At 43.0% G+C, this 57,671-nt stretch carries 45 protein-coding genes, 2 pseudogenes and 2 riboswitches (1 of these 49 running past the window's edge); of the genes and pseudogenes, 29 read left to right on the top strand and 18 right to left on the bottom strand.

What is annotated here, in order from left to right; translation table 11 throughout:
- Positions 1-351 precede the first annotated feature (351 nt).
- Complete coding sequence (locus tag JMW90_RS09630; RefSeq protein ID WP_201563614.1) at positions 352-1,179, top strand: IclR family transcriptional regulator; 828 nt, start codon at positions 352-354, stop codon at positions 1,177-1,179.
- A gap of 403 nt (positions 1,180-1,582) precedes the next feature.
- Here the strand turns inward: JMW90_RS09630 and JMW90_RS09635 are convergent, their stop codons facing one another.
- On the bottom strand, positions 1,583-2,848 hold the full coding sequence (locus tag JMW90_RS09635) for an MFS transporter (RefSeq protein ID WP_201563616.1): 1,266 nt from the start codon (positions 2,846-2,848) through the stop codon (positions 1,583-1,585).
- Between the two features lie 133 nt (positions 2,849-2,981).
- On the opposite strand from JMW90_RS09635, the gene JMW90_RS09640 reads away from it, so the two are divergent.
- The 5 genes and pseudogenes from JMW90_RS09640 to JMW90_RS14090 form a co-directional block, all read left to right on the top strand.
- Positions 2,982-3,608: a TetR/AcrR family transcriptional regulator gene (locus JMW90_RS09640; protein WP_201563618.1), complete on the top strand. Its 627-nt coding sequence runs from the start codon at positions 2,982-2,984 to the stop codon at positions 3,606-3,608.
- 126 nt (positions 3,609-3,734) lie between these two features.
- Positions 3,735-5,537 (top strand): FMN-binding glutamate synthase family protein, encoded by a 1,803-nt coding sequence (locus JMW90_RS09645; protein ID WP_201563620.1) that lies wholly within the window; start codon positions 3,735-3,737, stop codon positions 5,535-5,537.
- Positions 5,538-5,652: 115 nt separating this feature from the next.
- Positions 5,653-6,432 (top strand): phosphodiester glycosidase family protein, encoded by a 780-nt coding sequence (locus tag JMW90_RS09650; RefSeq protein WP_227691930.1) that lies wholly within the window; start codon positions 5,653-5,655, stop codon positions 6,430-6,432.
- A 750-nt stretch (positions 6,433-7,182) separates the two neighbouring features.
- Positions 7,183-7,662, top strand: a pseudogene (locus tag JMW90_RS14085) (glycine zipper domain-containing protein); the annotation flags it as partial.
- A gap of 96 nt (positions 7,663-7,758) precedes the next feature.
- Positions 7,759-7,923: pseudogene (locus JMW90_RS14090) on the top strand (glycine zipper domain-containing protein); the annotation flags it as partial.
- 791 nt (positions 7,924-8,714) lie between these two features.
- On the opposite strand, the gene JMW90_RS09660 reads toward JMW90_RS14090, so the two are convergent.
- From JMW90_RS09660 to JMW90_RS09675, 4 genes are all read right to left on the bottom strand, one after another.
- On the bottom strand, positions 8,715-9,938 hold the full coding sequence (locus tag JMW90_RS09660) for a vWA domain-containing protein (protein WP_201563626.1): 1,224 nt from the start codon (positions 9,936-9,938) through the stop codon (positions 8,715-8,717).
- A gap of 77 nt (positions 9,939-10,015) precedes the next feature.
- Positions 10,016-10,870 carry an AAA family ATPase gene (locus JMW90_RS09665; RefSeq protein ID WP_201563628.1) on the bottom strand — a complete coding sequence of 285 codons (855 nt, stop codon included), beginning with the start codon at positions 10,868-10,870 and terminating at the stop codon, positions 10,016-10,018.
- 240 nt (positions 10,871-11,110) lie between these two features.
- Complete coding sequence (locus tag JMW90_RS09670) at positions 11,111-11,698, bottom strand: hypothetical protein (RefSeq protein ID WP_201563630.1); 588 nt, start codon at positions 11,696-11,698, stop codon at positions 11,111-11,113.
- A 228-nt stretch (positions 11,699-11,926) separates the two neighbouring features.
- A complete protein-coding gene (locus tag JMW90_RS09675) occupies positions 11,927-12,250 on the bottom strand; it encodes a YcgL domain-containing protein (RefSeq protein ID WP_011513153.1) in 324 nt (107 codons plus the stop codon).
- Positions 12,251-12,633: 383 nt separating this feature from the next.
- Positions 12,634-12,771, top strand: a riboswitch (glycine riboswitch).
- A gap of 56 nt (positions 12,772-12,827) precedes the next feature.
- A riboswitch (glycine riboswitch) is annotated at positions 12,828-12,963 on the top strand.
- A 168-nt stretch (positions 12,964-13,131) separates the two neighbouring features.
- Here JMW90_RS09675 and gcvT point away from each other — a divergent pair.
- The 5 genes from gcvT to JMW90_RS09700 all read left to right on the top strand — a co-directional run bounded on the left by gcvT (position 13,132) and on the right by JMW90_RS09700 (position 20,077).
- Positions 13,132-14,319 carry a glycine cleavage system aminomethyltransferase GcvT gene (gene gcvT, locus JMW90_RS09680; protein ID WP_201563632.1) on the top strand — a complete coding sequence of 396 codons (1,188 nt, stop codon included), beginning with the start codon at positions 13,132-13,134 and terminating at the stop codon, positions 14,317-14,319.
- Positions 14,320-14,388: 69 nt separating this feature from the next.
- The gene (gene gcvH / locus JMW90_RS09685; RefSeq protein ID WP_201563634.1) at positions 14,389-14,769 is read left to right on the top strand and encodes a glycine cleavage system protein GcvH; all 381 of its coding nucleotides are present in this window, start codon (positions 14,389-14,391) and stop codon (positions 14,767-14,769) included.
- Positions 14,770-15,258: 489 nt separating this feature from the next.
- Complete coding sequence (locus JMW90_RS09690; RefSeq protein WP_201563636.1) at positions 15,259-16,017, top strand: nitroreductase family protein; 759 nt, start codon at positions 15,259-15,261, stop codon at positions 16,015-16,017.
- Between the two features lie 322 nt (positions 16,018-16,339).
- Positions 16,340-19,237 carry an aminomethyl-transferring glycine dehydrogenase gene (gcvP, locus tag JMW90_RS09695; RefSeq protein ID WP_201563638.1) on the top strand — a complete coding sequence of 966 codons (2,898 nt, stop codon included), beginning with the start codon at positions 16,340-16,342 and terminating at the stop codon, positions 19,235-19,237.
- Between the two features lie 162 nt (positions 19,238-19,399).
- On the top strand, positions 19,400-20,077 hold the full coding sequence (locus JMW90_RS09700) for an esterase/lipase family protein (protein ID WP_201563640.1): 678 nt from the start codon (positions 19,400-19,402) through the stop codon (positions 20,075-20,077).
- 10 nt (positions 20,078-20,087) lie between these two features.
- On the opposite strand, the gene JMW90_RS09705 is transcribed toward JMW90_RS09700, so the two are convergent.
- From JMW90_RS09705 to JMW90_RS09720, 4 genes are all read right to left on the bottom strand, one after another.
- A complete protein-coding gene (locus tag JMW90_RS09705) occupies positions 20,088-21,386 on the bottom strand; it encodes a ribonuclease D (protein WP_201563642.1) in 1,299 nt (432 codons plus the stop codon).
- Between the two features lie 140 nt (positions 21,387-21,526).
- Positions 21,527-22,120, bottom strand: a complete 594-nt coding sequence (gene recR, locus JMW90_RS09710; RefSeq protein ID WP_201563644.1) for a recombination mediator RecR — start codon at positions 22,118-22,120, stop codon at positions 21,527-21,529.
- A gap of 108 nt (positions 22,121-22,228) precedes the next feature.
- Complete coding sequence (locus JMW90_RS09715; protein WP_201563646.1) at positions 22,229-22,558, bottom strand: YbaB/EbfC family nucleoid-associated protein; 330 nt, start codon at positions 22,556-22,558, stop codon at positions 22,229-22,231.
- Between the two features lie 87 nt (positions 22,559-22,645).
- Positions 22,646-23,887: an O-succinylhomoserine sulfhydrylase gene (locus tag JMW90_RS09720; protein WP_201563726.1), complete on the bottom strand. Its 1,242-nt coding sequence runs from the start codon at positions 23,885-23,887 to the stop codon at positions 22,646-22,648.
- A 416-nt stretch (positions 23,888-24,303) separates the two neighbouring features.
- Between JMW90_RS09720 and JMW90_RS09725 the strand changes: the two genes are divergently transcribed.
- From JMW90_RS09725 to dusA, 3 genes are all read left to right on the top strand, one after another.
- Positions 24,304-25,986 (top strand): phospholipase D family protein, encoded by a 1,683-nt coding sequence (locus JMW90_RS09725; protein WP_201563648.1) that lies wholly within the window; start codon positions 24,304-24,306, stop codon positions 25,984-25,986.
- A 211-nt stretch (positions 25,987-26,197) separates the two neighbouring features.
- Positions 26,198-27,499: an MFS transporter gene (locus JMW90_RS09730; protein WP_201563650.1), complete on the top strand. Its 1,302-nt coding sequence runs from the start codon at positions 26,198-26,200 to the stop codon at positions 27,497-27,499.
- A gap of 354 nt (positions 27,500-27,853) precedes the next feature.
- Positions 27,854-28,825, top strand: coding sequence for a tRNA dihydrouridine(20/20a) synthase DusA (gene dusA, locus JMW90_RS09735; RefSeq protein ID WP_201563652.1), 972 nt, complete (start codon positions 27,854-27,856; stop codon positions 28,823-28,825).
- An 87-nt stretch (positions 28,826-28,912) separates the two neighbouring features.
- Here dusA and JMW90_RS09740 read toward each other — a convergent pair whose 3' ends face one another.
- The 4 genes from JMW90_RS09740 to JMW90_RS09755 all read right to left on the bottom strand — a co-directional run bounded on the left by JMW90_RS09740 (position 28,913) and on the right by JMW90_RS09755 (position 35,453).
- On the bottom strand, positions 28,913-29,710 hold the full coding sequence (locus JMW90_RS09740) for a CPBP family intramembrane glutamic endopeptidase (RefSeq protein WP_265089236.1): 798 nt from the start codon (positions 29,708-29,710) through the stop codon (positions 28,913-28,915).
- 108 nt (positions 29,711-29,818) lie between these two features.
- Positions 29,819-30,709: an alpha/beta fold hydrolase gene (locus tag JMW90_RS09745; RefSeq protein WP_201563656.1), complete on the bottom strand. Its 891-nt coding sequence runs from the start codon at positions 30,707-30,709 to the stop codon at positions 29,819-29,821.
- Between the two features lie 309 nt (positions 30,710-31,018).
- Positions 31,019-32,074, bottom strand: coding sequence for a signal peptide peptidase SppA (sppA, locus tag JMW90_RS09750; protein ID WP_201563658.1), 1,056 nt, complete (start codon positions 32,072-32,074; stop codon positions 31,019-31,021).
- A gap of 394 nt (positions 32,075-32,468) precedes the next feature.
- Positions 32,469-35,453: a ComEC/Rec2 family competence protein gene (locus JMW90_RS09755; RefSeq protein ID WP_201563660.1), complete on the bottom strand. Its 2,985-nt coding sequence runs from the start codon at positions 35,451-35,453 to the stop codon at positions 32,469-32,471.
- Between the two features lie 428 nt (positions 35,454-35,881).
- Between JMW90_RS09755 and JMW90_RS09760 the strand changes: the two genes are divergently transcribed.
- Positions 35,882-36,475: a DUF2062 domain-containing protein gene (locus JMW90_RS09760; RefSeq protein WP_201563662.1), complete on the top strand. Its 594-nt coding sequence runs from the start codon at positions 35,882-35,884 to the stop codon at positions 36,473-36,475.
- A gap of 9 nt (positions 36,476-36,484) precedes the next feature.
- Here JMW90_RS09760 and JMW90_RS09765 read toward each other — a convergent pair whose 3' ends face one another.
- From JMW90_RS09765 to JMW90_RS09775, 3 genes are read right to left on the bottom strand one after another with little or no spacing between them, the layout of a single operon-like run.
- The gene (locus tag JMW90_RS09765; protein ID WP_201563664.1) at positions 36,485-36,793 is read right to left on the bottom strand and encodes a hypothetical protein; all 309 of its coding nucleotides are present in this window, start codon (positions 36,791-36,793) and stop codon (positions 36,485-36,487) included.
- 58 nt (positions 36,794-36,851) lie between these two features.
- Positions 36,852-37,532, bottom strand: coding sequence for a lipoprotein-releasing ABC transporter ATP-binding protein LolD (gene lolD, locus JMW90_RS09770; RefSeq protein ID WP_201563666.1), 681 nt, complete (start codon positions 37,530-37,532; stop codon positions 36,852-36,854).
- 44 nt (positions 37,533-37,576) lie between these two features.
- Positions 37,577-38,812 carry a lipoprotein-releasing ABC transporter permease subunit gene (locus JMW90_RS09775; protein WP_201563668.1) on the bottom strand — a complete coding sequence of 412 codons (1,236 nt, stop codon included), beginning with the start codon at positions 38,810-38,812 and terminating at the stop codon, positions 37,577-37,579.
- 449 nt (positions 38,813-39,261) lie between these two features.
- Between JMW90_RS09775 and JMW90_RS09780 the strand changes: the two genes are divergently transcribed.
- Positions 39,262-40,230, top strand: a complete 969-nt coding sequence (locus tag JMW90_RS09780) for a hypothetical protein (protein WP_201563670.1) — start codon at positions 39,262-39,264, stop codon at positions 40,228-40,230.
- Between the two features lie 91 nt (positions 40,231-40,321).
- Here the strand turns inward: JMW90_RS09780 and JMW90_RS09785 are convergent, their stop codons facing one another.
- The gene (locus tag JMW90_RS09785; protein WP_201563672.1) at positions 40,322-40,711 is read right to left on the bottom strand and encodes an SCP-2 sterol transfer family protein; all 390 of its coding nucleotides are present in this window, start codon (positions 40,709-40,711) and stop codon (positions 40,322-40,324) included.
- 909 nt (positions 40,712-41,620) lie between these two features.
- Here JMW90_RS09785 and ccoN point away from each other — a divergent pair.
- The 6 genes from ccoN to JMW90_RS09815 all read left to right on the top strand — a co-directional run bounded on the left by ccoN (position 41,621) and on the right by JMW90_RS09815 (position 47,749).
- On the top strand, positions 41,621-43,102 hold the full coding sequence (gene ccoN, locus JMW90_RS09790; RefSeq protein ID WP_201563674.1) for a cytochrome-c oxidase, cbb3-type subunit I: 1,482 nt from the start codon (positions 41,621-41,623) through the stop codon (positions 43,100-43,102).
- A gap of 9 nt (positions 43,103-43,111) precedes the next feature.
- A complete protein-coding gene (gene ccoO, locus JMW90_RS09795; protein ID WP_201563676.1) occupies positions 43,112-43,750 on the top strand; it encodes a cytochrome-c oxidase, cbb3-type subunit II in 639 nt (212 codons plus the stop codon).
- Positions 43,750-43,932 carry a cbb3-type cytochrome oxidase subunit 3 gene (locus JMW90_RS09800; protein ID WP_201563678.1) on the top strand — a complete coding sequence of 61 codons (183 nt, stop codon included), beginning with the start codon at positions 43,750-43,752 and terminating at the stop codon, positions 43,930-43,932. Before ccoO ends, JMW90_RS09800 begins: the two co-directional genes overlap by 1 nt.
- The gene (gene ccoP / locus JMW90_RS09805; protein WP_201563680.1) at positions 43,929-45,077 is read left to right on the top strand and encodes a cytochrome-c oxidase, cbb3-type subunit III; all 1,149 of its coding nucleotides are present in this window, start codon (positions 43,929-43,931) and stop codon (positions 45,075-45,077) included. Before JMW90_RS09800 ends, ccoP begins: the two co-directional genes overlap by 4 nt.
- Before the next feature lie 520 nt (positions 45,078-45,597).
- A complete protein-coding gene (gene ccoG, locus JMW90_RS09810; RefSeq protein WP_201563682.1) occupies positions 45,598-47,007 on the top strand; it encodes a cytochrome c oxidase accessory protein CcoG in 1,410 nt (469 codons plus the stop codon).
- Between the two features lie 160 nt (positions 47,008-47,167).
- Positions 47,168-47,749: a FixH family protein gene (locus JMW90_RS09815; RefSeq protein WP_201563684.1), complete on the top strand. Its 582-nt coding sequence runs from the start codon at positions 47,168-47,170 to the stop codon at positions 47,747-47,749.
- Positions 47,750-47,850: 101 nt separating this feature from the next.
- Here the strand turns inward: JMW90_RS09815 and ttcA are convergent, their stop codons facing one another.
- Positions 47,851-48,996, bottom strand: a complete 1,146-nt coding sequence (gene ttcA / locus JMW90_RS09820; protein ID WP_201563686.1) for a tRNA 2-thiocytidine(32) synthetase TtcA — start codon at positions 48,994-48,996, stop codon at positions 47,851-47,853.
- Positions 48,997-49,375: 379 nt separating this feature from the next.
- Between ttcA and queC the strand changes: the two genes are divergently transcribed.
- The 7 genes from queC to rlmKL all read left to right on the top strand — a co-directional run.
- Positions 49,376-50,155, top strand: coding sequence for a 7-cyano-7-deazaguanine synthase QueC (gene queC / locus JMW90_RS09825; protein ID WP_227691931.1), 780 nt, complete (start codon positions 49,376-49,378; stop codon positions 50,153-50,155).
- Positions 50,156-50,405: 250 nt separating this feature from the next.
- Positions 50,406-50,735 carry a hypothetical protein gene (locus tag JMW90_RS09830; RefSeq protein WP_201563688.1) on the top strand — a complete coding sequence of 110 codons (330 nt, stop codon included), beginning with the start codon at positions 50,406-50,408 and terminating at the stop codon, positions 50,733-50,735.
- Between the two features lie 161 nt (positions 50,736-50,896).
- The gene (locus tag JMW90_RS09835; protein ID WP_201563690.1) at positions 50,897-51,394 is read left to right on the top strand and encodes a peroxiredoxin; all 498 of its coding nucleotides are present in this window, start codon (positions 50,897-50,899) and stop codon (positions 51,392-51,394) included.
- A gap of 53 nt (positions 51,395-51,447) precedes the next feature.
- Positions 51,448-52,947 carry a dihydrolipoyl dehydrogenase gene (locus tag JMW90_RS09840; protein ID WP_201563692.1) on the top strand — a complete coding sequence of 500 codons (1,500 nt, stop codon included), beginning with the start codon at positions 51,448-51,450 and terminating at the stop codon, positions 52,945-52,947.
- Positions 52,948-53,153: 206 nt separating this feature from the next.
- Complete coding sequence (locus tag JMW90_RS09845; RefSeq protein ID WP_227691932.1) at positions 53,154-54,341, top strand: mechanosensitive ion channel family protein; 1,188 nt, start codon at positions 53,154-53,156, stop codon at positions 54,339-54,341.
- Positions 54,342-54,836: 495 nt separating this feature from the next.
- Positions 54,837-55,364 carry a peroxiredoxin gene (locus tag JMW90_RS09850; protein WP_201563696.1) on the top strand — a complete coding sequence of 176 codons (528 nt, stop codon included), beginning with the start codon at positions 54,837-54,839 and terminating at the stop codon, positions 55,362-55,364.
- A gap of 592 nt (positions 55,365-55,956) precedes the next feature.
- Positions 55,957-57,671 carry the 5' portion of a bifunctional 23S rRNA (guanine(2069)-N(7))-methyltransferase RlmK/23S rRNA (guanine(2445)-N(2))-methyltransferase RlmL gene (gene rlmKL, locus JMW90_RS09855; RefSeq protein WP_201563698.1) on the top strand. Its footprint extends 616 nt past the window's final position, so the window shows 1,715 of its 2,331 coding nt (coding positions 1-1,715); the start codon lies at positions 55,957-55,959; the stop codon falls past the right edge of the window.

The following is a 57,671-nucleotide window of genomic DNA, read 5'->3' on the forward strand; positions in this document are numbered from 1 at the left end:
CGCATGATATTACGGTCAAAATTCTCGTTGCGATTTGCTTCAACGATGCCCGGCATCAGCTCTTTTTGAAAAAACTGACGGGCACTGTCCGTTACCATACGCTCTTCATCGGTAAGCTGGTCACGTAATAAAAATGGATCTTCCCAATCAAAACGGGGGCTGCTAGAAGTTGCCATGTGGTGCTCCTTGTTGCCAGTCATCCTGACCGACAATTAATGGTTAATATGACGCTTTGGCGAAATTTACTATTGACTTCGGTATTCCGCTATGCGAAACTTAGTTTCATAATATAATTCATTTAAGCAGAATTTTAGCGTCCTGTAAACCCTTATTCATTCAGATGGTCATAAAATGAGAAAAAACTTGTCGGCAGCCGCGCCATTATTGGATCGATTACATAGCGCCCTTACCCAAGGCAAAGAAGACAACGATAGGCAATTTGTCACTGCACTTGGGCGTGGCTTAATGATATTGACAGCCTTTGAGCATGAAAAAACGCTCAGCCATCAGCAATTATGCCAGATGACAAAATTGCCAAAAGCGACCATTACTCGCCTGATTTATACCTTAATGACGCTTGGATTTTTGCGTACCACTGAACATGGACAGTATCAATTGGGCAGTAGTGCCGTGCGATTAAGTGCTACTGCATGGAGTCGTCATGATATGGTCGCAGCAGCTGAGCCATTGTTACGACAGTTTGCCAGTAGCAATGAAGTATCAGTGAATTTGGCCACTGAGGTCGAAGGAGAAATGCGCTATCACGCCTGCTGCCGCAGCCCTGCTCGCCTATCGGTCAACTTGCAAGTAGGCTCAGCAGTGCCCGTCGCCCGTACAGCCATTGGGCGCGCTTTTTATGCAGCCAGCTCACCAGCGAGACAGGCGGTGATTCGTAGTAATTTACAAGAGCAGTTATCTACAGAGGATTATAACCATGCGCAGTCTGCTCTTTGTGACGCAACAGAGCATTATAGAGCGCATGGTTATACGGTATCGGATGGGGAGTTTTCTACGGATATATTGGCAGTAGCGGTTGGTGTTTTTGATGTCGCGACTGGGCAATATGCCTATTCGCTCAATGCCAGCGTGCCAAGTGCCAACTGGGAAGCGGATGACTATGCAGCGATGATTGTGCCGAAACTGCAAGTGTTGGCTAAAAGGATTGGCAGTGGAAATTAAAAGGGCTTGTATTCAGCGTCTCTAGCATTGTAAATCACCACCAAACCGTCTGCACTAACCTTTCTAGCGTTGAGAAAACGATGAGAATACGACTAAAAATGGGAATATATTTGTTAATGATTATTCCAGTTGCATTACTATCTGGGTTTTATGGCGCTATCGTCTATCCACTATAAAAGAAATACAGTATTGCTGGGATGAATTTTGCGAAGCCTCTGTCTGACGCAGCGCACAGCAAGCGAGGAAAATTTATACCAGCGATACCTTTTAGTGACTGTCCCTATTTTACTTTGAACTGACTATATACATAACCAAATCAGCTATTCGTTTTCTAACAGGTAATGACGCACAAGCCAATCGGTGAGCAGCTCTTAACGTCATTGATACTCTGTCCAAATACACGCTAAGCACTCGGCTCAGCCATCACCAAATGAGCACTGTGTTTTTTGAATACCAACAGTAGGACAACCGACAGCAGTGGTAATAAAGCAGCGCCATACATGAGCGAGTGAATACCCACATGATCCACAGCGATCCCACCGAAGAATGAACCCACTGCAATCATAGATTGAAAAATAAACACAATCATAGCAGAGCCTGTACCATCTTCCATCAAGTGTGGCACCGTCATAAACATCCATACATTTGCACAAACCGGAATCGCGGCAAAGATTAGTCCCCAAAATAGCATCAACACCACAGAGCCAGTTGCATTCGTCGTCATTAGTGTCGCTAGCAGTAACATCGCAAATAGGCTGATCATAACCACCAAAAACGTGGTGTGAACTTGTTTGGATGCGCCATAACCGGCCAGCCAATTACCCACAAGACCACCTACCCCGTACATCAGCAATAGACTACTAAAAAAAGCTGATGAATAATTACCCCCTTGCTCGAACAGTACTCGCACATAAGTAAAGGTGCCAAAGTGCGCGATTACCGCCAGAATCAATACTATAATGCCCAAGCGCGCATTACTGAATCGAAAAATCTCCAGCAAATCCTTGAAGCCGACTTTTTCTTGCGCCGCGGGCAGCGTTGGCAATGCCCACGCCTGCCAAATCAGCGCAACAACGCCCAAACCCATCATCGAGGCAAACGCGGTACGCCAGCCCAATGCCTCACCCAACCACGTTCCTATCGGCACACCAAGCGTAGTCGCAAGCGTGATACCAGTGACGATAATTGAGGTCGATAGACCAATTGACACACCTTTTGGTGCTAGACGCGCGCTCAAAGAAATGGCAATCGCCCAAAACGCAGTGATTGCTATCCCCAAAAATACCCGTGACAAGAGTATCAACCAAAACTGCGGTGCTACATACATCACTCCATGACAGACAATCATGAGCGTCATGGCAGTCCATAAAATTCGCTGGCGCTGTATATGGCTAAACCACACCGCCACTAACGGCGCTGCCACTGCACCGGAGATGGCTGGCACGGTAATCATTAGCCCTGCAGAACCCTCACTGATATTAAGGTCTTGTGCAATCAGAGTCAGAATACCTACCGGTAAAAATTCAGAAGTGACTAGGGCGAAGGCGCCGAAGCTCACGGATAAAATCGCCATCCATTGCCGTACCAGTGACATGGACGGCTCAGGCGGCCGTTTCGGTTGGTGCTCAAAGTTTGGCTCAGTAGCATCGGCAGAATCATTTACAGTCATAACAGCTCTCAATATAGTGGTGCTTAACACGGATAATTATATTCTGTAGCCATCACTACAAAATAATAGTATGCTACTCTTAAACCTAATGTCAACTTATATTTTGACAAACACTCATGGATGATAAACACTCATGGATAACGATACTTGCTCTACCGCTACCAATAAAAGAGGCCGCCCGCTTGCATTTGATCGGGATACCGCCTTAGCACAAGCCAAGCACCTATTTTGGGAGCTAGGCTATGAAGCCACGTCAATCAATGATTTGACTCAAGCCATGGGAATTTCACCATCGAGCTTATATGGCGCTTTTGGCAATAAAGCAAATCTGTTTCAAGAAGTGCTACAGAATTATAAAGATTCAAACCCTTACTCAATTTCTGATTTTTTTGAGAGCCATAGTGACTATCGCAGCGCGATGGCAGCCTATCTCCAGCATATTGCCATGCAGTTGACGCAGCCTGATCACCCACTCGGCTGTATGGTCACTAGCGCCACGATAAATTGTAAGCCTGCCTCAAATGAGATTGCTGAGCAATTAATGCAGCAGCGCACCCAACAGCGCACTATTCTGCAACATAAAATCGAACAAGCCATTGCAGCGCAGCAGCTGCCTGCCAAGACCGATGCAGGACAATTGGCCAATACTTATTCAGCACTTATTCATGGCATGACCATCTTGGCACGTGATGGCGTCACCCAAGATGAGCTGTTGCAAATCAGTGCCACTGCGATGCAACTGTGGCCTCAAACTGGTTAGCATTTGGATGAGATGGCATAATATCAGCAGATTTTTCCAGCACTTTGAATCATGGATAGCGGCAAAGTTACCAAATAACTGACTGCCGCATTTTTTAATTCCTATTTTTTATAGTTGAGCTTTGCTATGCCAGATTCCAGAACTAATTTGAACCCTGAGCCTGAACACAATTCTCCTTACCTAACTGGTGTTTTGCTACGCTATAGCACCTTTGGCGCCGCGATTTTGCTATTTTTAGCAGGATTACTGCTCATCAACTGGGCGCTAATCCTCATCGGTAGTCTCGCCATCGGGCTAGGTATTTATGACTTATTACAGTCTAAACACTCTATCTTGAGCAATTACCCTATCGCCGGTCATATCCGCTATGTGTTAGAGGATTTTCGCCCTGAGATTCGCCAATACTTGCTAGAGGACGATAAAGAACCAGTGCCGTTCTCACGTCAGCAGCGGGCTTTGGTCTATCAGCGCGCCAAAAACGTCAGCGATACCAATGCTTTTGGTACCTTGGACAATTTATATGCTCACGGTAAAGAATGGTTTTTGCAATCCACTGTCAGTGAGCCACTAAAGAATAAAGATTTTCGTATCATTGTGGGCGGTGAGCGTTGTCAGCAGCCGCATGATATGTCGGTATTTAATATCTCAGCGATGAGCTTTGGCAGTTTGTCTGCCAATGCCATTATGGCGCTCAATCAAGGCGCAAAAATGGGCGGCTTTACGCATGATAGTGGTGAAGGCGCTATCAGCCCTTATCATCGTAAATTCGGTGGGGATTTGATTTGGGAGCTGGGTACGGGTTACTTCGGTTGCCGCGATGATCATGGCAACTTTGACCCGCAATCTTTTGCCGAAAAAGCTGTTGACCCGCAAGTAAAGATGATTGAGATTAAACTCTCACAAGGCGCAAAACCCGGTAAGGGCGGTGTGTTGCCAGCAGAAAAAATCACTCCAGAAATCGCTGAAACTCGTCAAGTACTAATGGGTCAAGACTGCGTATCACCTGCGTCGCATTCTACTTTTAGTACACCCCGCGAATTGGTCACTTTTTTACAGCAACTACGGGATTTATCAGAAGGCAAGCCGGTTGGCTTTAAGCTTTGTATTGGTCAGCCTTGGCAGTTTATGGCGATTGTCAAAGCCATGATAGAAGCCGATAACTATCCTGATTTTATCGTTATTGATGGCGCAGAAGGCGGGACAGGTGCGGCGCCCGTTGAATTTATGGATAGCGTCGGTATGCCACTGATCGATGGTTTTTTATTGGTGCACAATACTTTGGTCGGCGCTGGTATCCGTGACAAAATTAAGCTTGGCGTCAGCGGAAAGATCGTATCAGGCTTTGATATTGCCCGCCTGTTAGCATTAGGCGCAGATTGGTGTAACTCCGCGCGTGGTTTTATGTTTGCGGTCGGCTGTATCCAGTCGCGCTCTTGTCATACCAACACTTGCCCGACAGGCGTGGCAACCCAAGATCCCTTTCGTCAAAAAGCGCTTGATGTACCAAGCAAGGCTGAGCGCGTCGCCAGTTATCATAAAAATACCCTAAAATCTTTAGCTAGCATCGTTGGCGCTGTGGGCTTACAGCATCCAAGCCAACTGCAGCCTTATCACATAGCACGGCGCTTGGATGATGGACAAATCAAGCTGCTATCAAAATTCTTTTATTTCACCGATACAGGCGCTTTACTTGATCATAATGCGCGCTCAGAAGTCTTTAATCAGATGTGGGTAATGGCAGATCCGTCGACATTTTTAGCCAATAATGACGCGCTGATTGCTTATAACAAAGACTCACGCGATATCGGTAAAGAAACCAGTGCGCCAACAGAAAAAACTGTTGCAGAGGTAGACGTCCATATTGATGGTGGTAAAATGATTGGCAATGTCAATAATACCGTCCGCGATTTTATACCGCCAACTGTTTAACCACTTAGCAGTGTTTGGCTGTGACAATCACGCAATGTATCCCCTTATAAAAGATAAATGATTGATGCCAACCACTGTTTTCACAAAACCTCTTAACATACTAGCAATGATACTTATGTCGCTTATGACTATTGGCATAAGTGCTTGCCAGCCAACAGATAGCAATAAAACCGACACGGCTTCTGCCGATTGGTCATGTCAATCGCACAGCACACCGTTTGCTTATAGCGCCTGTCATATTCAATCTGCTTTGTTGACAGATAAGCGCTATTCATTAGCATTATTTTGGCAACAATCTGACAGTCGTCAACCGCTACTGACTTTTGATACGCTATTGACCACACTACCCTCGTCACAATCTTTGAAGTTTGCGATGAATGCCGGCATGTACAATGAAAATTACGCGCCCATTGGCTATACGATCATCGAAGGGAAAGAAATACGCGCACTAAACCTTAGAGAAGGCGGCGGCAATTTTCATCTGTTACCCAATGGGGTACTGTGGTGGGATAAGTCTGGCAAGGTACAAATCACTGAAAGCAATGCCTTAGCTGAGCAGCTAAAAAATGGCACTGCACAGCCATTGTATGCTACCCAATCTGGTCCTATGCTGGTTATTAACGACGCTATCCATCCGCAGTTTGACCCTGATAGTACCTCGGCCAAAATTCGTAATGGTATAGGCATTTGTAGCGATGGCAGCCTACAATTTATCAATAGCGAAGCGCCCGTGACCTTTTATCAATTCGCGGAACTATTTAAAAATGACTTAAAATGTCCGAATGCTCTCTTTTTAGATGGTGGTATTGCATCCGCTCTATATGCGCCTACGATAGATAAGCATGATAAAAAAGAGATGGGCGTGATGATTGGGCTTGTTGAGACTGTACAATAAACAATATTATCATCACTTATGTCACTTAAATTACTCATCAGTATAGTTGATCCACTTTCAAAAGCGTACAGCACTACTGAGACTGTATTTTTTCAACTTATAGTCAGTGAAAAGTAATATCGACACATTATGTACTGCGGGTATCAATTTTTCTTGCTTGCTGTGTCTACGCAGACAGAGGCTGCAAAAAATTTATACCCGCAACACCGTAGCGTTTTTAGAGTATTTCAACTTACTTAATCCTAATAAATACAATCTAATAAAAGGGCACTATTATTCAGAATAATAGTGCCTTTTTCTTGCTTACTTAAATATCCTTACAACAATAACTGCGAATGAGTGATTACAATCAGTATCACTTACATCCTACTTACTTTTGTGCGCTTTAAGAATCATTAGTTAACAATAACGCCCATTATAGAAGTATCGTTTACTGAACTGCTATACAGGTAGCAGCTATGTACTACAGACTATCCCTTCATCCTTGGGCTATATTACTTAGCAAGCAGTAGTCACCAGATTTTGTAAGGGTGATGCAAGTGCGAAGTATCAAAATAAATATTAGAAATTTGAACAGCTTCGCAGTAAGTACTAGCAAGCGTCAATAGTTAGAACTAGCTAGCATACTGGTTTAGAGGACAAGCCAAGATTGGATGTCAAAAATGACTTTTGTTTTAATGTCATTTAGATTTTAGGCTATTTATATCATTCTTAATCATTCAACAATAATAGTAAAAAGGATAATGGCTCATGGATAATATCAATCGTACAGTAGTAGTCAATGACAATGCTGACCCTATCACAGGTGAGCCAGGCTCACATCCAATTGGTACAGCTCTTGGTGGTACAGGCGGTGCTGCAGCAGGCGCAGCCATTGGTGCTATTGGTGGTCCATTAGGCATGCTCATTGGTGGCGCTATTGGTGCTATCGTCGGCGGCGTCGCAGGTAGCTCGGTCGGTGAGATGCTAGACCCAACGGTAGAATATGAATACTGGCAAGAGACTCATACCACACGCCCTTATTATAATGAAGACTATGATTACGATACCGATTATCATCCTGCCTATGCAGTAGGTTATGCCACCCGTGCGCATTATCCAAATACCACGCGCTTTGAAGAAGTTGAAGCTGAGCTTGAACAACGCTGGTATGAAGTAAAAGGTGATTCGCGCATGACTTGGCTACAAGCAAAAGACATGGTACGTGATGGTTGGGATAAGACCCATGCTCGTATGACTGGTGAAACCTATGAGCCAAAAGAGTATGTACATTATGCAGGTCATAGAGAACCTATTGAGCCTATCCATCATGGTGGAGACAAGCCACATCCAGTAGCGACAGGTACGGGCGCACTTGGCGGTGCAGCAGCAGGCGCAGCTGTAGGCACGGCAGTCGGAGGTCCAGTCGGCACATTAGTAGGTGGTGGTGTCGGTGCCATCGCAGGCAGTAAAGTTGGACATGAAGCAGGCGAAATGGTCAATCCTACCGATAGCCTAGAAGCTCATGAAAAACCGCATCCTATTGCTAGTGGTACGGGCGCACTGGGCGGTGCAGCAGCAGGCGCTGCCGTAGGTACAGCAGTCGGAGGACCAGTCGGTACAGTAATCGGCGGCTTAGCAGGTGCAGTCGCTGGCGGTGCTGGTGGTCAAGAAGTGGGTGAAGCCGTCAATCCTACTGACCAAAATGAAGTGCAACGAGAAGCCAATCCTGTCAGTAGTGGGACCGGTATGATCGGCGGTGCCGCAGCAGGTGCAGCTATTGGAGCAGTAGGTGGTCCCGTAGGTTCAGTGGTAGGCGGTGCCGTTGGTGCAGTCGTTGGTGCCACAGCTGGTAACGCCGTTGCCAACGCATTTGAAGGTAATATGCAAGAAGACACTTACTGGCGCACCCAGCATGTGACGGCCGATTATTACAACCCGCAATATGACTACGATACCGACTACCGTAATGCCTATGGTTATGGTTATGCACAGCGCAAACAGTATGGTAATGACCAAACGTTTGAGCTGGTAGAGCAAGACTTGCAGCGAGATTGGGTTACTTCACGTGGCAACTCACGCTTAGAATGGTCAGATGCTAAATTCGCAGTACGCGATGCGTGGAATCGTCCTCTTGTTTAAATTTAATTGTTAACGATGAGGTGATAATTTCTTATCGTAAATACTTAAAATGTCATAAAAAAAGCCTCTATTACTTAATAGAGGCTTTTTTTATCTTAATTTAAATCGCCTAAAAACGGACGGCAAATCTAGCGTTAAATTGCTTTAAAACCCACACAGCGCTACCTTGCCATATGATTGGTCATATCTTCCACACCATGTAATGTCATCGGATACATATTATTATCGAACAGTTTTTTAATCTCAACGATGGTTTGAGTGTATTGCCAGTACGTCGGATTTTCAGGATTGAGCCAAGCGACTTTATCAAAATGTGCCAGCACCCTTTTTAACCAGACAATACCTGCCTCATTATTCATATACTCAACGCTACCACCGACTGTCATTAGCTCATAAGGTGACATCGACGCATCACCCACAAAGATAACACGATACTCGCGCCCGTATTTATTCAGCAGCTCAAAGGTTGGCATCGGTGCACTATGACGACGATTGTTATCCTTCCAGACATAATCGTATAGACAGTTATGAAAGTAAAAGAACTCCAAGGTTTTAAACTCGTTTTTCGCCGCAGAAAATAGCTTCTCTAACGCTTCAACATGAATATCCATACTACCGCCGACATCAAACAGCATCAGTACTTTGACACGGTTACGCCGCTCGGCTTGCATATGGATATCGAGTATGCCTTTTTTGGCGGTACGCTTGATGGTCTCATGAATGTCGAGCTCATCAGCGCTGCCTGTACGTGCAAATTGACGTAGATTGCGTAGTGCCATCTGAATTTGGCGTGTGCCTAACTGACTGTCATCGTCAAGGTTGCGATACTTTCGCTGCTCCCACACTTTTGCCGCACTGCGTTTACGTGATTCACCGCCGACACGCACGCCTTCAGGGTGATCGCCATAAGCACCAAACGGTGAGGTACCGCCAGTACCGACCCATTTACTCCCACCTTGATGACGCTCTTTTTGCTCTTTGAGACGCTCTTCAAGCGCTTTCATCAACTCTTCAAGCGAACCGTACTTTTTTAGTAATAGGCGCTGCTCATCGGTTAGGTTTTTTGGGTCAAGCTTTAAATCGAGCCACTCTTTTGGAATGTCCGTTAGCTTAGACAATAACTCATCCATATCTAGGCTATCAACGCCCTCAAAATAATCCGCCATTGCCCGATCAAACTTATCAAAATGGCGCTCATCTTTGACCATACAAAGCCGAATCAACCGGTACATATCTTCGCGACTGGCAAAGGTAGACAGTTCGGCATCTTCAGGATGCGGCTGCATCATCAGACCTTGATCTAGCGCCGCATTGAGGTCAAGCAGCTCGCGGGTACTGACCGGCACGCCGTAAGTACGCAAGGTATAGAACAGTTTGATAAACATAAGAGGCGCATCACTTGTTGGCTGATGTGGTTATAATTTAGGCACTTAGCATGACTTTTATAAGGACATTACTATGATTAACGACGCATTATATTGGCAAAACGCTGAAGCAAACTCACATCCGCTTCATTTTTAAGCAGGGCACCATATAACGGCGGAATAGACTTCTCACCACGTAAGTTTTCTTCTAACTCTGCTTGCGCCATGTCATCCGCCAACAATAACGTCAACCAATCGACCAACTCAGACGTTGATGGCGGCTTTTTAAGCCCTTGAACATTACGCAGCTTATAAAAAATATCAAGGGCATCATTGACCAGTTTTTCTTGAATATTGGGAAAATGCACGTCAATAATCTGGCGCATGGTTTCCTCTTCTGGGAAATCAATATAATGAAAGAAGCAGCGACGCAAAAAGGCATCTGGTAGCTCTTTTTCATTGTTTGACGTAATAATGACTACTGGGCGCTGCTCAGCGGTAATGGTCTCGCCCGTCTCATAAACATAAAAAGACATCTTATCCAGCTCATGGAGCAAGTCGTTTGGAAACTCGATATCGGCTTTATCAATCTCGTCAATCAATAATACACTACGCTCTTTACTGGTAAAGGCATCCCATAATTTGCCCGGCTTGATATAGTTGCCAATCTCATAAACCTTGTCATCACCCATTTGCGAATCGCGCAGACGCGATACCGCATCATACTCGTACAAACCCTGCTCCGCCTTAGTGGTCGACTTGATATGCCACGTAATCAGCGGCATACCTAAACTCTCGGCAACTTCTTCCGCCAATAAAGTCTTGCCTGTACCCGGCTCACCTTTGATGAGTAGCGGTTTTTGTAGCGTCATTGCTGCATTGACTGCCAATTGCAAATCGTCGGTAGCAATATAGCTTTGGGTGCCCGTAAATTTGGTTTTTTTATCGGTCATAATACAATCTCGTTTATTGTTATCGTTAAAAAGCTTTAAGAGCGTTGATAAATTGCCATTTAGATTAGCACAGCCTTATTGATTGCCAAAATACTCATGCGTTCGCAGATATTTCTCACATAAAAAAGACACGCATGGTGTCTTATAAAGATGAGAAAAATGTATGAATCGGGAATCCATGTTATGAGCTAGAAAGCAAAGACCTTAAAAGGTTATAGCGTGAAAGTAATAGCATTCAGGCTAATCATTATTTTTAGATATTGTGCTGTCTTTTTTTAGATTCATTGCTGGATCAACGTTTTCAACTGGCACTACTTCATCAGATGCTGTCGGCAAATAATTGCCAGAAGCTAGCTGCATATTTTCTTGGGAATCTTGTGCAGTACGGCTACGAGCCTTGTCTAAGCTTGACTCAAAGGCACCGCGAATAAGCTGCCAAACAAAACCAACAAATAAACCAACAAATAAAACCACCATGATGGGCAGCATATTGGCGATCGCACCAGACATGTCTTTCATCATAATCGCATAGACGACGCTGATGCTAGCTGGTGCAATCACGCTTGGGTCGCCCAGTGCGGTGCCTGGCGCTAGCAATACAGCAAACAATATCATCCAGCTCATGCCGCCTAGTGGACGTGGTAATATGCGCGCGACCAGTAGCCAAAGTACCAACACAATAATGACCCCACCAAGATAGGCATACATTGGTAAGTCTGCTACCGGTACGTCTTTTACCAGCTGCCCCCACCAAATAATAATCTCACCGAGAATATCGCTGATGGCATCTAATGGTAAGCTGTATAAGATATTTTTTAACCAGTCCATATGTGTTTTATTACCTGCGTTCGTAGATAGTGCGAGATAGTGATTCTATGAACAAATTTAATGAGCTGCTAGTTTAGCATGACTATTCGCCAAAATGTATGACACTATATATTTCAATATTTCATCTGTATCTATCTACTCTGTTTAAGACAGCGCGCTAAGAAGCTAGATTTGATAAAACGAGCTTCAAAATATCGCTATGAACCTTATTGAAATGTACTTTCATCACTACGTATTATAAATGCTGTCTTGAGATTCGCGGGCACGCAATTCTGCTTGGCGGCGCATGACATCTTGCGGTGGTAACTGCACAAAGTAGCCTTGTGACGCTAGCTTTGCCAATACCTCTTCTTTGTCCACTCTAGCAAGAGTGGGCGTTGTCGCCAAATCCAGATGCATGACAAACTTGCTACGACCTAAGCCTGCACGAAAATCTTTGGGTAATACACCCAGCCAATCCTTGATCTCATCCGTATCATTTGGATAATCAGGACGAGCAATATAGATATACATGTCATCATGTTTGAGGAATTTATAAATATCGCAATGCATAAAAACAACCTATCAGAAACTATCGCCATAGATTAGCATATTTCAGGCAATTATCAGTAGTGGCTTTGCGTTCAGATATGGTAAAGCATCTTAAACACTGTCAGCAGTTAGCTTAGGAAAAACTAAGGAATACCTTAATAAAAATACCCTGTATCCCTTGCATTAAAAGACATGAACCTCATAGATAAATTTTATACCTTTAGATTTTGATAATGAGCGCTTCAGTCTTGTTTCATATTGGCGCTATGTCATATTACAGAAACACAAGTACTCGATTTTGCCGCTGTTCGGTGTATTGTCGGTATAAGAAAGCATGTTTGCTAAAATTATTCACTATAATTTATATGATGGGTTGTAAAAAAGCTGGGAACCTTTCATAATAAAAGCGTTTTTCAGGAGAGAGTCTGTAGCCTAGTGTTAGTGATGCTCATGTTAATAAGTTTGTACTGACAGCTGCTATGTGACCACCGAAGGCGCATCTACCCTGCTAATCGCTCAGGTAAAAGGACTGAAAAACGCATGTCACCATGGTTTATTTGTATCGCGCTGCTATGCGTATTGCGCTCTAAACCTTTGGCATAACAAATCTGGAGAGCGGTAAGGACGGACGACGCCTTACCCACCGAAGGGGAGAAAACGCGATATTATTGGCGGTTAAAAAGAGACAATAATATCGTGTTGAAAATCTCAGGTTACAGGACAGATAGGGCTTTTAGCCAAACCGACGTTCGGCGTTTGTTTGGTGCATTGCTTTATATTTTTTCTGTACCACCCTTGGTTGCAATGCTTGCACCCTGCAATATTGCTTCTCGCTACTAGGATCATGTGCATCATCTGGTTACTTTTATTAAGTACGTCTGATGTACATATAAGGATTTGTTATGACCGATATTCAAGATAATACTGCTCAAAATACTAACACCCAAGCCCCTCAGCGTACGCCCCTTTATCAGTCTCATGTCGATAGTGATGGCAAGCTGGTGGATTTCTCTGGCTGGGAGCTGCCTATCCATTATGGCTCACAAATCGAAGAGCATGAAGCGGTGCGTACTGATGCCGGTATGTTTGACGTCTCACATATGGTTGTTGTCGATATCAAAGGCACGGATGCCAAAGCTTGGCTACAAAAGCTATTGGCTAACGATGTCGATAAATTAAAAACTGCCGGTAAAGCGCTTTATTCAGCTATGTTGAATGAAGAAGGCGGCATTATCGATGACTTAATCGTTTATTTATCAAATTCTGATGAAACTGAATACCGTATCGTATCAAATGCCGGAACGCGTGATAAAGATATGGCACAGTTCGAAAAAATAGCCAAAGACTTCGACGTTGCTTTAACTGAGCGTACAGAACTTGCGATGCTTGCCGTTCAAGGACCCAATGCGGTTGGAAAACTGGCACAGATTAAACCAAGTTGGGCAGATACCTTAGCTGCTCTTAAACCTTTTGTCGGTGCTTACTTAACGGATATTGAAGGCGCAGATTGGTTCGTTGCTCGTACGGGCTACACCGGTGAAGATGGCGTCGAAGTCATTATGCATGGCGATGATGCGCCGGCGTTCTTTGAGCAATTAAAAGCCAATGGTATAAAGCCTGCCGGTCTTGGCGCTCGTGATACTTTGCGTATGGAAGCGGGCATGAACCTCTATGGTCATGATATGAATGAAGATGTTAGCCCTTATGAGTGCAACATGGGCTGGACACTGGCGCTAAAAGACGAACGTGACTTTATTGGTCGCCAGGCTATGGTCAGCAAACGCAAACAGTCAAAAGATGACAATACTGCTATGAAGCAAGTGGGCTTATTAATGACTAGCCGTGGCGTATTACGTGAAGGTATGGAAGTGACCATTAATCAAGGCACTGATAAAGAGCAAAAAGGTATCATTACTAGTGGTACTTTCTCTCCTAGCCTCAAAAATTCTATCGCTATCGCTCGTGTTCCTGCTACCCTAGCAGACGATGCCAATGTGCAAATTGATCTGCGCGGTAAAGGTAAATTCGTCGATGTACGCGTACTTAAGCTACCGTTTGTCCGTAATGGCAAACAGCAGTTTGACTCATAGGCATCATAAACTCTATCATTAGCTTTCACTATTTTTGTTAACCATCCTCTATCACTTAGGAGAGAGACCATGAGTAATATCCCAGCAGAACTAAAATACATTGCCAGCCATGAGTGGTTACGCTTAGAAGACGACGGTACGATCACTGTTGGTATCACTGACCATGCTCAAGACCTATTGGGTGACGTGGTGTTTGTTGAATTGCCAGATGTGGGTGACCTCATCGCTGTTGATGACGAAATCTCTGTTGTTGAATCAGTAAAAGCCGCCTCTGATGTTTATGCCCCTATCTCAGGTGAAGTGGTTGCTATAAATGAAGCCTTAGAAGATGATCCAGAAATCATCAACTCTGACCCATATGGCGAAGGTTGGTTCTTTAGAATGAAGCCTGACAATATCGCTGACTACGAAGCACTTCTAACTGCTGATGAGTACGAAAACGAGCTGTAATATCACTCTTACGCTCTCTTAAAAGCGGCATTTGACGTTAATACTGCTGCTTTTAATATTGTGATTGATAAGATCATTCATTATTAAAAAAAGCAGCTCAACGGATACTGGCAAGCGCTGGTATCTGTGCTCCTTAGCTTTAAGACAATGGTTTTAAGACAATCATTGTAAGACAGTAATTAGCAGATAGTCAGCACTCAATGTATGACGGCCAACTGCTATAGTTGATTTACTTTTAAAAGAGTACGTCACCACTGAGGTTAATTTTTCGCAGCCTCTGTCTGCGTAGGCACAGCAAGCAAGCAAAATTAACCCAGTAGTGCTTTATAATATCTGTATTTCTTTTATTTAGGACTGACTATAGCTGATTTATTCGTATTAATTACTTGTCAGACGCTATTGAAGAGGCATTTTTGAAGATGCACTTTTGAAGAGGCACTTTCAATAATGACCCAAGTTGCTCACTCAATCCTCAGAATGGATCCTAATATGACCCCTGACACTGATAATCAAGCAAACATTGCCACGCCCGATAATACCCCGCAGCTACAAGCGTTTCGCGCCATCGTAGAGTCGCGCCGTTCAGTTCGTCGTTTTACCGACACGCCAATACCTGACGATGTGTTAGCAGATTGTCTGCGTTTGGCGATGCTAGCGCCGAACTCAAGCAACCTTCAGCCGTGGGAATTTTATGTTATCGATAATGCTGACAGTCGCAAACGTGCGGTTAAAAACTGCATGAATCAAAATGCGGCTAAAACATCAGCACGATTAATCGCTGTCGTTGCTCGTACCGATGTATGGCATGACCATGCAAAGCAAATCTTACGTGAATACCCTGATACGCCCGTACCAAAAAAGGTTAAAGACTACTATACCAAAGTCGTTGCGATGGACTTTTTGCGTGGACCTGCTAACGTGGTATCAGTGGCTAAATGGAGCGCCATTCAAGTAGTCAGACGTATAAAGGGTCCCATAAAATCGCCTTATTATACCTTTGAAGATACTAAAAACTGGGCAACCAATAATACAGCTTTAGCTGCCGAAAACCTGATGCTTGCCCTACGCGCGCATGGCTTTGATAGCTGTCCGATGGGCGGCTTCGATGAACCTGCTATGAAGCGCTTGTTAAAGTTGGGAGACGACCATCATATCGTTATGATGATTGGTGCTGGCGAGCGTGCTGACAATGGCGTCTACAATACCCAGTTCCGCTTTGATCAAACACAGTTTGTACACTACGTATAACCTATAAATGGACAATATGATCATTTAAATGCTGCCATTACACAGTATATTTATTGCTAAATTTACTGATTTAATTGTATGTTTTTCGATCTATACACTACCATCGATGCTATTTGGTCGAAAAACAGCTGCAATTGATTGTATCTTATACGTTAGCTATTTTCGTAGGTTAGGAGACTTCATTGTAGGTAATTGCAGGTACTTGTGTGCTAAAAACGACTTAACTCTTACCTAAATATCAAAAGCATGAAACGCTCAAGCTAAACGATTAAAAGCGCGCTTCATCATTATTATTTTATTACTCCCTTAACCAAGGACTGTCATGACTATCTCTCAAAACCCGACGTTTGATACCTTTCAAGGCTTATTCAACGAAGCTGAATTTGTCTATCGTCACCTAGGCTCAAATGAGGCCAAACAAGCTGAACTGCTCAAGGCCATTGGTTATAAAGACATGGCAAATTTTATCAATGACACGGTGCCTGAGCCAGTACGCTTGCACAAAGAATTAGATTTACCACTGGCGATGAGTGAGCACGCCGCTTTGGCTAAATTGCGCGCCATGGCAGATAATATTACGGTCAATAAAAGCTATATCGGTCAAGGGTATTCTCCTGTGCGTATGCCTGCAGTCATTCAGCGTAACGTCCTTGAAAATCCAGGTTGGTACACGGCTTATACCCCTTATCAGGCTGAAATTGCCCAAGGTCGCCTAGAAGCGCTGCTTAACTTCCAGCAAGTTTGTATCGATTTGACCGGTCTTGAGATGGCTGGCGCGTCACTACTTGATGAAGCAACCGCAGCAGCAGAAGCGATGGCCATGTCAAAGCGTGTGAGCAAAAGCAAATCAACGCAGTTTTTTGTTGATGATCGTATCTATCCACAAACACTAGATGTGATCAATACCCGTGCCAAGTACTTTGGTTGGGAAGTCATCGTTGGTGATTTTGAAACCGCCCAATCAGGTGATTATTTTGGTGCGTTATTCCAATATGTCGGTGTTGAAGGCGACGTAAAAGACTTAACAGACGTCATCGCTGCCGTTAAGAAAAATAAAACTTATGTCAGTGTCGTGAGTGACATCATGAGCTTGGTGTTATTAAAATCACCAGCTGATATGGGTGCAGACGTGGCTTTGGGTAGCACCCAGCGTTTTGGTATTCCAATGGGCTTTGGTGGTCCACATGCCGCCTACTTTGCGTTTTCTGATAAAGCCAAACGCTCAGCGCCTGGTCGTATCATTGGGGTGTCAAAAGACTCGCAAGGCAATACTGCGCTACGTATGGCACTACAGACTCGCGAGCAGCATATCCGCCGCGAAAAAGCCAACTCAAACATCTGTACGTCACAAGTATTGCTAGCTAATCTAGCCGGTATGTATGCCGTCTATCATGGTCCTAATGGCGTTAAGCGTATTGCCACTCGTATTCATGCGTTTGCGACTGCCTTTGCTGATGTTATTAAAGGTACCAACGACAGCAATTTGAACGTGGTACATGACCAATTCTTTGATAGCGTTGTGATTGATTGTGGCTCAGAAAAACTGGCGACCCAAATCTTCGAAAACGCTGACAATGTTGGTTATAACTTATGGCGTCTTGATGACACCAAATTGAGCGTGGCGTTTAGTGAAACCAGCGATCAGAAAGACTTCAATGTGCTTACTCAATTGTTCATTACTAAAGCACATGACCTACCAGAAGACGCTCGCGTCTCTCTTAATAGCGCGCACTTGCGTACTGATGATATCTTGACGCATCCAGTATTTAACTCGCATCATACCGAGCATGAAATGCTGCGTTATTTAAAATCGCTTGAAGACAAAGATTTGGCGATGAACCGTAGCATGATTTCACTCGGCAGCTGTACCATGAAATTGAATGCCACCAGTGAGATGCTACCGATTACTTGGCCTGAGTTTGCCAATGTGCATCCTTTTGCACCGCGCGATCAAGTCACAGGCTACGTTGCTATGATTGATAGCTTGCAAGAGCAACTAAAAGCCATTACGGGTTTTGATGATGTCTCTATGCAGCCAAACTCTGGTGCGTCAGGAGAATATGCAGGTTTGCTAGCGATTCGCCGCTATCACGAATCACTTGGTGAGACTGACCGTGATGTTTGCTTGATTCCTATGTCAGCGCATGGCACCAACCCTGCAACTGCCATGATGATGGGCATGAAAGTGGTCGTGGTCAAAACCGACGACAATGGCAACATTGATATTGATGACCTAACTGCCAAATCTGCAGAGCATAGCGCGCGTCTAGGTGCATTGATGATCACTTACCCATCGACGCATGGTGTGTTTGAAGAAGGTATCCGTAAAATCTGTGACCTCATTCATAACCATGGCGGTCAAGTTTATATGGATGGTGCCAATATGAATGCGCAAGTTGGCATGATGCAGCCGGCTGACGTTGGTGCTGACGTGCTGCACATGAACTTGCATAAAACCTTCTGTATCCCACATGGCGGCGGCGGTCCAGGTATGGGTCCTATCGGTATGAAGGCGCATTTGGCACCATTTATGGCCAACCATACTCTAAGCCCTGTGCACAATGCACAACAAGACTGCTCAGCAGTATCAGCAGCCCCTTACGGTTCAGCAAGCATCTTACCTATTTCATGGATGTACATTGCCATGATGGGCCGTGATGGCTTATTGAAAGCGACTGAGCTTGCGCTGTTGAACGCCAACTATGTTGCTGCTGAATTAAAAGACCACTATCCTGTTTTATATGCTGGCAAAAACGGCCGCGTTGCTCACGAATGTATCATCGATATTCGTCCTTTAAAAGAAGAGACGGGCATCAGTGAAAGCGATATCGCCAAGCGCTTGATGGATTATGGCTTCCACTCACCAACCATGAGTTTCCCAGTAGCGGGCACTTTAATGATTGAGCCGACAGAATCTGAGTCAAAAGAAGAGCTTGATCGCTTTATCAGTGCCCTAAAATCTATCAAAGCGGAAGCGATGAAAGCCAAAGCAGGCGCGGACAACTGGACGTTAGAGAACAACCCATTGGTCAATGCCCCGCATACGGCTGCTATGGTAATTGACGGCGAATGGACCTATCCATACAGCCGTGAAACAGCAGCATTCCCACTGCCTTATATCCGCAACAATAAGTTTTGGCCAAGTGTGGCTCGTGTCGATGACGCTTATGGTGATAAAAACCTCATGTGTTCTTGCCCAAGTATCGAAAACTATATGTAATCTCAGTTTTATGTAGTCCTAGTTTTTGATACTTTATAAAAGATAAAAATAAACCTCCAAGTCAGTCGCTGATTTGGAGGTTTTTATTTTACTGACAATATTAAGCGCTATAATAAAATGGCTATCAATCTATTCACATCATTCACTTGGTTAGAATTAACTATGCAGAAAAACAATCTTGTCATTCTTATTCATGGACTGCATCACGCGCCATTTATTATGCGCCCATTGGCCAAACGCTTGCAAGCACAAGGGTTTAATACCCATCAATTTGGCTATCGTAGTATGCGAGATGGTATTCAAACCAATAGTCACCGGCTTAACAAATGGCTTGAAGAAAATCATGATCCTGATAATCCCATAGATTTGGTCGGTCATAGTTTGGGCGGTTTGATTATTCGTGATTTTGTCACTCAGTATCCCAAGTGGCAGATTGGACGTTGCGTCACACTAGGTACGCCACATATGGGTAGCATTTGTGCAGACTATATCTGGCGATTGAGTCCTGCTGTAGTCGGTCGTTCATACGTTGATGCACTAGATGGTACTGTTGCATTATTACCAAAACACATTGAGCTTGGCGTGATTGCTGGCAATCGCCCTTATGGTATGGGACAGTTATTTTTGCATCATCATAACCGTAAGCTGCGTAAAGCAGATGTACCACCACTGAAGCAGCATCTCATCCATGATGGCACAGTATATGTAGAAGAAACCAAACTTGAAGCTGCTACAGACCATTTAATCCTGCCAGTCTCGCATACCAGCATGTTGATTAATAAAGAGGTCGCCAAACAGACCATATATTTTTTACAGCACGGTCAATTTGAACGCAGATAAGTGTCAGACGTTAAACAGTAATGCCCATACCTTGCTGCAGCTCAGTTTTGTGCTGTTTAATCACAGGTATTAAGGTATCCATGACCCACTCGTTGCGCCAGCCTTTTAAGCCTTCTGGCAGCTCGCTGATATCTTTGTCAAAGGCAATCACTTCATATAATTGCCCAAGCCATTTTTTACGCATCAAGACATTGGCAGGTACGACAATAGCTTCTGCTTGATCATCTATGGCTTGTTGCACCGCTTTTGACAACACTTTATTTTTTGAGCGATACGGCGGCAGTAGGCAATCAGGGTACTCAGCCGGATGCAGGTTTTTTGCATCCTTGATCACTTTTAGCAGCTCTTCGCCATATAGCCTTAGCATGCTACGGTGCATGGTGGTTTTGTGCGCAAGCTCGCGCATCGTGTTCGGTTTTTCAGTGATAATCTCACGCACCGCTTGCTTTTTTATCACAAACGTACGCGGCTGATTGGTCGAACGCGCCAGCTCTTCACGCCATGTCGCTACGGCCTGCAATATTGCCATTTGCTCAGAGGTATAGCGATAATCTGCCATGGTCAAATACATCGCCTCGTCCTCAACATTCTGCGCCTCATATAAGTCGTTAGCATAAAGCTGACAGTCTTCCCAGACATACTCATAGAGACCTTGTGATTTTAGAGCATATTCAAGGCTTAAATAAAGCGCTGGCAAAAAGCGCACATCATCAATCGCATATTGCTCTTGCTCATCAGATAATGGGCGCTGTAGCCAATCTGATTGACTTTGTTCTTTATCGATGTGCATATCGAGCTGCTCATCAAGCGCCTGCTGATAGCCCATCTGTAATTGTCCCGTCAAATAAGACAAAGCGATTTGCGTATCAAATATATTGCTCAGTGGCGGGCAGCCGGACAACAGATAAAATATGCCTAAATCTTCACCACAAGCATGCCAGATAGCCACATCAACTTTCATAAGTGCTTGCCATAGCTCACTCAGCTGTAACTGCGGCGCATCTAATAAATACACATGATTGCCGGTATTGAGCTGTACCAGTGCCAAGCGTGGATAGTAAGTATCACGCTTGATAAACTCGGTATCCAATGCCACACGCCCGCAAGTGGCCAATGCCTCAATCACTTCATCCAACTGGCCCTGCTTACGCACCCAAGTGATGGCAACCTCATCAGCGATATCTAATAATGCATCGATATCCGGCTCTACTGGCAAGTCTACTAATTCGGCTGTATTGGCTGTCTGGCATATTGCGTCAGTAGCAAGAGTATTTTTAGGGTTTGATTCGGTTGGAGCAGTGTTAGACACGGGCAGATACCTGCATTGATAAAAGGAGATAAAACGCCAAAGCACGTCTTAATAAAATTAAAAGAGAAAATAATAAAAGCAATTATAACCACATCATCGAACAAAATGCGCAAGATTTTAATCTGATAAAGATAAGATGGCTATAAAAAGGAGCGGTTTTGCATCGCTTGTCCTAGCGTCATGCTATCAAGATACTCAAGCTCACCGCCCATCGGGACGCCTTGCGCTAAGCGCGTGACTTTATTGACATGACGGCTGACCGCTTCGCTAATAAAATGCGCGGTGGTTTGCCCCTCAACTGTCGTGCCAGTCGCCAATATCAACTCCTCAACAGGCTCTTGCTTGAGGCGCCAGACCAATTGCTCAATATTTAAATCATCGGCGCTAATGCCATCAATCGGTGATAAGTGACCACCTAACACAAAATAACGCCCACGATAGCCTGCCGTCTGCTCTATCGCCATAACATCGGCTGCCGTCTCAACCACACACAATAATGCGTCATCACGTCTTGGGTCTTGGCACAAAGGACAAATGGTATCATCGCTGAAGCTATGGCACCGCTGACATTCGACGATATCACGCATCGCCTCATCAAGCGCTTGAGCGAGTGCCATGCCTTGTGGGCGTTTTTTGGTGAGCAGATGCAGCGCCATACGTTGGGCGCTTTTTTGACCAACGCCCGGCAGGATACGCAGCTGTTTGACCAGCTGATCAAATTTGGCTGTCAGCAAAGTGATGTCCTTTGTTTAACTTAATTTAAAAAACCATAGCTATGAAAATGGGGTCGTATCGTGTCGATAACAACCCCATTTTTGTCATAAATAGACAGTATTTAGCGCTTAGAACATACCTTGCATACCTGGTGGTAGACCCATACCTGTGGTCGCGCCAGCCATCGTTGACTCATATAGCTCGTCCGCTTGACGTACCGCATCATTGATTGCGGCGGCGATAAGGTCTTCAATCATATCTGGCTCATCTTCAAGCAAGCTTGGATCGATGGTCAAGCGCTTGACCACATGACGTCCGGTCATGGTTACTTTTACCAGACCACTGCCCGCTTCGGCGTGCACTTCTTTATTGGCAAGCTCTTTTTTAGCATTTTCAACATTTGCTTCGACTTTCTTTTGCATGGTTTGTGCTTGCTGCATCAGTGCTTGAATATTCATAGTAGCCTCTTGATTTTTTAATAATAAATTGTTTCATAAAAGAATAGAATAGAAAATAAAATGCTAATGGCGATTATACCGCTATCTTTACAAACTGTCTAAACCACGGGCCAAATCTTTGATGATATCTTCGACATCTTCTAGACCAACCGACAGACGAATAAGACCCTCTTTAACGCCCGCTTCTGCCCGCTCTTGTGCACTCAGACGAAAATGCGTGGTGGTTGCAGGATGGGTAATAGTGGTTTTGGCATCGCCCAAATTGTTAGTAATGGAGACCATTTTGGTTGAATCAATCACATGCCAAGCAGCAGATTTTGTATCATGCGTCGCCGATGGCTTCACTTCAAAACCCATAATTGCCCCAAAACCATCTTTCATATGGTGCTGACGCTTGGTCAATTCATGAGACGGATGGTCGCTCAATCCTGAAAAATGTACGGTGCTGACATTGGGATGATTGACCAAAAAATGTGCGACTTGATTGGCGTTGTCGCAATGCGCCTGCATCCGTAATTTGAGCGTCTCAAGCCCCTTGGTAAATACCCAAGCGTTAAAAGGACTCATGCTGATACCGCCTGAACGTATAACCGTAAACGCTTCTTGCATCAGTTTGTCGCTACCAACTAGCGCGCCACCAAGAACACGACCTTGACCATCTAGATACTTAGTGGCTGAATGAATCACCACATCAGCGCCTAAATCAAGCGGACGTTGCAAAGCTGGGGTAGCAAAACAATTGTCAACAACGAGTAATATATCATTTGCTTTACACAGCTTACTCAAATAACCGATATCACAAATCTGTGCTAATGGGTTACTTGGACTTTCGCAATAAATGACTTTAGTATTTGGTCGAACAGCGTTTGCCCATGCCTCATTGTCGAAGCAATCAACGTAACTGACTTCTACGCCAAACTTAGCTATATAATTATTAAACAGACCAATAGATGAGCCAAATAGCTGGTTTGCGGCGAGCAAATGGTCGCCGGCTTTTAGATAAGCCAAGCACATGGTCAAAATTGCGCCCATACCAGAGGCTGTCGCTACTGCACGCTCACCATTCTCAAGCGCGGCTAAACGGCGCTCAAAGGTACGTACGCTTGGGTTGGTATGGCGTGAGTAGACGTTGCCTGTCTTGGTACCATCAAAATGACCAGCAGCATCAGCCGCTGAGTGATACACATAAGAGCTGGTGGTAAAAATAGCTTCTGAGTGTTCACCCTCATCGGTACGATGCTGACCTGCACGCACTGCAATGGTTTGCATGCCATAATCAAGTTCTAAATCCAGCGCATCATCGCGCCAGTTTGCATCCAAGCTATTCATATTGTCCTTATTTTGCACTTGCGATTGACTCATAAGTTTTCCATTGCTCTGATTGTTATTTACCATGCCGTTTGTATTTGATAATAAATATCCTGTATTTGCGTTATCATATCATGTCAACTTATTCCAAACAGCTGGTTTCAGACGCTCACTACCTATTATTTTTGAATACCAATTGACCTGTTCATCAAGATGGTATGAGAGAAATTGTAAAGGCTACATCTAACAAAAACAACGTATTTATGATAGGCACAGCTACCGACAACTGATAAACTTAGCGGCGATTTAGATTCTGCCTTGGGCGATATCATTCTATGTCCCATAATTAGTCTTGTTATCTGCAAAAGCATCACAAAACTCACGCACGTTTTTCGGCAAATTTTTATTATATCAAGGCTCATTAAGGTAACCTATTTATGTCGATGTTCAGTATAGAACCAAGCAACTTATCGTTGAGTCTGACACTCGGCCTGACGTTAGGTCTTAGTGCATGCCAAAGTCTACCAAAGCAGCCGCATTTACCTGAAAGCCAGGCACTTTCGGCACGTGTTGAAGCTTTATACCAACAAGACAATAAAAAACAAGATAGCGTTCGAATAACGCGTTTGGATAACGGTACCAGTATTATCAACTCAAAAACGGATAGTATTGATAATATTGATTTGGTTGCGGCCATCAGCGCACAAAACGACACTCACCCCGATTTGTCAGGCTATCATCCGATCATAACCGGTGCCAACGCCTTTGCCTCACGCAGCATATTGACAGGTATGGCCACGCGCAGTATCGATGCGCAATATTATATTTGGCATGATGATGAAGCGGGTCAACTGCTGCTCAAAGATTTGTGGGATGCCGCTGAGCGCGGCGTCATCGTTCGTTTATTACTGGATGATTTTAATAATAATGCTAAATTCGATCAGCATTTATTACGCTTTTCCAGTCACCCCAATATTGCCGTACGTATCATCAATCCATTGATGTATCGGAAATTTCAAACCTTAAACTATCTGACAGGTTTTCCTCGTATCAATAGGCGCATGCACAATAAAAGCATGATTTTTGATAAGCAAATCACCATCATTGGTGGGCGTAATATCGGTGATGAATACCTGAGTAATGATAAGAACAGCCAGTTCGCAGACTTAGATGTGCTGTTGATTGGCAAAGTCGTAGCAGATATCGATAATAGCTTTGCCAGCTACTGGTCGGCGCCGATATCATTTGATATCGAAACATTAGCGACTCTTGATAAAGGAGAGACGACTGATTTTGTACAAGGACTCGATAAGTTAAAAGCCGACGAGAAAAATAGTAGCAATGGCAGTTTGTCGATTTATAAAGCAGCTATTGAAGACTCCTCTATCGATAAGGATTTGCTGAACAAACGAGTGCCGTTTCGCTGGACGGATATGCAGTTTTTAAGTGATGACGTAGGCAAGTTAACCAAAACGGTCCCAGCAGATACCAATTTGGTTCATCAGCTGCGCACATTGCTTGGCAGTCCATCAAAGAAACTCACTATTATCTCATCTTATTTTGTACCGACCAAAGACGGTGTCGATACACTGGTAGAATTGGCCGAATCTGGTATCGAAATTAAAATTTTGACCAACTCGTTTGATGCCACTGATGTCACCGCCGTACATTCTGGTTATAGCCAATGGCGGCCTAGTTTACTGCGCGCGGGCGTCAAAATCTATGAGCTAAAAGCCACTGCTTCTGAAGAAAAACGCGAAAACAAACTCTGGAAAGCACGCAGTCAATCATCAACCAGCTTACATGCCAAGGCTTTTGCGGTAGATGACTATCAAGTATTTATTGGCTCATATAATGTTGACCCTCGCTCCGCTAATATTAATACTGAGATGGGCGTGATTATCAATGATGATCAACTTGCCACCCAGTTACATGATGCGCTGAGCGATGACTTACTGACCCAAGCTTATGAGGTTAAATTACTGGATAATGGCAATTTACAGTGGCATACCATTGAAGATGGCAAAAAGGTGGTTTACGATTCAGAGCCGCGCATCGATGTCAGTGACCATGTTTGGCTAACCATCATGTCATGGTTACCTATTGATTGGTTGTTATAATGGCCGAAATTTTATCTGATAACCTTTAAATCACTAACAAGCACTTAAGCGCGCTTACTTTAAGTGCTTGTTATTCGATTGTTTCAGCTCAAGAATTTTTATTTTTTCGGCAGATCATTATCTATGCTGATTTGTCATTGTTTATTATAGCCAGTTGTCTAGACAATGACCGTCTTAACAAACACTTCCATATGTGGATGCTCGCCCTATTATGCCTTCTCGTTCTCAACATACATTAATGTCTTCTAAAGACAGAAACACAGTACTGTTTATCTGTTTCAGCAGCGCAGTTGCGTTCTTTGATTTTTTGATTTACTTATACCTCTCAGATATCATTGCCGCTTCTTTTTTCCCTACTATTACCGATTCCGCTATTATAAAAGCACAAGGGATTGGACTATTTGCCATTGGCTATTTGGCCCGTCCACTTGGCGGCATCATCTTTGGGCGTTTTGGTGATATTAAAGGTCGAAAGCCCATTTTATTCATCAGCATATTAGTCACGGCTGCCACTTTATTAGCGATGGCATGTCTGCCTACTTATGCACAATGGGGATTGATTGCGCCAGCCTTGTTTATTGTATTACGGCTCATACAAGGTATGGCATTTGGGCTTTTTGTACCGCTCGCCTGGGTTTTTGTGGCAGAGCAAGTACCGCGCCAATACTTGTCGGTAGCCTGTAGCTATGTGACTGCCAGTTTTTTTGTGGGCGTACTGTTCTCTAATGCCTTTTTTCTTTGGTTAAACAACTCGATGACCACTGACCAACTGGCTAACTATGGCTGGCGTATACCATTTTTTATCGCGGCTATTTTAAGCGTTTTACCATTATTAGCATGGCGTTGGATAGATGAATCACCGTTTTTTACTCACATGAAAAACTCAAAACCGCAAGCGTATGTTTTTAAGCCATTTACGCTCCTATTTAAGCATTGTAAGCATTCAATATTTATCGGCATGGTTTTAACCCTCATTATTTCTAGTATCACCATTGTCGTCGTGCTTTTGCTACCTGATTTAATTGAACTAAGTTTTACGCTAGATAATGATTTATTTGAATTTTCACACAGTCTTGGCATTGTGTTTATGATTTTCGGTTGTGTCTTTTATGGCATCATCTCTAACCACCAAAACTTTGGAAAAATTTTGACGATAGGCTCTGTCTTATTAATCATCCAAATGTCTGCCTTCTTTTATCATCTGCAAGCAGGTGGCGACTATATCTTAATTATGTATGCTCTTTTGGGGTTTTGTGCGGGCATCGTTGGCATGGTACCCGCCATCCTTGTGCAATTATTTCCAACCAACGTACGACTAACAGGAATGGCTTTTTGCTATAATATTACCTATGGTATTGTCGGGGTGTTGGTACCATTTGGGCTCGGCTATGCCACTTTATATGTGAGTTTTTCACCTGCACTTTACATTGTCTTTATCGGTTTTATTGGGATAATAATGGGGATTTATTTTTATAATCTGCCTGAATTTAAAAAAATCGATCAAATCATTTAGTTAAAGTGTCTGCAACTCGCCTACTATTGGGTTATCTAACTTAGTGATTATTTGATCTATTAAAAGAAGTACAAATGTTATAAAGCACTGCTGGACTCTTTTAAAAATGGATCAACTATATATAGTTAGTGAAAAGCAATATCGACCCATTATGTACTGCTGGTATCAATTTTTCTTGCTTGCTGTGCCGATGCAGACAGAGGCTGCAAAAAATTTGTACCAGCAGTACCGTAGCGTTTTTAGAGTATTTTGACTATAGTTGCAATCTGAAATCGCCACATAGAATCTAAATAATTAAAAGCAATACTTGAAGAGCTTACTTAAAAATTTCTGAAAAATTAAGGCTTAACCCCTATGGTTGATATGACCAATAAGCGCCTATCAGTTGCACCCATGATCGATTGGACGACAACAGATTATCGTTATTTTGCCCGTCTTTTTAACCCACATGTCTATTTATATACTGAGATGATCAGTACGGGCGCGCTGATACATGGCAATCGCGCGCGGCATTTACGCTTTGATGCACTTGAGCACCCACTGGTACTGCAACTTGGCGGCGCAGATATCACTGAGATGACGCAGTGTGCAGAATTTGCTCAGCAGCACGGTTATGACGAGGTCAATATCAATGTAGGCTGCCCCTCTGATCGTGTACAGCATAACAAAATCGGTGCCTGCTTAATGGCAGAGCCCAATACCGTTGCAGATTTGGTCAAGCATATGCAAGCGGCTGTCGATATCCCAGTCACGGTCAAGCATCGTATCGGTATTGATGACTTTGACAGTTATGAGTTTATGGCAGATTTTGTACAGACAATAGCAGCAGGGGGCTGTAAACGCTTTATCGTCCATGCTCGTACGGCATGGTTACAGGGCTTGAGCCCAAAGCAGAATCGTGAGATACCGCCGCTGCGTTATGAAGATGTGTATCGTTTAAAGCAAGACTTTCCTGCACTTGATATTGAGATAAATGGTGGGATTGAGACGATCACTGATATTGAAGCACACCTTGAGCATATCGACGGGGTCATGATAGGACGTGCCTTTTATCATAATCCGTATTTGTTAGCCGAAGCCAATAGCTTGTGGGGCACCCCTGTCCCGAAGCGTTCAGATATTTTGGCGCAGCTGTATCCTTATTTGGAGGAGCAAATCGCTAAAGGTGAAGCGCTTCCAACGATGACTCGGCACTATTTAGGGTTATTTCAAGGGCTGATGGGTGCACGAAAATGGCGGCAAGCATTGAGTGGCAAGCCTCACTTGACTATCGATGATATCAAACACGCAGCGACTGAAATATTAACCCTTAATCCTGATGCCTGATGCTTAATCCTGATGCTTAATAAAAATCACCATTAAATAACAGTGCATACGGCGTAAGTATTAATTATCAAATATTCACTGTTATTTTTATGCCACTTGCGCCAGATACTGCCACATAGCCGCGCCGTTATTTATAATATGTAATAGCATGGGCAATATCAGCGAGCCTGATTTGATACGCGCATAGCAAAATAGTAATGCCAGTACCACGATGGTGCTGATCTCATAAATACCATATTGCAAGTGAATGACCGCAAATATCAAACTGGTCACCAGACTTGCTACCACTGCCCCGCGATACTCTGATTTAAGTAAGAAGTCAGATGACGCGGCAAACTGCTCTGCAATCGCTGACCACAATAACCCGCGAAATATCAGCTCCTCATAAATGGGCGCGACGATGACCATCGCAAAAATAAGTAGCCATACTGAGCTGACCGACTGATATAAAGGGTCTACAAACGCCAGCGGTGATTTATCAAGCACATACGTCAATGCCTGACTGCCAATCATGAATAGCAACAGCAGCCCTATCATGCCCATACCGACCGCCAATGAGAACGGTGTTAATGCCAAATACTGCTTTAAATTGCCGCCTCTCATGCGTATAACCAAGGCGCTGATTGCTATTAATAGTGCGCAGCCTATCATGATAGAAATACTGACAACCGTTCCATCATTGCTACCAAAAAAGAAAATATCGCCTAATGTTGTGCTTTCGGCATTCGGTAATAGCAGTTTGCCGGCGATGTAAATGCCAAGCAATTGACTGATAAAGAAAACAACCACCATGCCTACGATAAGCAGCAACGTACCTAAACGTGTGAATAAAGGCTGAGGGGACATTACAACTACGTTGTTTTCAGCGGCGCGCTTATTTGGCATTGGCATTGACATAATAGGTTCACTCAAAACGCTACTAAAGCATTACTTAAAAACTGCTCAAAAGGACAGTTGGTTTAGCATAAGAAAATTGACTGAAAACAAAGATTGTTATTTGGCAGATAACTGTTTTTGAATTAATGCTAATACCTGCTGCGACACAGACTCTGGATGCTCAAGCGGAAACATATGACCGCCTGCATGAGTGACATAAGGAATGCGTAAGCGCCACTTTATTTGTTGCGGGAATCGACGTTTTAAAAAGACACTATCTTCACCGATAATCAAGGTCACTGGCACCTTAGGGGCTCGATTTGGGGTCAACCAATACCAAGAAGGGTTGGTACGAAAGACGGCAACTTCACTGGCCTTTGGAATCGCCAAAGTAACTTTACCGTCGGCACGCTTATGTAGACCATGCTCAATATAACCTTGAAAACTACGCTCAGTAAAGTTTTTAAAAAACCCTTTATGGCGCATCTTATCATACGCATCTTCTCGGCTGTCCCACACGTCACGGCGATGCTTAGACACGCCAGCTGGCGATAGCTTATCCATCAAACGATTATTCATCAGTGGCAATCGGTCTACTGTTTTGGCAATATGCCATAGCAAGCTGACTTTGCCATAAATCCATGGCGGATCCATGAGTACTGCTTGCGAAAAGTACTCGGGTGCGCGGTATAACGCTTGCAAGGTACACATGGCACCAAGCGAATGCCCAACGGCTACCACTTGCTTAACGCCATGTTTTTTACAGGTATCTTTGACGCTATCGACAATCTGCTGCGTGAGGCTGCGCCATTGGTTATCGACTGGATAATCAGGCGTATCGCCCAACATCGAGATATATTCGATGGTAAAAAACTCAGTCAAATTTTTAAAAAATGGCTCATAGACAGGACTTGGCATCCCGTTGGCATGAGCAAAATGAATAACGGGTTTGTGGGTTATTTTCGATACAGGTAAGGACGCAAAGGACTGCAAATTGACTTCACTCATGACAGATTCTCATTAGTTGGTATAAATAGTTTGTATTTATGGTTTTAAATGCTAGGGCGTGTCCTCATTTTGAAAATGGTGATAAAAATGAGATAAATTGCAGCCAAATAAGGAAAATAGCGCAGGTAATATCAGGATATTGACCAGCTATTTGACGCAGTTTGGCAAGATTTAGCCATTTTTAGCCCATTTAATCGCTTTCGTTCAGATTGGGGACACGCCCTAGATATCGACATATAAATAAGGCTGAGCGTAATCATACACTCAGCCTTAACAATCATACACGGTAACTCTAAAAATTAAAGTCAATTAACGCATCTGCGCGTTGCCTTCTTCTTGTGGCAAAAGATCAAGATTAATGCTTGAACCCACACCTGCACCCAATTTGACAGCAAAGCGATCCATAAACAACTGGAACGGATCACTTGGCGTATAATTGACCACGTTATCTAGCTTGAGCTGCTTCTCTAAGCTTGAGATACTGCCTTTTTTGTCCGCTAAGCCAAGCTCAATAGATTGCTCTCCTGTCCAAAACAGTCCCGAAAACAGCTTGTTTTGTTCAGGATTTTTTAGACGATCGCCACGACCTTCTTTGACAGCATTAATAAAGTGCTTATGAGTATTGTCTAGCACTTTTTCAACATGTTGTTCTTCATAAGCCGTTAATGGACGTGACAAACTCAAGATATCTTTATACTCACCCGCTGTAATGGTGCGATCTTCTACGCCGACCTTGTCCATCAAGCCTTTTACGTTATAGCTTGGCATAATGACGCCAATCGAACCAACTAGGCTTGATGGATTGACATAAATTTCATCGGCAGCTGATGCAATATAATAAGCGCCAGAAGCACCCATATCGCCAATCACCGCATAAAGCTTTTTATCTGGATATTCTTTACGTAAATCCATCATGGTCTGCCAGATTTCATCCGACTGCACAGGCGAGCCACCTGGTGAGTTGATATCTAGAGCCACCGCCTTTGAATTACTGTTTTCAAAGGCGCGCGTGAGCGCATCATTGACATCATAAGCGTTGGCGACATCACCACTGCTAATAGTCCCTTGCAGCTCAACCACTGCCAAATGCGGCTTACTGGTGTCAATACCATCAAGCCCAGTGGGTGCTTCAGTGCTGCAACTTCGACCGATCGTCAAAAATATCAATAGAATGTAGCCAAAGGTCAATAGCTTAAAGAAAATACTCCAGCGACGGGCGCGGCGTTGCTCGACCACGCTGGCTAATAAAGTATTTTCAATCAGTCGCCATTCTTGTCCGCTCGGCTGGTTTGACTGCTGCATCGGTGCTGGCTGATTTGCCGAATTATCAGGACGTTTGTTAGGGTCTGGCGGCCAGTTGGGCATATAACTTCCTAAGTCAGAAACAATGTAAAACGATAAAAGACAGATTATATAAACTTATTACAGAAAAATTCGATATTCTTACTGTTTAAGTTTTCTGTATGAATAGATGGTTAAGTATGGTGCCATTTTACTCATGGTTCAATAGCGTCTCTGTGAAATACCTATATTTTGTAAATGCGATATCACCAATAAAATACTAAGACTAAATATAAGGGCGCATGAACACTATCTTCAATACTATAGTCAGTGAAAAATAATATCGACACATTATGTACTGCTGGTATCAATTTTTCTTGCTTGCTGTGCCTACGCAGACAGAGGCTGCAAAAAATTTGTACCAGCAGTACCGTAGCGTTTTTAGAGTATTTTAACTATATTAATATTGAAACAACTATTAATCACCCTCTCTGATTAGCGCATCAGAAGATAGAGCCACTTCTAACGGTTTACTATCGTAGGTGATTATCTCATCTATTTGTTGCTGGCTGATTACCTCATTCGAGATATGTGAGGTACTGTGACCCAGCCATATCGTATTATTCATGGCTATATTGTGATTGGTTGAATCAACCGAGCATAGCAACGACCACATTTGCCAAACGCGCTCATGCGTATCGGTATTCAAAATCAGACGTGATTGCGAGGTATTTGCTTGATCAGATAGTGGCTGGATCTTTGACATGAGTGTTTGTGAGGCGGTAGGTAATGACTTGAGTGGATCGTTTGCTTGATACTTGAGCACTCGTATGGGCGTGCTGCTATCAATAGCCACAGTACAATCCCAAACACTGGCATCCTCTATCTTGCTCCAGCCTGTGATTGCTTGCAACGTTAAGTCGCCATTTGCAAGTTGCCATATTTTACCGGCATCGCAACGTTGGGCGCTGATAGTTGAAGTCTTTTGAGAGTCCGTAGTGACTTTATAAGCTTGCTGCAGCGCAGACCAGCGCTCACTACGCCCTGCTTGCCAATATTGGCTCACAGGCAATTTCTGACTTAACTGAGCGACTATCATGGGTAGAAGCTCTGAATCATTAGGACTCACTGCGCTGCTCTTTTTATCATAAACGCGTGAATCAGTCACGCCACTACTACTGCTTTGTACGACGATGCCCTCTAGCTTATTGACAGATAAGCTACCCAATTGCTGCTCTAATATGGCAGAGAATTTATCTACCGTCAGGTTGCTGGGCATGGTTTTAGTTTTTATTCTAGTGCTACTTGGTCTATGATCTGCCAAAAACAGCCAGCTGGTATTTTTGGCATCCTTATCATTGACAACAGGATATTGTAATAAAGCGGCACTTATATAGTGATCACCTGTTGGCAATATATATAAGGTGGGTGTCGTAGTCAGTGACTGCTGATTGGCATATACCGTCATGACCAAAAGGCTGAGCGGTGGTAATACCAGCCAACGACTGATCAGACCACGAGGTAGCAACCAAGGTAACATGGCTAATAACGCCATAAGCAAAATAGCAGCATTGACGGGTGTATAGAGCCACGCATCTGATAGCACGGGCATTGATGTTAGCCATGCTATTAGTTCATGTAGGTTACTTACAATTGCGATGACTGATGTCCAAATAATGTCAGCTACAGACGGCAATATAAGATAGCAAAGCCCTGCCAATAAATTCAGCGGTACGATAATCCAACCAAATAAGCCAATAGCAAAAAGATTGACGATTAACCCCCATAATGAGGCTTTGCCAAAGAGTAACAACGTTACAGGTAATAGAGCGAGAAATAGCCAACACTGTAACTTAAATAAGCGCTTAAAGTTTAGCCATAAACGTCTGAGTAATTTGTCATAAGAAGTAGAGGGTTGGTTTGATGTTAATGTCGGCTTTTGTGAGGTATCTTCATATTTCAGCAATAATGCCACGGCAATAAAGGACAGCCAATAACCTGCTTGCCATAATACGTAAGGGTCATGCCACGCCATCAGTACTGCCAAGGCAAATAATACACGCATGGTACTGACGGGCAATAAAGTTAGCCTTGTCAGACCAATTGCCAGTAGCATCCATGCGGTACGTGCAGCGGGCACATCAAACCCTGTAAACAATGCATAAATAAATGCGGCGCTAATCATTACCCACCAACGTACATGCCAGCGCGGAATATAGCGATATAAAGCAGGATACAGACGATTAATCAATAGAATAACTATACCAGCCAGTACAATCGCTAAAAACAAAACATGTGTACCCGATATTGCTAATAAATGTGAAATGCCAGCCAACTGATATAGATCTTTGGTCTCACGATTAATTAAACTGCGATCACCTGTTAGCAAGCTTAACGTGACCGCTTTTGCTTGTTGCTCTGCAGCAGTATTTGCTGTCCAATCTTGATAAAAGTGCTGACGTAATTGCCAACGCCCTTGGTCAATAGCAGTACGCAACCGCGTTAAATAAGAATCAGAAGATAGTGACTGTGAATTTGAATTTGACTGTGGGTGACTGGATGGCAAAATCGAGCTGCTGGTAGCCAGTATATTGGCAACGCCATCAATATGCTGACCTCGTAACCAGCGATAACTGTCAAACCCTGATGGGTTATTTAATGCTTGCTCAGAAGTAGCAAGCGGTGCAAGCGTCAAGGTCATAAACAACTTATCACCCGGCTGCAAATGATTTAAGTCAGCAATCTGACTTTGTTTTTCTGTTTTCTTAGATTTAGACTTGGATTTAGTCTTAGATGACTGTTTGGCTGGCTTTTTTGGGTAAGCGTTAAGTAGTACGCGGTATACGTTACCTTGGGCAGTATTTTTAGCTAGTATTTCTTGTGGTAAAGATTGAGAATTTAAATATTCATATTTGACATCATTATTGCTTAGGCTATTATTTAGCCCTGCTCCATATTCGGCTGTCACTTTATCCAAGTCTTGCGCTGTCAGCTCAGAAACCAATGGTGATATTTGACTGATGGTCGCAACTTGCCGATAGCCGGTATCTGTAGCCGTATCATAGACACTATCACTTATTCCCTCTATATGAACCAAAGCCTGCACACGCATCGGCTCATTAATTTTTTGAGCGTCTGCTTGTTGGTGACTTACTAGCGCTTGTAAACCACTGCCGATAACCAGCATGATTGCCAGTATAGCGATTGATATAAAATAGAGAATACGAGCAGCAAACCTAGAGTGATGAGACGTATTTTTTACGGAGTTGATAGGATTAACTGATGGGATAGTAAACTGTCTGACCAAAATCAAAATAAGGGTAAGGAACACAAGCGAGACAGTCAGAATAGGAGTGCTGGTGCTATCCATAAACAGTGGCATTATTGGCATCGGCGTACTATCAGCAACGGCCAAAACGCCCATCATAGCAATGATGATAAAGCTACCTATTAACCAATACACCAGCGCTCCTTGCTTGATATCTCACATGATAAATAGCAATTAATAAAAGATTTCCAAGTGCTTGTTATATGATTTTGGCACTAAATATTGCCACATCCAGTACTGCCATATCAAGTCATGGTATTTATACGGATACTATCCTATACTAATTGCACACACTAGGATGGTGATTGTCTAACGTACTTTTTGCGTTTTTCTGATATAGTCAAAATACTCTAAAAACGCTACGGTGCTGCGGGTATAAATTTTTTGCAGCCTCTGTCTGCGTAGGCACAGCAAGCAAGAAAAATTGATACCCGCAGTATATAATGTGTCGATATTACTTTTCACTGACTATAGTATTCTTATCAATAGAATTCTTATCTATATTCTTATCAATAACATGACTGCCTACCAGCCTATTATTATGATTGAGCGGGTGGCGGACAATGAGTGAAGGCAATTCTGTGCCAAAAAAACGTCTAAAAGACCTCTTGCCTACCCCCGAAAAAGTGTTGGAAAGTCGCACATTGAAGCTATTCGCGCCGCAACTTTCTGACCCGAGGTTGTGGCATTTTAATCGTCATAGCTTAAACAAAGCCGTCTATATCGGCGTGCTAAGTGCCTTTTTTCCCTTGCCGGGGCAGATGTTATTGGCATTGATTGGTGCACTTATTTTCCGTGCCAATGTCCCTATGGCACTTGGTTTGACATGGATCACCAATCCGCTCACTACCTTACCTGTGTTTTATGCAGGCTACTACGTCGGTGCCAAGATCCTTGATCTACCGATGATTAGCTTGCGCACGATTGGCAGGATGATATCTGACTTGAGTTTGTGGATCATATCGGACGGCGCCAACCCCTTTATTACTTATAAAGGGACCGTGTCGTTAAGTGCATTTTGCTTAGGTCTGACTATCTTAGCCATTATCACCAGCATCGTCTGCGGTTTGGCGTTTAAAGCCATTTGGCGCTATAAGACTGTCACCAGTTGGCAAAAAAGGCAGCTTAGCGCTTCAGATAAGCCATCCGAACTCTAATCAATCCTATCAATCATCGTCTTTATTGTCTTCGATAGCATTAATGATATTGTCAGTCAGCTTATTATCCATCACAAAAACTTCGACTACTTCTTCGTTTTTAAGCAACACATAACGCTTACCTGTCGCACTGTCTTGAGCCTTTAAATCAAAATCAGCACCGGCCAAAGTAATACGATCAAAAACAGGCGTCAGTAAATCTATTTGACCTTGTTTATCGAGCGTATCAAATAACGCGGTATCCATATAATATTTTAATGGCTCATCACCTTCTTCAATACTACCAAAAGCAGCAATCGGGTCGTCATCTTTGTCCATTATATTGATCCTCATTCAATAAACAGACTGCTACTTTGCAGCCTTTTCCTATTATATTTTAATAATTTTCCCAATGACCATTGCGCAATAACAGCTGACGATCAGCAAGTGCTGCGAGATTGCGATCATGGGTGACCATCAATAGCGCCGTTTGCATCGTGCTTTGCAACTCTGATAATAACCCAAAAACACTTTGCGCATTGTCATAATCTAAGTTACCCGTTGGCTCATCTGCCAAGATAAGTGACGGTTTGGTCACCAAAGCACGCGCAATCGCCACGCGCTGACGCTCACCGCCTGACAGCTCACCCGGTCTATGTGCCAAACGGTGTTCAAGACCAACACTGTTTAAAATATCAATGGCTTGTTGACGCGCGTCAGCCGTCGATACTTCTGGGCGCATCAATAATGGCATAGCAACGTTTTCAATGGCAGTAAATTCAGCCAATAAATGATGAAACTGATAAATGAAGCCCAAATACTTATTACGCATCGCACCGCGTTCGGTCTCATTCATACTGTTTAACAACTGACCATGCAACCAAACCTCACCGCTGGTTGGCGTATCAAGCCCACCAAGCAGATGCAGCAAGGTACTTTTACCTGAGCCACTGGTACCAACGATAGCGATACGCTCACCAGCGTTGACGGTCAAATCCAAACCCGTCAAGACTTGGGTGCTCACGGCGCCTTCATCGTATATCTTATTAATATTGGTCGCTTTTAAGATAGCAGACATAATGCTTCCTTTGTTTTATTTATAACGGCATTGACGCCTGTCGATTACTCGTAACGCAACGTTTGTGCAGGCTGAATTTTAGCCGCTCGTCGTGCTGGATAAATGGTCGCCAAAAAGCTCAATATAAATGACGCACTGGTAATGAGTACCACATCTGCCAAACGCAGCTGCGATGGCAGATAGTTCACAAAATAGGCATCAAATAAATTTAGACCAAAGCTTTGATTGATAAAACCCAAAATATCACTGACCGTCAATGCAAATATCACACCCAATATCGTCCCTGCAATGGTACCAATAAAACCAATCACCACACCTTGTACCATAAAGATCTGAGTAATCAAACGCGGTGAGGCACCAAACGTTTTTAAGATAGCGATGTCTGCTTTTTTGTCCGTCACTAGCATTACCAAACTTGAAACAATATTAAAGGCTGCCACGAGGATAATTAAGAACAGTAGCAAGCCAACCATGGCTTTTTCCATTTGGATGGCACCAAATAAATTGCCATGCGTCTGGGTCCAGTCGCTAGGATATAATTGCTTTGGCGCTATTGCTGCCGCTTTTTGTGCTGCCATTGGCGCTGTGAAGATATCATGAAGCTTCATACGGATACCTTGGGCGCCCTCTGGTAAACGCAATAGCTTCGCCGCATCGCCCATTGGAATAAATGCCATGAGACTGTCGACTTCTGGACTGATAGAGAATATACCGGTCAAGGTAAAGCGCTTAAAGCGTGGTATCACGCCCGCAGGTGATGGCGATGCTTCTGGCAGCACGAGAGTGACTTTGTCACCCAATTGCAGTCCTAGTGATTGCACCATACCTTCACCAAGCACAATACCGAACTCGCCATTTTTTAGCGTATCAATATTGCCTTCCATCATATGCTCATTGATGATAGAAACGTTTTTCTCATACTCAGGATCCACACCTGTCACCATAATGCCAGCTACCTGACCATTCGAGGTCAACATACCTTGCAGCTGAATGAAGGGCGCAACCGCGACCACCTCTGGATCTTCTTTAATCTTATCCGCGACTTGTTTCCAATCACCAATAATCTCAGTTGATGTGACAGTCGCTTGCGGCACCATACCCAAAATACGCGTTTTTAGCTCACGATCAAAGCCATTCATGACCGACAGTACGGTAATCAATACCGCCACGCCAAGCGTCAGACCAATCATTGAGATCAGCGATATAAAAGAGATAAAACCATTACTACGTTCTGCTCGGGTGTACCGTAAGCCGATAAATAACGCTAAAGGACGAAACATATTCAAACTCTTTATCTTATCTACGTGCGACTTTATGTAGGTTACAAAACAAATAGCGGCAATTGCATCACACTTTTGCAGCTGCCACAAAAACATATCAATCGAACACAAAAACAGGGTATAAGACAAGCCAAATGTGGCTGTCAAAAGGGAGCTAGTTTGACACAATTTGGCTAACAGGTGCCAGTCATTAGCGAAAACTGTCCAGATTTTATAATAAAAAATGCGGTTTTATGATTATTTTTTATAACAGACTTGCTATTCTCTGTGTCTATACCTATATATTGTATGCTAAGGACAATTGTCATTAACCCCTCATTGTTGTTTGTTGCCTCTTTACTGACGGCATTGCTGACCATCATAAACCCCTCTTTTAAAGTGGCACATGATACTCAGCGATCACAGTTTCAGACCCAAACCTCATGGCTGACTTAAGTTTGAGTATTTTCATGACCATTAATTATCAATATAAAAACATCCAATCTCCTACCAAAATCACCTTAACTGATGAGCAATCAGCTGGTCACGGTGACCATTGGCGTATTCTGACTGATGACATGAGTCATGATGTACCTGAATGGTTACAACAGATGATTGAAAAAGCAGCAATGCCTAAAGGTCTTAATACCGATGTCAGTGCCAAAGACAGCTGTTTATTGCTATCTGAGAACCAGCCTTGTCATATCAATCAAGTACTCGCTATGAAGGATGGCAAGCCTGAATGCTTTATTAATGCCTACCCTTGTGTTGATAGCCCATATGGTCTGAGCTGTAAAATTGAGCGTATGATTGTCAATGACAACTCACACGATGCGGTATTACGCTTACGTACGGCTGATGGCAGCATCATCTACGCTTTTGATCAGTTATATACGGCCAATCGTCATTTGTATCAACGTGATACAGCCTACTTCGTTAACTTTAGTGCATGGGCGCATGAGATCAAAATAAGCGAACAAAATGAAGTCATCAAAGTAGAAGACCAAGAAGCAATACGCTATCACCGTGCTTTCAATGATATCGTCGCGGCAAACGATGGAAAGATGCCGGATGACTTACAACAACAAATCAAAGCATGGCAACCAGAAACCAAAGAACAAATGGCGCCAGTTGAGATTAATTTGGGTCATATGTGTGCCTACCTGTTTGGCGATACATTAGGGCAAGAAGATGAGGCTTGGTGTCAAGGTCAAGTACTTGGCAAGCAAGAAACCTTATTTAATGGAAAGACAATTATTCTGTTTGATGTGGTGGTACTGCGCGAACAAGATGCAGATCCGTTTGTGATGCGTATTGGTGCGCTAAAAACACCTGATACTGCCTCTATCAATGTTCATGATTACGTACAAGCGAACGTATGGCTACAAGCAGCTATTTATAAAGAAAATCAGCACGTCGCACAGTCAAAAGCCAGCTAGTCAGATTTAGATTATTTTAGACAAATAAAAAGCCCCTAATGGATTTAAGGGGCTTTTTATTTGTCTAAATACGATTAAATTGATAAAAAGCTTAAGCCATCGTAGTCATTGACTTAACATTGCTATAAAGCGCTTTTTGCTCAGCACTTGGACGAGCCGTCTGCACTGCCATCAACTGTGACATATCGCCTTCAACACGAATTTTACCACCCATAAAGGCACCCATGATTTCATTGGTATCAAAATCAGTGATGATAGATTGCAAAATACTGCGATCAAGCAATAACGTGGTGGTCGCTGCATCGTTTAAGCCGCGATGCAATAAACCGTTTGCAAAGTTGGCTTCAATGTCTTGGTCAGCATCAGATACTTTTAGATTGACGATCATATTCGCCAATGCTGGTGGTAAATTAAGCTCACCAGCTTCTTGACCCATTTGCTCAACTTGCTCAAACCATTCATCTGTCAAAAAAACTGCCATATTATTATCCTTAATACCTATTGTTGTTGATCATTTTGTTGTTGATCATTTTGTTGTTGATCAGTGTTAGGTCAGCACCATTCCCGCTCGAACCTAACATCTGCTTAAATAATAAAAAAATTACCACTACATTACTACAAGTCGACTATTTTATATAACAAGCACTTTATTATGGATGGTGCTCAGTTGCATTACAAGATGCGACCTTACAATAAGTAAAACCATTTGTAGAGCAAATACTACACTTGTTACAAAACCTTATTCACAATTTATTTGTACCAACTTGTTAATGCTATCTTTTTTCACCTATAGAATAGTCGTGAAATTGGGTATAAAATAAGTGGATAACGCAGCAGTAATAGCTTGCTTGCTAAGATTTTACCAAAGAGTTTGTATTTTGGCGCATAGTTCTGATGATATTTGATTAGGTTTGCGTTACAATACCCTTAAACAGAGTCGGGAGTTTTAACTAAACATTACGTAAATATGTTTTTTTGTCAGCTATCGCTAGCATACATTGACGGTCGATACCTTCTTATCACCGGTTGAACATTAGTATCTATCTTGGTTTGTACAGCTTTTGGCCGTGACAATTAAGATAAATACTCAGCCTCAATAGATGTTTGATGCTCGAGAACGGCACATTTTCTTATTAAACCTGACAATATATTAACAATCCTACTATCAACCAGCGTCGCGGGCAGTGCGTTTTTTTACTGCTTTCTACTCATCAGCAAACACTGATATCTAGACCCTGCTTAGCTTGATAGTTAATACCGTCAGCCTGATAAGACGAGTGAAAACAGCATTTACCAAAGCCATTGTCTGGTTATGATCGTTGTCATGATCCAGACGACGCGGCGTGTTAGTTAATTCTGTTGATAATTCGGGCTGTAAAGGAATCATCCAATGAGTTTACAAAACACAGCACTCGCCCCTATTGACCGTGAGTACGAAATTACTGTCGTAAGATTCTTTACGGTTATGGCCGTGGTATGGGGCATCGTCGGCATGAGTATTGGTGTGTTCATTGCTTCACAGTTAGCATGGCCAGCACTCAATTTTGACATTCCATGGCTGACTTTTAGTCGTTTAAGACCACTGCACACCAATGCCGTTATTTTTGCGTTCGGTGGCTCAGCCTTGTTCGCAACGTCTTATTACATTGTTCAGCGTACTTGTAAGACAAGATTGTTTGCGCCATATTTGGCTTGGTTTACCTTTTGGGGTTGGCAGACGGTTATCGTAGCGGCTGTTATTACCCTACCATTAGGTTTGACCTCGACTAAAGAATACGCTGAGCTTGAATGGCCGATTGACATCCTTATCGCATTGGTATGGATATCTTATGCTATTGTCTTCTTCGGTACACTGATTAAGCGTAAAACTTCACATATCTATGTGGCTAACTGGTTCTTTGCTGCCTTTATTATTACGATTGCGCTACTGCATATTGTAAACAGTATGGCGATTCCTGTTAGTGCGTTTAAGTCTTACTCACTATTTGGCGGTGCAACTGATGCGATGGTGCAGTGGTGGTACGGGCATAATGCGGTAGGCTTCTATTTGACGGCTGCTTTCTTAGGCATGATGTATTACTTCGTGCCAGTACAGATTGGTCGCCCTATTTATTCTTACCGTTTGTCTATCGTGCACTTTTGGGCATTGATTGCTTCATATATGTGGGCTGGTGGTCACCATTTGCATTATTCAGCGCTTCCAGATTGGACGCAGTCATTAGCAATGGTATTCTCAATCATTCTATTTGCTCCATCTTGGGGTGGTATGATTAACGGTGTACTAACGCTATCAGGTAGTTGGGATAAGCTGCGTACCGATCCGATCATTCGCTTTATGATTGTCGCTTTGTCATTCTATGCCATGTCGACCTTTGAAGGGCCAATGATGTCGATTAAGACTGTGAATGCGTTATCGCATAATACGGACTGGACGATCGGTCACGTACATTCAGGTGCGCTTGGCTGGGTTGGTATGATTACCATTGGTTCGCTATACGTACTGTTACCACGTATTTATAATAAGCCAAAAATGTATTCTATCAGCTTAATCACGACGCATTTCTGGCTGGCAACAGCGGGTACCATCTTCTATATCGTATCTATGTGGATCTCAGGTATTGGTCAAGGCATGATGTGGCTTGCCACTAATCCTGATGGTACTTTGGTTTACAGCTTTGTTGATACCGTTGAATTCTCGCATTTCCCCTATATTGGTCGTGCGTTTGGTGGTCTTCTCTATGTATCTGGTATGTTTGTGATGGCTTATAACGTCTATAAAACAATTAAGATGCCAGAAGGTAAGCCAGTAGATATTGCTGATCCGACTGATCATGAACCTAGTGTCGATCAAATCTCGACAGCTAAAGTATAAGGAGCGATCATGGCTGGTACACCGCATGAAATTATTGAAAAAAATACAGGCTTGTTGGTCATTGGTATCGTTATTGCTATTAGCTTTGCAACACTCGTTGAGATTGTACCGCTGATATACGATTACAGAGGTGCTGAAGAAGGTGGCGTGAACGCACCCCTACCTGCTATGGAACCTTGGACTGCGCTTGAATTTGAAGGTCGTGACATCTACATTCGTGAAGGTTGTCACGTCTGCCATACCCAAATGGTGCGCCCGTTACGTGCTGAAGTTGAGCGTTACGGACCATACTCGCGTGCTGCTGAATCAACGTGGGATCACCCTTTTCTTTGGGGCTCAAAACGTACTGGTCCTGATTTAGCACGTGTTGGTGGACGCTATTCTGAAGATTGGCAAAAACAACATCTGATTGATCCACGTTCATTAGTTCCCGAGTCAGTTATGCCTGGTTTCCCATGGCTTGCGACCAATGAAGTGAATGGCTCTAACGTTCAAACCAAAATGCGTCTATTCCGTGATCGCTTCGGTGTGCCTTATACTGAAGAAGATATCGAAGGCGCTCCTGATGCTGTGCTTGGTGCTACTGAGCTTGATGCCTTGGTTGCCTACCTACAGCAGTTAGGTACCGCAATGGAAGGACAGCGCTAATGGGTATTGGTGAATTACAAACAATTGCGACCGTTTCTGCCTTTATTGCCTTCGTAGGCGTTGCATGGTGGGCGTATTCGCCAAAAAACAAAAAACGCTTCGAAGAAGATGCACAACTTGCGCTTGATGACGAGGATATAAAATCTCTGTCTGACGAGCAGCGCGATAAGGATAAACGATGACATTCTTTTGGAGTTCTTGGATAACTATACTAAGCATCATGTGCTGGGCGTTTATCCTCGGTATTTTACTAATGGTATTGAAATACAAACCAGAAGTAGAAGATGACGGTACCACAGGACATGAATACGATGGTATTCGAGAGTATGATAAAGCGCTGCCTAAATGGTGGCTAGTGATATTTTTTGGATCAATCATTTGGGGTGTTGCCTACTGGGTGTTCTTTCCAGGTATTTTTCCATCGAAATGGGCAGGCATCACAACGGTAGAAGTCGATGGCAAGACTTTGCCATGGACCTCTCACAATGAGCTAAACAGTGAGCTTGAAAGCAACAACAAAGTATTTACGGATAACTTTGAGAAAAATATCTTAGCAAAAGCAGATGCCAGCGGTGCCACCAAATCTTTGGCTAGCCTATCTGAGATGCAAGCCACCCTACGTCGTAGCGAGACTCCACCAGCAGACTTACAGGCCAAAATTGATGAGAAGACGGCAGAACTTGCTCCTTATGTAGAAAAGCTTGCTGAAAATCCGAATGCTTTAAAGGTCGGTAGCCGTTTATTCTTACAGAACTGCGCAGTGTGCCATGGTTCTAACGCTAAAGGCGCTACAGGTTATCCAAATCTAACAGATAATGACTGGTTATATGGTGGTGAAGCGTCAAATATTTTGACGACGCTACACAAAGGCCGCGTTGGCGGTATGCCAGCTTGGCGCGATCAAATCGGTGAAGATGGTGTGCGTGCAGCGTCAGAATACGTATTATCATTATCTAGTGATAACGGTAGCAAGAGTAACGACGAGCTAGATAAGACATTGGTTACCCAAGGCAGTGCAATCTTTCAGCAAAATTGTGCGTTGTGTCATGGTAAAGACGGCAAAGGTATGATTTCGGCAGGTGCGCCAAACTTAACCGATAATATTTGGTTATATGGCGGAGAACGCGAAACCGTACGTAATACTCTACGTTATGGCCGTGCGGGTGTTATGCCTGAGTGGGAAACTAAGCTAGGTAATGAGCGTATTATGTTACTTGCGGCTTATATTTACTCTTTATCAGATAAGCCAGCTAAAGCTACTAAAGTGTTACCTGTTAATACTACTGCGCCAAAAGCCGCAGCACCGGCTGCAGTTACCGCCAGCTAACACTACTTTAGTCAATTTTTAGATGGTAAATGGATAAGTTCGAAGAAAGGGAGGACTGCTATTACAGTTCTCCCTTTTTATTTGGTCATGATACTGAAATTTTTAATTTGAATGCTTTGATCTTTTGTCATGAGCTTTATTTACCCAGTAAAATCTGCCAAATAAATGGCACCTGCAATTCCATGTCAATGAGTCGATTTTACACTCCTTACATGACATTGATTATTCTTATATAATGATTGTTTTTTAGCATTATTACCCCATTTATAGTAGGGAGAATGCTAAAATAGCAAAACTTAAAAACCATTCATGAATTGTTATTTTTAGTATGAATGGTTTAATCCCAATTGATTATTTACAATCGCTCATTTGGTAGTTGGCTCAGCTGTTTTTTACAGTGTACAACCGATCCAGCTACTTACTGACATTGATAACACCGCACATCCACCTATCTTACTTTTATAATAGATGTTTGTTACCCATGCCAGCAGACTGATTCTTTTTTTAAAGAGGCACGTTTATGTCAGCACCACAATCTAATAAAATTCCTGTACAGCAAGTAGATCTTGATGGCACAAAGCATCGTGTCCATCCACGATTTGTCACTGGTTTTTATCAAAACATTCGTGTTATTACGATGTACGCACTTTTGGCGGCGTTTTTGCTGTTGCCGTGGTTGCGCTATAACGGACGACAAGCTATTTGGTTGGATGTGCCATCGCAGCATTATTATATTTTTGGCATGACATTTTTGACGCAGGATTTTTATTTTATTGCCGCCTTCGCTATCATTGCAGCCTTTGCCTTATTTATGGTGACGGTATATGCAGGGCGGGTTTGGTGTGGCTATGCTTGTCCCCAAACGATTTGGACACATCTCTTTCAGTATGTTGAAAAATGGGTGATTGGCGATCGTAACAAACGCATCAAGTTTGACAAAGAGCCGATGAGTGCCACCAAGGTGTTTAAACGCTTTTTGATATATTTTATCTGGTTTGTGTTTTCTATGATTACCGCCACGACCTTTGTAAGCTACGTATCGGGTACAGACGCTCTATACAATAGCTGGCAGATGATTGGTTTTATCCCTTTCCCTGAGTGGGCGACGTGGATTTGGGTTTCTGTGTTTATTTTTGCATTTTCAACCTATGTCAATGCAGGTTATATGCGCGAGCAGATGTGCATCCAAATCTGTCCTTATGGTCGTTTTCAAAGTGTGATGTTTGATAAAGATACCTTGGTAGTCTCGTATGACTATGAGCGCGGCGAACCTCGCGGTGCCCGTAAAAAAGGCAGCAACCCTGATAATTTAGGTGACTGTATTGAATGCCTAATGTGTGTGCAAGTTTGTCCAACGGGGATTGATATTCGTGATGGACTGCAAGTCGCTTGTATTCAGTGCGCTGCCTGTGTCGACGCTTGTAATGATATTATGGACAAAGTTGGCTATCCACGCGGACTTATCCGCTATACCACAGAGCGTCAACTGGCTGAAAAAGAGAAAAGCCGTGTCTTTCGCCCTCGTTTCTTCGCTTACTTGACACTTTTAACCATACTTTGTGGTGGTGTCTTATACGCTTTGAATGACCGTGTGCCATTAGAGATTGACATACGACGCGACCGCAATCAGTTGTCTTCATTGAATCAGCAAGGCATGATTGAAAACAGTTATATCGTTAAACTGACCAATAAAACCCAAGATGCCCATACTTATAAAATAACGCTAGCACCGCAAGAGGGTTTGAGCTTAGAGATTCGCTTTAACGATGTGCCGTTAGAGGCCGGTGAAAGCTTTGATATGCCAGTCAGTATCTATGGCGATCCTGATGTGATTGAGTTTGGTCAAACGCCAGTGACCTTGAATGTCAGTAGTGAAGATGGCAAATATCATGTCAGTAAACAGAATGTTTTTACCACTCAAGGGCAGTGAGTATAAATATTCGTTGTTAAATGATACCTATCAGTGCGTTAGCGCTTGATAGCTCACTGGTGATTGAGTTACCTTACATTGAGTTACCTTACATTGGCAGCTTTTGCTGTCAGCTTTATCCGTTGATACGGTTACTAGATATCTGATTAATAGGTATGTTATGTCCAGTCCAACCCCAAATTTTAAGCATCAAGACAGCCAACCATGGTACAAAAACTATATGGTGGTTATCTTTGTCATTGGTATGCCAGCTTTTGTCGTCATTGCTTGCATCTGGTTTGTTTATTACTCTTATCAGATTCGTGATAGCGTGGTACGCGACGACTGGTATATGGATGGTAAAACCCTTTATCATGACGTGTCGCGTGACAAGTTGACCTATGATTTAGACCTACATGGACGAATGCAATTTGCAGACAATGGCGATGTTGTGTTTTATTTAAACTATCCTAAGCAAAGTTTACAGACAGGCAAACTGATTAATGGCAGTCCACTTAGCTATCCTGAAACACTAGATTTGTCTATATCTCATGCAACTGACATCAAAAAAGACCGTGATGCGGTGTTAAAGCATCTAGAAGGCAATAAATATAGCGCCCAAGTGGATATCGATCCTCTTAAAGCAAAATATTATTTACAAGTAAGTCATAAAGGTAAAGACGATTGGCGCATGCAAGATGTTGCCAAGTTACCACGCTCAGAGGTTAGCTTTGATCCTCTACCGGTATTTGGCGAAAGCTAAACTGTTCAAAATATGATTAAAATAAAAAAAACCAGCCATGAATCTATCATGAGCTGGTTTTTTTATTTGAAGAGCGTAAACGGTATTAAATTATTAAGTCATCAAATCACTGGATTAATCGTTGGAATTTTTTTCGGCGCAAGGCTGCCCTTTTCTGCATCAGCAAAGTCTGGATTGAATATCTGCGTTTCTGGCGCGACCGGTAAACCAATCTCAGCCAGACTCTCAATTTGTCCCGCTTGGATATTGTCACCCTCGAATAAACGCTCGTTGTCATCACGCTCAAGACTTAATGTCTCAAAATCAAACAGCTCTCTATCTGCCAATTGCGAGGGCGCGACATTTTGCATCGCTTTAAAAATAGAGGCCAATCGCTGCGGATGGGCGTCATCCCATTCTCGTAGCATGTCATTGATAATGGCCCGTTGCAGATTGGTTTGGCTGCCACAGAGGTTACACGGAATAATTGGGAATTCTTTTAGGCGCGCATACTCAATGATGTCTTTTTCCTCTACATAAGCCAGCGGGCGGATGAGCATATTTTGCTTGTCATCACTGAGCAATTTGGGCGGCATCGATTTCAGCGCGCCGCCATGAAACAAGTTTAAAAAGAAAGTCGCCAACATATCGTCGCGATGGTGCCCAAGCGCAATCTTGGTCGCACCGATTTGTTTGGCAAAACCATACAGTGATCCACGGCGCAGACGTGAACACGCTGAACAATAGGTTTTCCCTTCTGGCACCACGCTTTTGACAATACTATAAGTATCTTTTTCCAAAATATAATGAGCAATACCCTGCTCGTTTAGATAGGCGGGTAACACCTCTTCTGGATAACCGGGCTGCTTTTGGTCAAGATTGACGGCAACGATATCAAAATGAATCGGAGCAATGCGTTTTAATAGCAGCAATATATCAAGCAACGTATAGCTGTCTTTACCGCCTGATACGCAAACCATCACCACATCGCCATCTTCAATCATATTAAAGTCACGAATCGCCCATGATACTTGACGACGAAGCTTTTTTTGTAGTTTGCCAAAATGAGCAGATTCGGTCAATGATTGCGTATCAGCTAATATTTTATCTGCTTGCTCATCCACAAAATCATCACTTCTATCATCGCTATCATCATATAACATCGCCGCGATGTCAGTCGTTTTAGCATGATGATACACATCAGTATCGATAGAAGCCTTATCAAACTGAGGCGTGATTGATGGTGTAAATAAGGTTGCTGAAGTCATAAGTTACTCAATATATTTACAAAAATGGCGTTACTTCAAAAGAGATAATCAATCAATTTATTCAAAAGGCTGCAATAAAAGCTATCTGCGTATGGCTAACAATGATGCTTCATAAGGCAACGCTTCAAACATGATTTAAAACAGCAGCGATTATAACAAAATTTGCTAACAGATTGAAAAGATGGCATTAAATTATCGTCTTAAATGCAACCACTTATCTATAGCCTCATTTGGCATTTATGACTGTCATGGTTTATTACTAATTTACTTAACTTCATCCTATTATTCGCATGATTTTTTAACGCTGTTTTCAAGGTTTAGTAATGACCGTATTTTTGCTAAAATAGGCTTTTTTCGTCAATCAATAATAGATGCCACTATGACAAATACTGCTCTACCAACCTCTTCTGCTGATCAAGAAAACGATATCCAATCAAACAAGCTGCATAAAAGCCAAAATGCGGTCGTACTGCTGTCAGGTGGGCTTGATTCAGTGACTTGTTTATATTGGGCAAAGGCGCGTTATGCCTCTGTGACAGCCGTCAGTTTTGACTATGGTCAACGTCATAATAGTGAGCTTGTCGCTGCCAAAGCGATCGCTGAAAACGCAGGCGTCAATCATCGCATTATTGATATCGATATCGCCCAATTGGGTGGCTCATCATTAACGGATCACAGTATGATTGTGCCCGATGGCGATACCGATAAATTCCCCAATAAAAAGCGTGATGAGATTGATAACGACGCCATTCCAAATACCTATGTCCCAGCGCGCAATACCATCTTCTTATCTTATGCTTTGGCAGTTGCGGAAGTGACTGATTCCAACCATATCGTCATTGGCGTCAGCTCAGTTGATTATTCGGGATATCCTGACTGCCGCCCTGAGTACATCGCCGCTTTCCAACATATGGCGAACCTTGCTACCAAAGCGGGGGTTACCGGTCATCATTTATCCATTCAAACACCGTTACAACAGTTATCAAAAGCCGAAACCATCGAGCTTGGTCTGTCTTTTGGCGTCGATTATGGGCAAACGATTTCTTGTTATCAAGCAGATGCCAATGGTCTTGCCTGCGGCATGTGTGACAGTTGCGCGCTCCGCCGTCAAGGGTTTGCGCAAGCAGGCGTTGCTGATCCTACTCATTACCAGCCATGATTGCAGAGAGTTTGTGTTAAGACAGCAATAGAGTGTCTTAAAATACAGGCAATTAAACATTGGCGAAACATTCGCTTGCATTAACACAGCACACTGGCGTTGCATTTTAAATACAATAATCGGTATCGTATGAGCGACTCTATCTAGAACAAAATATGAATGCTCATCAAAGTATCAATGCCTTATCAAAAGTAACATTTTTTCATTTGTAAAAATTTTAGTCATCGCTGCCCCATGTAAAAGGATATTTATGAAATTTTTGCCAGTATTACCCCTAGCCCTTGCTGCACTATTTGCCATGCCACAAGCAAATGCTGTTGATATCAAGCAAAATAACATCAACGCTTGCGTCAACGGCGCAGTCAAATATAAAGTCGCTGACAAAAGCACTGCGACCAAGCTTTGTAATTGCACCATCGGTGTCCGTAGCAGCATGACCATTGGTCAGATCTGGGAGATTGAAAGCTACGCGCAAAGCAAAAAAGACCCATCAAGCCTCTCGTATGTGAAAAAAATGCAAAAAGATTTGCAGCAATGTACCGTTGGTTTGGACTTAAAGCAGCCACAAAAACCGGCTTAATCTTTAAATTATTAGATGTCTAAAAGACTGGCTATTGCCAGTCTTTTTTGTTGCTCATCCATAAGTGATGTGTAAAATCGAGGATTTATTTCTACGAATCTGCCTATAATAAGATGACCAATAATAATATAACCCTCATTAAAATAAAGAAGGATTTTACAATGGCAAAGCCAACCACAGAAACCATTGCTCTACCTGATTTTCCAGTCACCATCGTACGCGAGCTAGATGGTCATTTCATTCATGATGATATTAGCTTAAAGGAGCTGGTCGCCAATACCAGCAAAGGACTTATCCTTTATTTTTACCCAAAAGACGATACCCCTGGCTGTACCACACAAGCAACAGAGTTCACCGCGCATCTTAATGAATTTGATGATCTAGGCTATGACATCATTGGCGTCTCACGCGATAGCGTCGAATCACACGAAAGCTTTATTACCAAATACAATCTGCATATCCCACTTGTCAGTGATAGCGATGAAAAACTCTGCCAATATTTTGATGTGATTAAAGAAAAAAACATGTATGGCAACATCACCCTAGGTCTTGTACGTTCAGCATTTGTATTTAATAAAAGTGGTACACTCACTCATGCACAGCGCAACCTTAAAGCAAAGGATTATATTGAGCGTTTATTAACCACGCTTGCGCCTTAGTTTTTTAATAGACCTTTCGATAAACTTTAAAACACTCTTTATTTGAGAATAATATGAATAAACAGCCTGATACCGCATTTGATAATAGCACTCATAAAAAAGTAACACGCAAAGTATCCGTTGCGGTCATTGGTGCTGGCACTGCAGGTCAAAACGCCTTTCGCCAAGCTAAAAAGATAAAAGACGATGCCCTTATTATTAATGATGGATTTTGGACAACGACTTGCATTGCGGTCGGTTGTATGCCGAGTAAATTACTTATTGCAGCAGCTGACCGTGCTTATGATACCAATCACTCTAGCGAGTTTGGGATTCATGCTACCGCTCAGATAGATGGTAAGCAAGTCATGGAACGCGTTCGTGCTGAACGCAGTCATTTTGCCAGCTACATCGAAGAGCAAGTCGATAGCTGGTCTGAGGATAGCAAAATAGCCGGACGTGCTTATATCAACAAACAAGGACTTATTGAAGTCAATGACGAGCTGATTGCAGCAGATAAGATTATCGTCGCCACTGGCAGCTCGCCTTTTATCCCAGATGGCTGGGCTGACAAGCTTGGCGATACCCTGCTCACCTCAGATACGGTCTTTGAGTTAGCCGACTTACCAAAATCAATGGCAGTGGTTGGCGCAGGTGCCATAGGTTTAGAGCTTGCTCAAGCTTTTACCCGCTTAGGCGTTGACGTTACTTTGTTTAATCAGGTCAAACGGGTTGCTGGTCTGAAGGACGATGATATTAATAACAAAGCTATTGATTGCTTAAGTCATGAGCTGACCATGCATTTGGGTAGCAACATTACGGATGTCGGTAGTAAAGCAGTCGGCAGCCAAAGAAATGCCGCCGCATTTATTGACTATGAAGACAGTGCTGGCAAGATGCAACAATGGCAAGGTGAATACGTACTGGTCGCGACCGGACGGCGCAATAATATACATGAGCTGGGCGTTGAAAACCTAGGCGTTAAACTTGATGAAAAAAATCGTCCCCAACAGCTGGATAAAAAAACCGGTAAAATCGGTGATTTAGACGTTTATATCGTTGGCGATGCCAATGCCAATCTTCCATTGCTTCACGTGGCAAGCGATGAAGGTTTTAGCGCTGGCAGTATGGTCTGCGATAACAAAAAAGACGCGTATATTCGTCCACCTGCGACGCCGTTTTCTATCGTCTTTTGCTCGCCGCAAATCATCAATGTCGGTATGTCTTTACCGGATATTGAACAAGATCCAACGCTTGAGCATGTGATTGGCAAAGTAAGCTTTGACAATCAAGGTCGCAGCCGCGTCATGGGGGTTAACTGTGGTTTACTGCATATTTATGGCTGCAAAAAAACAGACAGAATATTGGGTGCAAGCATGGTTGGTCCGGATGCAGAGTATATTGGGCACATATTAGCGATGGCGATTACCAACGACTTGACTGTTAAAGATATGCTCGACACCCCTTTTTATCACCCTACTATCTTGGAGGGTTTGCGTACTGCATTGCATGATGTTCAGGATCTGATGGAAATACCTTATCAGTCGCTTGATACCCAAAAAAATAACTCTTAAATGCCTATTAAAACGCTGTTTTTTAAAAATAATGAAATATACTGACTGTCGCCAACGTCAGTGAGATTTGTAGCGATGATTTAAGCTGATTCAATACTGATATTGATATCATTAGATGACGGTTGAAGTCGCCTAAATCATGTTATTAACGTCATATTAGTGCAAAGTAATACATTTTTAGAACCACCCCTTTCATGGATAAGATAATGGCAATCGCTAGTATTACTGAATTTTTTCAAGAGATTGCTCGTGATCTACATACCAGCCTTTATCTCGCCATTGGCGGCTCTATCGAGGAAGGCACCTTAGATTGGTCATCGAAATCAGTAGAGCTGGTGAGCACTGGCATCAAAATTCTAATCCTGCTTGCGATATCGGGGTTTATGTATTGGCTTGCTATCTATGTACTCAAAAAAAGCAAAGACCGCATTCGTCTGAATGAGCGCCGCGCTAAAATTGCCCGCTCTATCCTGCGTTATATATGGATCGTGACCAGTATCATTGCCATTATGAGTCAGCTGAATTTTGAGCCAGATACCATTAAAGCCACTGCCAAAGCCAGTACATGGGCGGGGATATATTATGTTTTATGGACATCATCTGGACAAATTGTCCATAAAATACTACAACACTATGGTTTAAATGCCTCTATTGAGCAGCTGCTCAAAAATATCTTATCAGTGCTATTACTGGTATTAGGGCTTGCCAGCGTTATGGCGCAGTTTGGCTTTGATATTGTCTCCTTAGTAGCAGGTTTGGGTATCGCCGGCTTGGCAGTCGGTTTTGCCGCGCAGTCAACGCTTGCCAACTTTATCGCAGGCATTACTATTTTGCTTGAGCAGTCCTTTCAAGTTGGTGACTGGGTCAATATCAATGACAATGAAGGTCGCGTAGTGGTGATTGCCTTACGTACGACCCATGTCTTAACTCGTGATAATATTACGGTCATCATACCCAATTCAAATGTCGCCTCCTCCGTCGTCACCAATCTCACCTCCAAAAACTTTATACGCTTTGATATTCAGATGCGTATTGCTTTTGAAGATGATATTGATAAAGCACGCGATGAGATTTTGCAGGTGCTGTCCGATAATGAGGCGGTACTTAATCGACCTGAATCTTCTGCAACCGTAGCAGAGATTGGAGAGTATGGCGTATATTTTATTGTACGATTTTGGGTCAAACCAGCGGCGGTTGCTCGTATGCCTAAAATTAAAGAGGGTTTGCGAGAGAATATCAAACGCGCCTTTGATACCGCCGATATTTCAACCCCTTATCCGCATATGCGTCTATTAATGCCAAGAGAAGTTGACTATCCCATAGTGACCAAGCCAGTAGCGAAGACCACGCAATTGGTCACAGAATCAGTATCGCTAAAAAAGGATGATAAATAACGTTTATTAGAGCGTGTCCCTAATCTGGAAAAGTAATCTCAAAAGCCTTAAACGACAGAGACTACTTCAAACATGTCTCTCTAGGATATGGCCAAAGCAGCTAGCGTATAGTCAGGGAAAAGTAATATCGATACATCAAGTACTGCTGATATTCATTTTTTTTGCTTGCTGTGCCTACGCAGACAGAGGCTGCAAAAAATTTATATCAGCAGCACTGTAGCGTTTTTGAGATATTTTAACTATAGCTTGTAAGGTATAAAAAAAGCTCCTATATTTTGATAGCTTATATAGTGAATATGCCCTTAAAGATTTGCTTATGGGTTGCTATAACTATTATTATATAGATGGACTATAGTCGGTTAGATATAATTTAGATACAAGGAAGGCGAGTGAAAGTATTACAAATAGTAGACTAAGCGAGACTGACACCGTATCTAATGTATAAAGGATTGACTATATTTTGAAAAAAAACAATAACCCAAATCGGAGTAAATAATGATTACCCATGTACCTGATGTGACTTTCAAAACTCGTGTTCGTGATGAGTCTATTGGAGGAGACAACCCATTCAAATGGTATGACCTAACCACAGATGAGTTATTTGCCAATAAAAAAGTGGTTGTGTTCTCACTACCAGGTGCCTTTACGCCAACTTGTTCGACCAGCCATCTGCCTCGTTATGAAGCGCTTTACAATGAGTTTAAGGCGTTAGGCGTAGATGAAATCGTTTGCATTTCTGTCAATGATGCCTTCGTCATGTACCAGTGGGGTTTAAAGCAAAACCGTGAAAACGTTTTTTTGCTGCCTGATGGCAACGGTGAGTTCACTCGTAAAATGGGCATGCTTGTTGATAAGAGTAATCTTGGCTTTGGTATGCGCTCATGGCGTTATTCGATGTATCTCGACAACAAAGCAATCAAAAAAGTGTTTAAGGAAGCTGATTTTGGTGACAACTGCCCAACAGACCCGTTTGAAGTATCAGATGCAGACACCATGTTAGAGTATTTGAAAAGTAATGCTTAACCACAATGCTTAAGTACATTGGCTCTTGACTGTTGTTTTATCAGATAACAGGTATCAAGCGTCGATAAATGCTCAAATACTGAGGCTCGAATACTATCGAACTGCGTAGTCCTTAAAGTTAAGGGCTACGCAGTTTTTTTATGGTTTTTACAAAAATATCTACCGCTGAGCGATGTTATTTTCCTCGTTTGACTACCATTTATCTCAATTTTATTACCATTTTTAAAATGAGAAGACACCTTAGATTAAGAACCAATAATGAGCCATTTGTTTAATCTGACCCTAGAGATAGTCAGTTTAAAATAAAAGCGATACGATTGTAATAACGTGCTATTGGCTATAATTTTTTCTTGCTTGCTGTTCGCAGGCGTGACAGAGGCTGCAAAAAATTTATAGCCAATAGCACTGTATCGTTTTTAAAATGAATCGACTATAGCAATGGTTTTAATAATACCTTAATGCCAAAATTTCAAACCCGGTCTTTTAATCAAAACCACTTAAACCATCTATAGCATAATTATGGTAAAATTGACGGTTAAACCTCTTATTTTATGACGTACATTATTTATCAATTTAGCCCACAGGTATCCGTATGACCGAAACAACCGCGCTCGCCTCTTCCTCAGCGTCTTTACAACCATCTTCACAAGCATTTTCACAGGTATTGTCACTTGATCTTATCATTACCTGCGCCGATGGGTTGGAAGCACCGCTACAGACTGAGCTGACCAGTTTTGGTATTGCAAGCGAGATGAAAAGCACGGGTCGCCTTGCGGTTACAGGTACCTTGCGTGATTTATATAAGATCTGTCTGTGGTCGCGTGTGGCATCGCGCGTATTAATGCTGATTAAGCGCAAAAATATCAACGCCGAATATGATGTGGCTGAGCAGCTGTATGGTTTGGCAAAATCGGTCAATTGGACGGAACAATTTAGCTTAGAGCAGACCTTTGCCATTCGCTTGTCTGTAGATAAACGTGTGGCGGTCAGTCAGCAGTTTGCCATGCTACGTATCAAAGATGCGATTGCGGATACCTTTAACGAAGTGTATGACAGCCGCCCTAACGTCGACAGTAAAAATCCAGACTTTTCTGTATTTGCGACCGTCAATGACAAGCAAGCTGAGTTATATCTAGATTTGTCAGGTACCAGCTTGCATCGCCGTGGCTATCGCGTGGCAATGACAGAAGCGCCACTAAAAGAAAACTTAGCGGCTGCCCTACTTTATAGTGCAGGCTGGCATAAGAAAAATGAGGCAGGCGATGCGCCTTTTTATAATGCGCTCATCGACCCGATGTGTGGCTCTGGTACCTTTATCATTGAAGCGCTACTTATGCATTGCGATTATGCCGTCGGTATCGATAAAGCCGCCAATCAGTTCGGGTTTTATCAGTGGCAGCATCATGATGACGCTTTATGGCAAGAAATGATTGATGATGCACAGACACGTTTCCGTGCAGCCTTAGCAATTGCGAATGAGCAGCCGGATACGTTGCCGCTCATCTTTGGATTCGATGCCGATAATGGCGCCATTATTGCTACAGAAAAGAATCTGATTGCCGCAGGTTTACAAGACTTACTGCCGCTACTCGATATAGAAACGCGCCCCCTTGATCAGCTAAGCACGCTATTAAAACCTTTGGTTGCTGACGGTCGTTTGAGTAATCCTTTGATTATCACCAACCCACCTTATGGTGAGCGTTTAGGTGATGAAGAAATGATCAAGCCATTATATCAATCGATTGGGCTTATTTTACAAGACAGCTTTGCTGGCAGTGGTATTGATCCGATGCTTGGTATATTGGCATCTCACGTTGAACAAGTCGATATCTTGCCAATTAGAGAACCAAAAACGTTGCGCTGTCATAACGGCGCTATTACTGTGTATTTCCGCTATGGTACCTTGATTGCTGGTCAAACGGGCAATCTTGTTAGCCGTTTTGAGAAACGTGAAATTGAAGTAGAAGACGGTCAAGACTTTATCAATCGTTTGCAAAAAAATCTAACCCGACTTAAGAAATTGGCTAAGAAAGACAATGTGAGTAATATCCGTGTCTACAATGCTGACCTGCCTGATTTTAAAGTGGCAATCGACTTATATGGCGACTATGCTCATGTCCAAGAGTACGCGCCGCCAAAGACTATTCCACCAGAAACTGCCAAAAAACGCTTTAATTTGGCGCTAATGGGTATCCGTGAAGTGTTCGGTATTAACCGCGAACAGATTTTTATCAAAACCCGTGCTCGTCAATCGGGTAATGATCAATATAGCAAACAAGGCAATACCGAAAAGCGTGGCAAGTTTTA

Origin of the sequence: Psychrobacter glacincola (assembly GCF_904846215.1) — a bacterium.
In the GTDB taxonomy this organism is placed as follows: domain Bacteria; phylum Pseudomonadota; class Gammaproteobacteria; order Pseudomonadales; family Moraxellaceae; genus Psychrobacter; species Psychrobacter glacincola.

Coding starts and splice junctions, on each gene's coding strand:
- JMW90_RS09630 (WP_201563614.1), top strand. CDS start 352: ATGAGAAAAAACTTGTCGGCAGCCGCGCCATTATTGGATCGATTACAT.
- JMW90_RS09635 (WP_201563616.1), bottom strand. CDS start 2,848: ATGACTGTAAATGATTCTGCCGATGCTACTGAGCCAAACTTTGAGCAC.
- JMW90_RS09640 (WP_201563618.1), top strand. CDS start 2,982: ATGGATAACGATACTTGCTCTACCGCTACCAATAAAAGAGGCCGCCCG.
- JMW90_RS09645 (WP_201563620.1), top strand. CDS start 3,735: ATGCCAGATTCCAGAACTAATTTGAACCCTGAGCCTGAACACAATTCT.
- JMW90_RS09650 (WP_227691930.1), top strand. CDS start 5,653: ATGTCGCTTATGACTATTGGCATAAGTGCTTGCCAGCCAACAGATAGC.
- JMW90_RS09660 (WP_201563626.1), bottom strand. CDS start 9,938: ATGTTTATCAAACTGTTCTATACCTTGCGTACTTACGGCGTGCCGGTC.
- JMW90_RS09665 (WP_201563628.1), bottom strand. CDS start 10,870: ATGACCGATAAAAAAACCAAATTTACGGGCACCCAAAGCTATATTGCT.
- JMW90_RS09670 (WP_201563630.1), bottom strand. CDS start 11,698: ATGGACTGGTTAAAAAATATCTTATACAGCTTACCATTAGATGCCATC.
- JMW90_RS09675 (WP_011513153.1), bottom strand. CDS start 12,250: ATGCATTGCGATATTTATAAATTCCTCAAACATGATGACATGTATATC.
- gcvT (WP_201563632.1), top strand. CDS start 13,132: ATGACCGATATTCAAGATAATACTGCTCAAAATACTAACACCCAAGCC.
- gcvH (WP_201563634.1), top strand. CDS start 14,389: ATGAGTAATATCCCAGCAGAACTAAAATACATTGCCAGCCATGAGTGG.
- JMW90_RS09690 (WP_201563636.1), top strand. CDS start 15,259: ATGACCCCTGACACTGATAATCAAGCAAACATTGCCACGCCCGATAAT.
- gcvP (WP_201563638.1), top strand. CDS start 16,340: ATGACTATCTCTCAAAACCCGACGTTTGATACCTTTCAAGGCTTATTC.
- JMW90_RS09700 (WP_201563640.1), top strand. CDS start 19,400: ATGCAGAAAAACAATCTTGTCATTCTTATTCATGGACTGCATCACGCG.
- JMW90_RS09715 (WP_201563646.1), bottom strand. CDS start 22,558: ATGAATATTCAAGCACTGATGCAGCAAGCACAAACCATGCAAAAGAAA.
- JMW90_RS09720 (WP_201563726.1), bottom strand. CDS start 23,887: ATGAATAGCTTGGATGCAAACTGGCGCGATGATGCGCTGGATTTAGAA.
- JMW90_RS09725 (WP_201563648.1), top strand. CDS start 24,304: ATGTCGATGTTCAGTATAGAACCAAGCAACTTATCGTTGAGTCTGACA.
- JMW90_RS09730 (WP_201563650.1), top strand. CDS start 26,198: ATGCCTTCTCGTTCTCAACATACATTAATGTCTTCTAAAGACAGAAAC.
- dusA (WP_201563652.1), top strand. CDS start 27,854: ATGGTTGATATGACCAATAAGCGCCTATCAGTTGCACCCATGATCGAT.
- JMW90_RS09740 (WP_265089236.1), bottom strand. CDS start 29,710: ATGCCAAATAAGCGCGCCGCTGAAAACAACGTAGTTGTAATGTCCCCT.
- JMW90_RS09745 (WP_201563656.1), bottom strand. CDS start 30,709: ATGAGTGAAGTCAATTTGCAGTCCTTTGCGTCCTTACCTGTATCGAAA.
- sppA (WP_201563658.1), bottom strand. CDS start 32,074: ATGCCCAACTGGCCGCCAGACCCTAACAAACGTCCTGATAATTCGGCA.
- JMW90_RS09760 (WP_201563662.1), top strand. CDS start 35,882: ATGAGTGAAGGCAATTCTGTGCCAAAAAAACGTCTAAAAGACCTCTTG.
- JMW90_RS09765 (WP_201563664.1), bottom strand. CDS start 36,793: ATGGACAAAGATGACGACCCGATTGCTGCTTTTGGTAGTATTGAAGAA.
- lolD (WP_201563666.1), bottom strand. CDS start 37,532: ATGTCTGCTATCTTAAAAGCGACCAATATTAATAAGATATACGATGAA.
- JMW90_RS09775 (WP_201563668.1), bottom strand. CDS start 38,812: ATGTTTCGTCCTTTAGCGTTATTTATCGGCTTACGGTACACCCGAGCA.
- JMW90_RS09780 (WP_201563670.1), top strand. CDS start 39,262: ATGACCATTAATTATCAATATAAAAACATCCAATCTCCTACCAAAATC.
- JMW90_RS09785 (WP_201563672.1), bottom strand. CDS start 40,711: ATGGCAGTTTTTTTGACAGATGAATGGTTTGAGCAAGTTGAGCAAATG.
- ccoN (WP_201563674.1), top strand. CDS start 41,621: ATGAGTTTACAAAACACAGCACTCGCCCCTATTGACCGTGAGTACGAA.
- ccoO (WP_201563676.1), top strand. CDS start 43,112: ATGGCTGGTACACCGCATGAAATTATTGAAAAAAATACAGGCTTGTTG.
- JMW90_RS09800 (WP_201563678.1), top strand. CDS start 43,750: ATGGGTATTGGTGAATTACAAACAATTGCGACCGTTTCTGCCTTTATT.
- ccoP (WP_201563680.1), top strand. CDS start 43,929: ATGACATTCTTTTGGAGTTCTTGGATAACTATACTAAGCATCATGTGC.
- ccoG (WP_201563682.1), top strand. CDS start 45,598: ATGTCAGCACCACAATCTAATAAAATTCCTGTACAGCAAGTAGATCTT.
- JMW90_RS09815 (WP_201563684.1), top strand. CDS start 47,168: ATGTCCAGTCCAACCCCAAATTTTAAGCATCAAGACAGCCAACCATGG.
- ttcA (WP_201563686.1), bottom strand. CDS start 48,996: ATGACTTCAGCAACCTTATTTACACCATCAATCACGCCTCAGTTTGAT.
- queC (WP_227691931.1), top strand. CDS start 49,376: ATGACAAATACTGCTCTACCAACCTCTTCTGCTGATCAAGAAAACGAT.
- JMW90_RS09830 (WP_201563688.1), top strand. CDS start 50,406: ATGAAATTTTTGCCAGTATTACCCCTAGCCCTTGCTGCACTATTTGCC.
- JMW90_RS09835 (WP_201563690.1), top strand. CDS start 50,897: ATGGCAAAGCCAACCACAGAAACCATTGCTCTACCTGATTTTCCAGTC.
- JMW90_RS09840 (WP_201563692.1), top strand. CDS start 51,448: ATGAATAAACAGCCTGATACCGCATTTGATAATAGCACTCATAAAAAA.
- JMW90_RS09845 (WP_227691932.1), top strand. CDS start 53,154: ATGGCAATCGCTAGTATTACTGAATTTTTTCAAGAGATTGCTCGTGAT.
- JMW90_RS09850 (WP_201563696.1), top strand. CDS start 54,837: ATGATTACCCATGTACCTGATGTGACTTTCAAAACTCGTGTTCGTGAT.